The sequence below is a fragment of the Lactobacillus sp. S2-2 genome, from assembly GCF_021698855.1.
GTDB lineage: Bacteria > Bacillota > Bacilli > Lactobacillales > Lactobacillaceae > Fructilactobacillus.
Window position 1 is genome coordinate 1 of sequence record NZ_WWFA01000004.1, and the last position, 44,594, is coordinate 44,594.

Below are 44,594 nucleotides of genomic sequence, written 5' to 3' on the forward strand. Positions count from 1 at the left end.
TCGTATAAAATACTTTCATATTTTTAATTGGATCACAACTATAACTAGGTTCATCATCATCAGCTGATTTTCCCTATTCCAAGCAGAAACTGCTTGTTCCGTAGATTCTAAAACTCCTCCCGAAGCCATAGAGATTAAATTAGTATTTTTATGAGTATTTTTTCTAGCATCAATATCTACTGATCTAGTATTATTCATTAAAAATTGACCTCTTGCAGAAAAATTCATTAAATCTAAATTCTTATCACCTCCTGCTTGAATTTTAAGCGCACCTTTATCTCCAATTTCCAAAGTACCATTAGAAGCAACATCAAATATTTTTCTTTTACTATTATTATTTCTAATCGTATTTCTTGAAGTTTTAATATTTAATTTAGCTTCATCATCAATCAATATATTGGTTTTTGATGCAATTGAAACCAAATCAAGATTCCTCGTATCTTGGCTTGTTGAATCGTCATCAATATTTACTTCAGACCCCTTATGCAAATAAAATGAATTATTTTTATCTGTACCAGAATCTAATGAGATAGCTGTTTGACTACTAGATTTTCTTGGATGAATATTTAACTTAGAATTTCTACCTGTATCCAAATTACCTTTCATTCTTAAAACATAATTACTCCATTCACCACTTGTACCATCAGAAGTTAAATCCATCACCGAATTATTTCCAATATTTAATTGTCCATTATTACCTAAAAAAATAACCCCAGCATTTTCAGTTGTACCTATATATTCAGAATTATCTAAAACATTTATATTGGTAGCCTCAATATTTACTTGATTTTTATCTCCATCATAAACCTTATTGTCAAATGGAGAAGTATAACTATTAACAGAAGAATTTTTCACTTTATTTTTGAAATTTAAATCATAAGTATAAGAAGCTGTTAATTGAGCACCTAAATAAGAAATATTATTATAAGTAATAGTACCCGTACCATTATTTGTTTTAGTTGAACCAGCTGCTTTAAATGGACCATAATAATTTTGTCCATACATATCTACATTATCTATATTCCATTCAATATTTGAATTTTTAAATACTGAACTATTATTGTAATAAGATTTCCCTCTAAAATCTATCTTATGATTATTTCCATTAAAATCAATTGATCTTAATGGTATTTGAGTATCTCTATGAGAAGATTTATCTTTATCATTAACTAAATCATCTTCAATCGAAATATTAGTAATGTAAGGATCTAACATAGCATCTTCTAATTCATCCCATTTACTTATCTTTTGAACTGGATTATTTTCTCGGTTAGTTTCCTCACTAACTCTAAAATATCTAAAATCTGATGCCCTAAAATTATTTATAAAACTATTTTTTGTTAAATCACTTTTAGTATCAACATTAATTTCATTTCTCGTATTTCCAGAATTATACAAAGGAACATATGCACTATTAATTCCGTAAAATCCATGTGTTTCAGAATCTTGAGTTTTTCTAAATTCAACATCTTGATGACTTATATTAATTTCACTATTACTTTTAAAATTAAACATCTTTCCATCATTTTTATTCATATTAATCTCAAAATTTTTAACTTTATCAAAATTCAATTTAATAATTGAAGTAAATTGAAATACATAAAAATTTGATCCACTTGCATCTGTATTAATCTTTAAATTAGAACCTGAACTTAAATCAAAATTATTATCGCTATCAAAATTTATTACACTAGTATCAGTTCCACTAGAATTATGTAAATTTATATTAAAATTAGTTGATTTACCTAATTTAAAATTACTATTTTTACCAAAATACATTAAATTTTTTTTATTTTCACTTATATCATTAACGTTTAAATCAAATGTAGAATTCTCTTCTTGATTAAAAGAAGAATCAGTTCCAAAATTTAATAGATTAAGATTTCTTGATCTACCAGCTTTCAATGCATCTACTTTAAAACTAGAATTTTTTCCTTGATTAAAATTAATATTATTTCCAAAATTTAGCATTGAGTTTGGATTAAGTATATTCCTAGGATTTAATTCTCCTGTTACATTTGCATAAAATTTTGATTTATCTCCAATTTTAAAGTTCCTTGTATACCTAGTGTTAGGCATATTACATATTGATTGATAACCATCAGGAGCAGTCTCTATATTTAAATTAGAGTCATTTCCAACAGTTAAATTATCTTTTATCCAAAGTGCACTTTGATTATTTTCTCCACCTGCTTTAAGTGACTGTAAATTAGCGTGACTATTATTTCCAATTTTAAAAGAACCTTGATTATCTAAATAAATTACTCCAGCGTTGTCAACCGTAGAATTTAAAGTTGAGTTATCATTAACTGTTAAATTAGTTGATTCAATTGAGTTTTGATTAGTTTGTGTACCATAACTTTTACCATCAAAAGGAGATACATATGAATTAACTGAATTAACCGTATTTTTTCCATTAAAGATAGCATCAAAATTATAAACTGAACATAATTGGGCACCGTAATAACTTACATTATCGTAAGTTATTACACCACTCCCATAATTAGGATTATTATTATTTGTATATCCACCAGATTTTAATGGTCCAAAATAATTTCTTCCATACATATCTAAATTATTGATATTCCATTTTATATTCATATTTTGTTGAACAGTATCATTATTAAAAAATGAAATTCCTCTAAAATCAATTTTATGACCTTCTCCATTAATTTTAATGGATTTTAATGGAATTCTAACATTTTTTTCAGCTTGATTTGTAGCAGTATAAACAAGATTTGACTTTATATTTATATTATTTACATCATCACTTAACATCGCATCATTAAACTCATCCCAAGTTGATACATTAACTGATTTACCTTCATTATCTAAATCATTACTTATATTTTGAAAGGTATTCTCATTACTCATACTTAAATCATTTGCTTTTATATTGGTAAAAGAAAAGCTAAAGACAATAAGACAAAAAATAGCAATTAAATACTTTTTTATTTTCATAACTGAAATCTCCTTAAAATTGACTTAAGCTTTCTATGAGTTAAAATTACTGTAGACTTACGAATTTGGAGGAATCAAATATTAAAAAAATTGCTACCATTATAAGTATAGTTATTTTATCTGTATTATTTACTATTAATACTAATGCGAAAGATAATTCATATTATTATAATAAAACAAACCTTACAGTGAATACAATTTTAACGAATCAGAAGAACAAGAAAGTTTCATATTTTGATATTAATTCAAATAAAAATCACATTAGAAAATTAAAATTAAGGGTTACCAATAAATCAAAAAAATCAAAAAAAATAATTATTAAAATTAATAATTCTACAACAACCGATAATGTGATGGCTAATTATAGTAATTTAGGTAATAATGAAAATAATAAAAATGAATTAAATAAATATACTTATGAAAATGAGCGTTATCAAGAAATTACTTTAAAAAGAAAAGAAAGTAGATTAATAACATTAAGAATAAAACCACAAAAACATTTAGTTGGTGATATATTAGGTGGAATTGATATATCAGAAAAGCCAAATAACCAAAATAATAACAAAAACTTTCAAAATATTATTCACTATACAACTGCAATTTATATACATGGTAAAAGATATGATTCAAATCCGAATATTGATTTTAATCAAACCACATATAAAAATAAAAATTTAGCCCTAAATATTGTTAACAAAGCTCCTATTTTAATTAATCATTTAAGTATAAACTATATTTTAAAAGACAAAGATGGGCATAATGTATCTCAAAATTATCAAGAAGATAAACAAATCACTCCAAATGGTAATTTTAATTATTCAATTTATAAAGATGAACACAAATTAAAAAACGGAACTTATTATTTAAACTTAACTATGTCATCTGGAAAAAATAAATGGGAAACAAATAAAAAAATAGAAATTATAAATAACAAAATAATTACAACAAATATTCATCCAATCAATCAAAATATACTTTTAGCAATTATTTTAATTGCATTTATTTTATTAACCATTATAATTTCACTAATTATTAAAAATAAGAAAAAAGCAGTTTCCAAATAATATTTGAAAACTGCTTTTTTCTATTCATTTGTTTCTGATGATTCTGAATCTTCACTGGTATTTTCAACTTCAGATTCTGCTTCTTCATTCTTAGCTACAATTGCCATTGTAGAAACCTTTGAACCAGAATCGATTCTGATTAAATGAACTCCTAAAGTTGCACGACCCGTTTTTGAAACATTTTCAGCAGCAAAACGAATCATAACTCCTTTATCAGTGATTAACATAATATCTTCATCATCACTAACTGTCGCAAGTCCTGCAAGTGGACCATTCTTTTCAGTGATATTGGCGGTCTTGATTCCTTTACCACCACGTCCCTTAATTGGGTATTCTTCAGCGTCAGTTCGCTTACCAAATCCTTTTTCAGAGATTACAAAGACGTCACAATTTGGTGCTAAAATATCAGCTCCAACAACGTAATCATCATCCCTTAAACGAACTCCACGAACTCCAGCAGCTGAACGTCCCATTGAACGAACATCTTTAACCTTAAAGCTAACAGCATATCCTTGGTGAGTTCCAATAATCATATTTTCATTTTCATCAGCAATTGAGACTTTAATTAATTCATCTTCATCATTTAGACGAATTGCTTTTAGTCCATTCTTTCTGATATTTAAAAATTCTGATACTGGAGTACGTTTAACTGTTCCCATTTGAGTAGTAAAGAATAAATCTTTATCTTCATCATTATTCTTAGAATCAATACTGATAACCGTTTGAATTTCTTCGCCTGGATCAATTTGAAGTAAGTTAATGATTGGGATTCCCTTCGCAGCACGCCCATATTCAGGGATTTCATAAGCCTTCATACGATAAACTTTACCAGTATTAGTAAAGAATAATAAGACATTATGTGTTCCAGTTGAAAGAAGATGTTCAATGAAATCATCTTGATTTACACCCATCCCTTGGATTCCACGGCCTCCACGGTTTTGAGTTTTAAAATCATCAGTAGGAAGACGTTTAATGTAACCATTATGAGTTACAGTAATCATGACATCTTCTTCTTCAATTAAATCTTCATCTTCAATATTAGTTACTTCACCAACTAATAAATCAGTACGACGTTTATCGCCATATTTCTTTTGAATTTCTAATAATTCTTCATAAATAATTTCATTAATTTTTTCACGACTAGCTAAAATTGCTTTATATTCATTAATATCTTCAAGTAATTTATTATGCTCATCTTCAATTTTTCCACGTTCTAATCCAGTTAAACGAACTAAACGCATATCAAGAATTGCTTGAGCTTGTTTATCACTTAATTGAAATTTAGTTAATAATTTATCTTTAGCGACTTCACCAGTTGATGAAGTACGAATAATTTCAATAACTTCATCAATGTTATCAAGTGCAATTAATAAACCTTGTAAGATATGATCTCTTGCAATTGCTTTATCTAAATCAAATTGAGTTCTTCTAGTAATAACTTGAACTTGATATTCAAGATATTTTTGTAAGATTTCTTTTAGACTTAAAACTTTTGGTGCACCATCATCAATTGCTAGCATGTTAAAGCTAAATGAAGTTTGCATTAATGTTAATTTATATAAATTGTTTAAAACAACTTCGGCAGATGCATCACGTTTAATATCAATTACAACTCGTAATCCTTCACGATCAGATTCATCATTAATTGCTGAAATTCCATCAAGTCGTTTATCACGAACTAAATCAGCAATTCTTTCAATTAACTTAGCTTTATTAACAGCATAAGGTAATTCAGTTGCAACAATTCGTTGTTTACCATTATGGTCTTCAATATCAACACGAGCACGCACTGTTACCGTTCCTCGACCAGTTTCATAAGCGTTTCTAATTCCAGATTTACCTAGAACAACACCACCAGTTGGAAAATCAGGTCCAGGTAATGCTTCCATTAAATCAGAAGTAGTTGCCTCTGGATTTTTCATTAAAATATGAATTGCCGCAATTGTTTCAGCTAAATTATGAGGTGGAATATTAGTTGCCATTCCAACCGCAATTCCTGAAGCACCATTAACTAATAAGTTGGGAATTCGTGCTGGTAAAACAACTGGTTCTTTTTCATTTCCATCATAGTTATCTTGAAAATCAACGGTATTTTTATTGATATCTCGAAGCATTTCAGTCGCAATTTTTGATAGACGAGCTTCGGTATAACGCATCGCAGCAGCACCATCTCCATCGACTGAACCAAAGTTACCATGTCCATCAACTAACATGTGACGATAACTAAATTCTTGTGCCATTCGAACCATTGCTTCATAAACTGAACTATCACCATGGGGGTGATACTTACCTAACACATCTCCAACAATTCTTGCTGATTTTTTATGTGGTTTATCTGGAGTAACTCCTAATTCATTCATATCATATAAAATTCTACGATGAACTGGTTTTAAACCATCACGAACATCAGGTAATGCACGAGCCACAATAACACTCATTGCATAACTTAAGAATGATGTTTTCATTTTTGAAGACAGGTCAATATCTTCAATTCGACCTTGGTTTACTTCCTCATTAGCCAATAAATTTCCCTCCGTTCACAATCAAATGATTATCAATTAAATATCTAGGTCTTCTACAAATTTAGCATTGTCTTCAATAAATTTACGACGAGGGCTAACTTTGTCACCCATCAACATTTGAAAGACTTCATTTGCTGAACTAGCTTCATCTGCATTAACACGTAATAAACGACGATTTTCTGGGTCCATCGTAGTTTCCCATAGTTGTTCAGCATCCATTTCACCTAAACCTTTGTAACGCTGAATGCCTGGTTTTGGTGAGGCTGGTAAATCTTTTAAGAAATCATCTAATTCTTCATCTGAATCAATGTATTTTTGCATTTTACCTTGGCGAACACGATACAATGGTGGCTTAGCAATATATACATAGCCAGCATCAATCAATGGACGCATGTAATTATAAATTAAAGTTAATAGTAAAATTTGAATATGTGCACCATCAACATCGGCATCAGTCATAATAATTAATTTATGATAATTAACTTTTTCAATATCAAATTCTGCACCAAATCCAGTTCCCATTGCTGTGAAAAGTGACCTGATTTCTTCATTTGCTAAAATTTTATCCATCGTTGCTTTTTCAACATTCAAAATTTTTCCACGAATTGGTAAGATAGCCTGAGTTAGTCTGGAACGTCCCTGCTTAGCAGATCCACCCGCAGAATCACCTTCGACGATAAACAATTCTGAAATTTCTGGATCTTTTGAAGTATTATTAGCTAATTTACCAGGTAGATTATTAATTTCTAATCCACTTTTCTTTCGTGTAACTTCTCTGGCACGTTTAGCTGCTTCTCTTGCTTTTGATGCAAGTGATCCTTTTTCAACAATTTGTTTAGCAACTTTTGGGTTTTCATCCATAAATTGATTTAATTTTTCAGCAAAAACATGATCAGTTGCTACTCTAGCATCTGAATTACCTAATTTAGTTTTAGTTTGGCCTTCAAATTGTGGATCAGGATGTTTAACCGAAACTACGGCTGTAATTCCTTCTCGAACATCTTCACCAGTTAGATTAGGGTCGTTTTCTTTTAATAAATTATTTCGGCGTGCGTAATTATTAATAATTCTAGTTAACGCACGTTTGAAACCTTCTTCATGAGTTCCACCTTCATAAGTATGAATATTATTTGTGAAAGTCATTAAAGTACTGTGATAATCATTCGTATATTGAAGCGCAACTTCAACCATAATGTCACTTTCTATTCCTTCAACATAAATTGGATCTTCAAAAATTGGCGTTCTTTCTTCATCTAAATAATCAACATAGTGCTTAATTCCACCTTCGTAATGAAAGGCTTCTTCAGATGATTCTTCCAAACGATTATCTCGAATTGAAATTTGAAGTCCCTTGTTTAAGAATGCAAGTTCACGAATTCGAGTAGTTAATGTTTTTAAATTGTAAGTAGTTGTTTCAGTGAAGATATCTGGATCAGGTCTGAAGTGGACCTTTGTTCCATGTAGTTCTTCTGGTGCATCACCAATTTCTTTGATTGGACTCTTAACGCGACCTTTTTCAAATTCAATGTAGTAACGTTTTCCATTTCTCACAACCGTTGCTTCAAGGTCAGTTGATAAAGCATTTACAACAGAAGCTCCAACCCCGTGAAGCCCACCAGAAACTTTATATCCGCCACCGCCAAATTTTCCTCCAGCATGAAGAATTGTAAAGACTGTTTCAAGGGCTGATTTACCAGTTTTCTTTTGTAAGTCAACTGGGATTCCACGACCATTATCAGTAATTGTTATACTATTATCTTTTTCAACAACGACATCAATTTTGTTAGCAAATCCAGCTAATGCTTCATCAATTCCGTTATCAACAATTTCCCATACTAAATGATGGAGACCTTGTTCGGTTGTTGAACCAATGTACATTCCAGGACGTTTACGAACGGCTTCAAGTCCTTCTAAAACTTGAATTTGACTCGCATCATATTCTTTGGCACGTTCATTTTGCGCTCTTTTTTCTTCATCAGTCATTTAAAAATCCTCCTTGTCGAATTCACAATTTATAGAATCTTACCATTTTTTATTTGAAACTCTTTTGGGTCATTAATTAATTCAGAAGCTACATTTGACATACTTGGAGTCGTCAAAAAAGTTTGGACCTTGTTTTGAATTGCTTGTAAAAGATGCGTTTGCCGACTTTGATCCAATTCAGATAACACGTCATCTAATAATAGGATTGGATATTCACCAGTTTCTTCTTTCATCAATTCAATTTCAGCTAGTTTAGTCGAAAGAGCCGTAGTTCTTTGCTGTCCTTGGGATCCAAATGTCTGCACATTTTTTTGATTCACCATAAAAATTAAATCATCACGATGTGGGCCAAACATTGTACTTCCTTGACGAATTTCTTTATCTTGATTAGCTTTAAATTTGCTCAAGAGGCTTTGATAAATCATTTCAACCGATGTTAACTGATCATCAGTTAAGCTAGTTGCATACTTGAACTCTAAAACCTCTTGTTTTTGTGAAATTTCAGCATGGGTCGTACCAGACCACTTTTGTAACTTTTTCAATAAATTAATTCTTTGATCCATTATCTCAGCAGCATAAGCTGATAATTGATCTGATAAAACTTCTAAATAAACTCTATCAGTTGCAACTTTCATCTGTAGTTGCTTCAAATAGTTATTTCGTTGCTTTAAAATTTTTCGGTACTGCGTCGTATTATATAAATAACGATTACTCATTTGACCAAATTCAATATCCATAAATTTTCTGCGATCACTTGGTGACCCCTTCACAATTGATAGATCCTCTGGAGCAAATAAAATCACATTTAACTGACCAATGTAAGTAGATAACTTAGCTTGCTCAATATGATTAACTTTGGCTTTTCGACCTTTTTTATTAATCGTTAATTCAAGGCGATTCTTACCAGAGCTTCGATTAAATTCACCACTAACATATGCTTCATCTGCGTTCCAATTAATTAGATCATGAATGTTAGCCGTCCGATGACTTCTCGTTAAAGCCAAAAAATAGATTGATTCTAAAAGATTTGTTTTTCCTTGTGCATTTTCACCCAAAAAAACATTAATTCCTTTGGAAAAATCTAAGTTAGCCTGCTCATAATTTCTAAAATTATTTATTTGCAAATGATTTAACTGCATTTTTTAACCCTGCTTTGCTTTAATAAAGAATAAACTTTCATCAGCTAATCTGATTGTATCCCCATCATAGAGCTTTTTACCACGACGATTTTCAGGCTCATCATTCAAATAGACCAAGTTATCTTTTAGATACCATTTAGCCTGTCCACCAGAACTAATGACGTCTTCTTCTTTTAATAACTGACCCAAAGTTATGTATGGCGTTGTAATCAAAACTTCTTTTTTCAAGAAATCACCCACCTTTTCATATGTCTTATTATACCCTTTTTTTGCATAAAAGTACATTATGTCCAATTTGATGAAAAATTGTCCCGTTGAGACAAAAATGATTCACAAACCCAAAAAAGGCTTATTTTTGAAAATATTCAATTTTAATAAAAAAAGAACTAATCAAATGATTAGTTCCTTTTAATTTTTAGCGATAAGATTTTACAAATTTTCCATTTGAAGTTATATAACCTTGAGATACTTTGTAAACCTTTGTTCCACGTTTCTTGAGACTGTATTCATGTGAATACTCGAAACGTTGTACTTTTACAATTGTTCCACGTTTAATGTGTTTAACTTTACGTCCACTCAAGTTATTTTTTCGGTAAACGTTAATCGCATGTTTAGTTTTAATTTTCTTAACTTGTGGAATTCTACCCATCATTACTAGTTTTTTATTAGTTGTAACGTAAGTTCCATTACTCAATTTATACCTAGTAGTTAGGTTATGGCGAACAATTCCTGTAACTTTGAAGATTGTACCTTGTTTGAGGTGACGAGCTTTTCCAGTTAAGTCTTTGTTCTTGTATGCATTAACTCCTTTAGGGTTGATTACTGTAATTGCATTGTGTTTACCGTAGTAGTAAACAGGTAGTACATAGTTTTTCTTAGTTGTGATATAACCAGTTTTTCCAAATGTTCCAGATTTATGATTAACATCTTTAACTAGATATCTGTATAATCCATTTTTATTCTTAACAATTTGTTTAACAATAAACATTGGACGGTTAACTCTTGGTTTCTTAGTGTAGTAACCTTGACGCTCTGTTACTTTAAAGACTGTTTTTTCGTATCGATAAATTGGGTTCAATGAGTAGATTACCGTATTCTTTTTTATTCTGCTATCAGGACGTTTAGTAGAAACAGTAATTGTTTGATCGCCGACTTTAACAATATAGTCTTGATCATCTTTGATTTTTGGATTTACTTTAACATCAAAGTTTCCATCTTTATCAACAGTACCTTCACCAATTGTATTACCATCTTTATCTTTGATAACAACTGTATCTCCAGGTTTACCAGTACCATGAATTGAATCATCACCAGCATTAGGAACATCTACAGTAGTTTCATGATTGTTGTCAACATTTTCATTATTTCCATTGTTAGAATTGTTTCCGTTGTTTCCGTTGTTTCCGTTATTGGAACTATTTCCTGAAACAGTAACTGGGTCAGAAGTGATTCCTGGTTTACCATTTGTTTCTGGTGTAGCAGTAATCTTTTCTCTTCCAACTAGTGGACGATCTAAAGTAACTGTTCCCTTACCATCAGAACCAATTGTACCTTCACCAATCTTATTACCATCTGCATCTTTGATAATAACTTTGTCGTTTGCTGTTCCATTTACACTAACTATTTTATCGCCATCTTTTGGTTGATCAACTTTAACAGTGTGATCAGTTTTTGGTGTGTGTCCAACAGTAGTATCAGATGCTTGACCAGGTTTACCATCTGTTTCTGGTGTTACGGTTACCTTTTCACCTTCAGTAAATGGTTTGTCAACCTTAACATCATACTTACCATCTTCACCAACTGTACCTTCACCAATCTTGTTACCATCTTTATCAGTAACAATAACCTTATCTCCTGGTGTTCCAGTTCCAATGATATTCTTATCACCTTCAACTGGTGTATTGATATCAACCGTGTGGTCTGTTTGTGGTTTATCTTTATCAGTAGTAATTGAAGTTGTTGGTGTCCCATCTTTACCATCAGTAGAAGGAGTTACTGTAACTTCATCACCTTTGTTAAGTGGTTTATCAACTGGAATGTCATATTTACCATCTTCTCCAATTTCACCTTTACCGATTACGTTGCCATCCTTATCAGTAATAACAATTGTGTCTCCAGGAGTTCCTTCTCCAGTAACTTTTTGATCTCCATCTTTTGGTTGATCTACAACTACAGTATGTTCTGATGCATCGTAATCTTTGGCTACAACTTGTTGTTTATCTGAATCACTCGTTCCAACTACTGTATCTCCATCTTTAGTTGTTGATTCCGCATAAACATCATCACCCTTAGTTAGTTTTGCATCATCTTTAATGGTTACTTTTGCCGTACCATCTGATCCAATTACTACTTCGTCACTAATTGAATTACCATCTTTATCTTTTAGAACTACTGTGTCTCCTTCTTTTCCAGAAATTTCCACAGTCTTGCCTTGACTATCTTCTTTAATGTCACCATTAATTGTTGGCTTGTGTTCTGATGCATCGTAATCTAATGTTGTCTTCGCACTATTTCCAGTTTCCAAATTATTATTGACGTTAGTAATTGGAGTTACAGTTAATGTTTCTCCATCTCTTAAATCGCGATCTGCTTCAACATTATACGTACCATCTTCATTAACTTTGGTTTTTGCAATTGTCTTACCAGATTCATCAGTTATTACAATTGTATCTCCTGCTACTCCAGTACCTGTAATTGTTTTCTGATTAGATTCAGGTTTATCTATTGTTGGTGTATGTGCATCTGAAGAATACTGAACTTCAAAATCAGAAGATTTACCTTCCTTATCTTGTCCATTAAATTGAGTATGTGGAGTTACAGTTAATGTTTCACCATCAACCAAGAGACGGCTTGCATCATTAATCAAGAAATTCCCATTTTTATCTACTTTTATATTTTCAGCTAGCTTATTACCATCTTTATCAATAATTGTAACAGTATCTCCAGGTGTTCCATATCCTGATATTGTCTTTGTTCCACCATAAGCTTGTTGTATAGTCGCAATGTGGTTATCTTGATCATAATCTACCTTTTGGGTAGCAGAAGTACCTATTGATCCTTTGGGATTTGTTGGAATTACCTCAATTATATCATCTTCTGATAATTTACTTGTTATATCAGCACTGTAACTACCATCTGAATTAACTGTAACATTTTCGGCAATGGTTTCCCCATTCTTTTTGATTGTTAGAGTATCATTTGGTGTTGCTGTTCCGGTTATTTTCTTGTCTCCTGAATTGGTTAAATTGATAGTTGGCTTATGATCATCTGGTATGAAATTAACCTTAACATATTTACTACCTTCAATTTTATCTTCGCTAACTTCGTTATTACTTTTATCAATTACTTTAGCTGTTAGTTTTTCATCACCAATTAATTGCCTATTTGAAGTTATTGTAAACGTTCCATCATCAAGAACTGTTCTTCTTCCTAGTTCTTTGTTATTGTCGTCATATATAATAACTGTGTCTCCAGGAGTACCGGTACCTGTTATATTAAATTGACCTTCATCTGGTGTGTTTAATACTAATTTATGACTAACAATTTCATTTGCTCCGACAGTTGTTGTAACAGTATCTCCTTCATACGGATTGTCAACATCATTACTATTAATAGTTATAGGCTTTGCAGATATCTTCTCACCTTCAGTTAAATTTTGTCCATCTTTCAATTCATATACATAATTTCCATCACTATCAACTGTGGTGGTCCCTAATTCGTTTCCCTCACCGTCAGAAATTTTAATCGTATCTCCTGGTGTTCCTTTTCCTGTTATCTTTTTATCGCCTGCTTTTACGTCAGCAATTTTAATTTTGTGATCATCTTTATTGTATCCAGGAGCTTTCGTATATTTCATACTATCCAATTTTAATTGTTGTAAATTACTATTGCTTCCTGTCCCAGCTGAAATAGAAAAAACATATCCATCACCGCTATCTTTAAACCAATCTGGATTAGTTACAGTCCAAGTTTTTCCATCATAGGTAACTGTTAATGTTTTTGTAGAACCACTATATTCAAAGGTAAAATCCCTAAATTTATTTTGTGAAGGATCTGAAACTACTAGAGGTTGAGCAGATGTTCCTTTATAGTCAGGATTTGGATTTTGCTTATTACCGTGAATTATCGTGGCGTAAGTTGAACTAGAACCAATTTTTGTATCACTAGAGTTCCTATAAGTATCTACTTTAAATCCTGTAACATTATTTAAATTACCAGCACCCAAACCCTGTCCAGCAGTTCCTACATCTTCTACATTACCACTATGAAAAAACATAGCAATCCCGTCACCACCACCATGATCCTGATTTTTTGTACCAATATTTATTTTTCCAGTGATTTTAAAATCATCGTTAAAACTTATTTTATCTTTAAAAGAAATTGTTCCTGCTTGATTTTTAGTATCACTAGTTAAATTAAATGTTTTATAAGTATAATCATATTTCGGATTCGTCTTTAGATTAGTAACATTGAATGTACTATCATTTAATTGGGTACTATCATAATTAACTGTATTGTCAGCATGAATTAAATAATCTGAGTGTAATGAAAAATCTTTCAGATTAAATCTTACATTTCCAACACTAAATACAGTAAATGCTGCAATTCCAGCAAGCAAAGAACTTTTTATGATATTCTTTCTTTTATTTTTCATATGTTTTAAACCTCCAAAAAGTTATGTTTACGTTTATAATTATTTTTATATCTGAATATTACAACAGCTCAATATACTATGACTAGTATTTTGACTCGAAAAAAATCACTCAATTAAATTGAGTGATTTTTTTATTAAAATGTCCTTACTGGAGTAATTAATTGAATGAAACCATCTTCTGTACCCGTTGGTATTAAAGTGAACGGTCTGAGAGCTGATGTAAATGAAAGATTAATCTCAGTATTCCCGAATGCTCTTAATGCTTCTTTCATGTAATCGGGGTTGAATGAGATTTCCAAATCTGCACCTTCTGAATTACTTGGCTGTAAATCTTCTTCAACATTTCCAACATCTGGTGAATCACCAGTAATCGTGACAACTTGATTGCTTGGATTAATGGTTAACTTAATCACGTTATTTCTAGACTCATGTGATAAAAGTGAAGCTCTTTCAATTGCACCTAATAATTCAGATGAATTAAATTCAATTTTTGTTTCCGACGATTTTGGAATTAAGCGACTTGTATCTGGATAGTTTCCTTCCAATAATCTTGAATAAAAATTAGTTTTACCAAATGTAAAGAGAACCTGGTTTTCCGAAATATCCATCTGAATACTTTGCTGATTGTCATCAATCATTTTAGCTAATTCACTTAAACTTTTACCTGGAATCACAATATCATAGTTAGCACCATGACTTTCTTGGAGTTCCACTTTTCTTTGTGATAAACGGTGACTATCAGTTGCAACCGCTAAAATTTGATTTTCATTTAAACTAACGTGAATTCCGGTTAAGATTGGACGACTTTCTTGTTTTGAAACTGAAATTACCGTTTGATTAATAATCTCTTTGAAAATATCCGCTGATAAATGAATTGAATTTTCTGTTTCAACTTCTGGTAGGTGTGGATAGTTATTTGCATCAAGACCGTTAATTGTAAATTCAGATGGTCCAGAAGTTATTTTAGTTTTAAAGTTATCATTTACTTCCAGATTCATGATTTCTTGAGGTAATTTTTTGACAATTTCATTGAAAAAACGAGCTGGTAAAACAATGTTTCCTGATTGTTCGATAGATAACTCATTATCTTGATTATCTGCATCAATGGTTGTTTGAATTGAAACATCAGCATCGCTTCCAGTTAAAATAATTTTATTTTCAAAAACTTCTAATTTTAGTCCAGTTAAAATAGGAATCGTTGTTTTGGAAGAAATTGCTCTTTGTACAATATTTAATGAATTGATAAAAACAGAACGTTTAATTGAAAATTTCATTTTGTTAGTCTCCTTTTTATTTGTATCAGAATGTTAGTTAATTATATTAATTAATAATATAAAAAGATAGAAGTAATAGTAGGTCCTGTTTATACTGTGGAAAAGTTATTTAACCTAATATAGATAAAGTGAATAAGGCTGTTAATAACTTTGTGGATAAAAATAGCTTTTTTGCTAGACTTATCAACAGGCAGAATTTTAACATGTTTTTTAATGTTGCATTTCATTTTTTAAATCATCAATTGTTCTTTGTAATTCAGAATCAGTTTTGAGTGCTTCAACAATTTTTTCATAAGCATGAATTACAGTTGTATGATCTTTACCACCAAATTCTTCACCAATTTTCGGTAAAGAACTTTCAGTTAATTCGCGAGATAAATACATCGCTATTTGACGCGGCACAACAATTGATTTGATTCTTTTTTTACCTTTTAGCTCGTTGATAGTTACGTGAAAGTATGAAGAGACACGTTTTAAAATATCAGGAACTGTTAGAGCTTTTTTGGCTTTAGCTAATTTAAGTGGTCTTAAAGCAGCTGAAACTAATTCAGTCGTAATTGGTTGGCTTCTAAGTCTTGCAAACGCTTGGACACTCGAAAGTGCTCCTTCTAGCTCACGGACGTTTGAGTCAATTTGTCCAGCAATATAACTTAACGTATCACTTGGAATTTCCATATGATCTGATTCAGCTTTAGCTCTTAGAATAGCAGTTCTAGTTTCTAAATCAGGAGGCGTAATATCAACTGATAGCCCCCATGCAAATCGTGATACTAATCGATCTTGTAATTTTGGAATTTCATTAGGTAAACGATCAGAAGTCAAAACAATTTGTTTACCATCTTCATATAAATCATTAAAAGTATGAAAGAACTCTTCTTGCGTTCCTTCTTTATCAGCAAAGAACTGAATATCATCAACCAGCAGTAAGTCAACGCTACGATATTCTTTTCTAAATTCTTCAGTTCTATTTGTTTGAATGGCATTGATAAAGTCATTAGTAAATGCTTCTGACGTTACATATTTAATGTTGTAATCATTATTTACATTTAATAATTTATTACCAATTGCGTGCATCAAGTGGGTTTTACCCAATCCTACTCCACCATAAAAGAATAATGGATTATACATCTTACCTGGTTCTTCTGAAACGACTAAAGCAGCGGCATGAGCCATTTGATTACCTTTACCAATAACGAAAGTATCAAATGTATAGTCACTATTTAGATGAGTTTTCTTCATATAAGTTGGTGTGGTATCGACATTTTTATTATTAGAAGTTTCTTGAGTTTTATCTTTTTTTAATTCATCTTCTAATACAAAAACAGGAACGATATCGATTTTATTAGTTGCATATGCATATTCAACTAACTTATCAGAAAATTTAGTCTTCCAATAATCTCTATGTAGCGGGGTTGGTAATTGAATAGTTAGTTCATTATTTACTAAAGAAATTGGAATAGCAGTTTCAATCCAAGTTGAGTAGGTAGTTTGGTTATAATCTTCTTTAAATTTTTCTTTTATTTGTTGCCATAGTTCATTATGATCCATAACTCCTGCCTCCATTTTGAAAATCATGATTATAATTTTATCATTAAGTTAAAAAGTTTTCCACAGAATTTAGAAGTTGTGAATAAATGTTTCACATCATGTCTATTTGTTTCTCACAAAAGTGTGAATAACTTGGATAAATAAAGTGAAAAATTTGAAAATTAACAGAAAAATGTGGATAATTATTTCTTGATATAGAAACGTTTTTAAATGGTTTTAAAAGTTATTAACAGTTTGTGGATAAAAAAATAAACACACTGTTTTTTGTTTTTTTGGTTGTCTAAAAGCCGGTGATTTTATTTTTAGTTATCCACAGTTATTAACAAGTTATCCTCACAAATTTATTTTTAGCTATTGACACATTATGAAAATAGTTGTTTGAAACAATAAAATTTTGTGATATCATATAAAAGAAATGTTTTCATTAATATAACAGTTCTTTAAACAACCGATTTAGTTAGGAGGGTTAGTCATGAAAAGAACTTACCAACCAAAGAAACGTCAACGTAACCGTGTTCATGGTTTTAGAAAACGCATGAGTACTAGTAACGGTCGTAAAGTATTAGCTCGTCGTCGTAAACGAGGCAGAAAAGTATTATCTGCTTAGGCCACTGAACCCTCAGTGGTCTTTTTAATTATTAATAAATAATTGGAGATTAATTATGCGAAAATCTTATCGTATTAAAAAAGAAGCAGAATTTCAAAAGGTCTTTGATGAACATGCATCGGTTGCAAATCGACAATTTGTAATTTATCAATTAGATAAACCTGACCAACTACATTTTCGAATTGGGATTTCAGTTGGAAAAAAAGTTGGAAATGCTGTTCATCGAAATTGGGTTAAACGCCGTGTTCGACAATCAATTTTTGAATTAAAACCTTATTTAAAAAATGATGTTGATTTTTTAGTAATTGCTCGTCCGATAGTTGATGGAATGTCGATGTTTGATATTAAATCAAGTCTAGTTCATGTTTTAAAATTAGCTGACCTATTAGATTCTGATTATAGCGAGGAATAAAAGTGAAAAATTTTAAAAAATTTATGACAATCTTTGCGATTGTTAGTTTGGTTTTTGTGTTAACTGCTTGTGGTAATACACCGATTAATGATCAAAGTACCGGTTTTTGGGATGGAATAGTTGTTTTAAACTTCTCTCGTGCAATTATTTGGTTATCTAATCTGTTTGGTACTAATAATTATGGAGTTGGAATTATCCTCTTCACAGTTGTTGTAAGAATCGTTATTCTACCTTTAATGATTTATCAAACTAAAAGTATGAAGAAAACCCAAGAAGTTCAACCACAACTTAAAGCATTACAAAAGAAATATTCTTCAAAAGATACTGAGACAGTTCAAAAGTTACGTGAAGAACAACAAAAACTTTATTCAGAAGCGGGAATTAATCCAATTGCTGGATGTTTACCATTGTTAGTTCAAATGCCAGTAATTTTTGCATTGTATCAATCAATATCTCGTACTAATGTTTTAAAGGGTGGAGAATTTTTGTGGTTGGAATTAGGTCATAAAGATCCATATTTTGTACTTCCAATTTTAGCTGCATCATTTACTTTCTTGAGTTCATGGTTGGCAATGAAATCTCAACCAGAATCAAATGGTATGACAACAATGATGACTTTTGGAATGCCACTAATTATTTTCTTTACTGCGTTAAGTGTTCCATCAGCATTGTCATTATATTGGGTAATAACAAATGCTTTCCAAGTAGGGCAAACATTACTCTTACAAAACCCATGGAAAATGCAAGCTGAACGAGATGCAAAAGAAAAAGCTCGTAAACAAGCTGAACGAAAAAAACAAAAAGCAATTCGAAAAGCAAGAAAAGGTAAAAAATAAAAAGTTTACTAAAATACTCCATAAAAGTTAGATGAAAGTCTAACTTTTATGGAGTATTTTTTTATGATTAAAAATAAAAAAATATATTATTTCATAATACTTATATGATAATATTATTTATGTGACAATTTTAAGCCAACAGGAGTATTGAGCATGACAATATTTAAAAGTACTTCAATCGAAGAAGCTACTAAACAAGGAATCGAAACTTTAGGTTTATCTCGTGAAAACGTTGAAATAAATATAGTTCAAAATCCAACAAAGGGATTTTTAGGATTATTTAAAAAACCAGCAATCGTAGAAATAATAAAAAAAGAGCAACATAACGAAAAAAAAGTAACCGAAGTTAATGAAAAATTAATTAAAAGTAATCGTGATAAAAAAGAAGAAAGTGTTTCTGATTTAGTTGAATACTTGGAATCAATTATTCAAGAATTAGGAATTAACGCAAAATCTGAAGTTAAATTTATTAATAATAAGCATGTTTATATTAATTTTAGAGCCGATAAAGAAGGCTTATTAATTGGAAAACATGGTCGAACAATTAATTCATTACAAGATTTAAGTTTAATTTATCTAAATAATTTAGGAATTAATCATTTGAATATTGAATTAGATACCGCTAATTATCGTTCAAAAAGAAAAGATGTTTTAGAAAACTTAGCTCGTAAAACAGCTCGAAATGTAATGGCAACTGGAAAACCAATTTATTTAGATCCAATGCCATCTTTTGAAAGAAAGATAATTCATTCAGCCCTTGAAAACAGTGAATATGTAATGACTTATTCAACTGGTTTAGAACAAAGAAGATCAATCATAATCGCTCCTAAATAAAGCTTAAAATTTAGTAAGCTTATTTTTGTGTGTCTAAATTTGACTTTTATTTAGTTAGCGTATATTATGAAAACAAATAAATTGATGAAGTAGTGAAAGTGCTTTGTCCATGCGCATACGCATGGAGTGGCACTTTTTTTGTGCAATTAATGAAGTGAAAGGAAGAAGTAAAATGCCATTAGTAACAACGGATTATGATACAATTTCAGCCGTTTCAACTCCAGCAGGTGAGGGTGGAATTTCAATTATTCGAATTAGCGGATCTGAATCATTAAAGGTTATTAGTAAGATGTTCCAAGGAACAGATTTGAATAAAGTAGCTAGTCATACAATTAATTATGGACATATTATTGATAACTTTAATGATGATAATCAAATTGATGAAGTAATGGTTTCAGTTATGAAAGCGCCTAAAACTTATACTAAAGAAGATATTATCGAAATTAATTGTCATGGAGGAATTGTAGCAACAAATGAAATTCTACAATTAACTTTCAGAAATGGTGCTAGAATGGCTGAACCAGGTGAATTTACCAAACGAGCTTTTCTAAATGGTCGAATTGATTTATCACAGTCAGAAGCCGTAATGGATTTAATTCAAGCCAAAACCGATCAATCAATGAAAGCTGCTTTAAATCAATTAGATGGAAATCTTTCTCATTTAATTGGAAATTTAAGACAATCAATTCTAGATGTTTTAGCACAAGTTGAAGTTAATATCGATTATCCAGAATATGATGATGTCGAAGAACTAACCTCTAAATTATTAGTTGAAAAAGCAAAAGAATTACAGCAGCATATTTCTCAATTATTAAAAACTGCTAAACAAGGTAAAATTTTAAGAGATGGATTAGATACTGCAATTGTTGGAAGACCTAATGTTGGGAAATCTAGTTTATTAAATCGTCTTTTACATGAAGAAAAGGCAATTGTAACTGATGTTCCAGGAACTACCCGTGACGTATTAGATGAGTACGTTAATGTGTCTGGGGTTCCGCTTCATTTAGTTGATACTGCAGGAATTAGAGATACAGAAGATAAAGTTGAAAAAATTGGAGTTGATCGTTCAAGGGATGCAATCAAAAAAGCTGATTTAGTTTTATTAGTTTTAAATTCCAATGAACAATTAACTAATGAAGATCGTGAATTAATTGAATTAACTAATAATATCAACCGAATCATTATTTTAAACAAAACTGATTTATCAACTAATCTTGATGAAGATGAATTGAAACAATTAACTAATAATCAAAATATAATTAAAACTTCAGCAATTGAAAGTGATGGAATGGATCCATTAGAAAAAATCATTGCTAAAATGTTTTTTGATGAAGGAATTGATAATTCAAAAAATGATGTAATGGTAACTAATGCACGTCATATTGGTTTATTAGAGCAATCTTATGATGCTTTAAATGATGTTATCTCAGGAATTGAAAATGGATTACCAGTTGATTTAGTTCAAATTGATATGACCAGAGCTTGGGATTTATTAGGTGAAATAACAGGTGAAAGCTACAATGGAGAATTATTAGATCAATTATTTAGTCAATTTTGTTTAGGTAAATAAAATGTTTCACGTGAAACATTTGCAAGGAGGAAGTATTTTTGCTTAAAACTAATGTACAAGAAGTTAAACAATATTATGATGCTGGAAATTATGATGTAGTTGTTGTTGGTGCAGGACATGCTGGAAGTGAAGCAGCTTTAGCAGCAGCACGTATGGGACAAAAGACATTACTAATGACCATTAATTTAGACATGGTTGCTTTTATGCCATGTAACCCATCTGTTGGAGGTCCAGCTAAGGGAACGGTTGTTAGAGAAATCGATGCTTTAGGTGGTGAAATGGGTCGAAACATTGATAAAACTTATATTCAAATGAGAATGTTGAATACTGGTAAAGGACCTGCAGTTCGTGCTTTGAGAGCACAAGCTGATAAGCATGCTTATCATCGTTCAATGAAAAGTACTTTAGAAAATGAACCTAATTTAACTTTACGTCAAGGAATTGTGGAACAGTTAATAGTTGAAGATGGAAAATGTGTTGGAGTAATTTCAAATGCTGGAGCTAAATATAGTGCTAATTCAGTTGTAATTGCTGCTGGTACTGCTTCAAGAGGTAAGATAATTATTGGTGAATTAATGTATTCTTCAGGTCCAAATAATTCACTTCCATCAGAAAAATTATCAGAAAACTTAGCTGATTTAGGTTTTGATTTGAAACGATTTAAGACTGGAACTCCTCCACGAGTTAATGGAAAAACAATTAATTATTCAAAGGCAGAGGAACAACCTGGAGATGAAGCACCTAATCATTTTAGTTATGAATCTGATGACAATGATTATTTAGCTGTTAAAGATCAAATTTCTTGTTGGTTAACTTACACAAATGAAAAAACTCATGAAATTATTCAAGAAAACTTATCAAGGGCACCAATGTTTACTGGTGTAATTGAAGGAGTTGGACCACGTTACTGTCCATCTATTGAAGATAAAATTGTCCGTTTTGCAGATAAAAGTCGTCACCAATTATTCTTAGAACCAGAAGGTAGAGATACTGAAGAATGGTATGTTCAAGGACTTTCTACTTCAATGCCTGAAGAAGTTCAACAATCAATGGTTCATTCAATTGCTGGTTTAGAAGATGCTAAAATGATGCGCCCAGGATATGCAATTGAATATGATGTGGTTGCTCCATATCAATTAAAACCAACTTTGGAAACTAAATTAATTGAAGGATTATATACTGCTGGTCAAACAAATGGAACTTCTGGTTATGAAGAAGCTGCTGGACAAGGATTGATTGCTGGAATTAATGCAGCTTTGAAAAATCAAGGTAAAGAACCATTAGTTTTAAACCGTGATGAAGCATATATTGGTGTTTTAATTGATGATTTAGTTACTAAGGGAACTAATGAACCATATCGTTTATTAACTTCTAGAGCTGAATATCGTCTTTTATTAAGAAATGATAATGCTGATTTTCGTTTAACTGAAAAAGGTTATGAATTAGGTTTGATTTCAGAAGAACGTTTTAATAAATTTAAGACAAAACAAAAACGTGTAGTTGAAGAATTAGACCGATTAAATTCAATTAGAATTAAACCTGGTGATCAAATCAACCAATTTATCGCTGACCATGGTGATAAGCCATTACAAGATGGAGTAATTGCAGCTAACTTCTTAAGAAGACCATATGTTAATTACAAGACATTAATGGATTATATTCCAGCAACTGATGAACCATTGGACAGTAGAGTGATTGAACAATTAGAAATCAGAACTAAATATGCGGGATATATCCAAAAAGAAGAAGCTAAAGTTGAAAGAATGAAGAAAATGGAATCAAAGAAAATTCCAGAAAAAATTGATTATGATGCAATTGATGGACTAGCAACTGAAGCACATCAAAAGCTAAAACAAATTCAACCAAGAACAATTGCTCAAGCTTCAAGAATTAGTGGAGTTAATCCTTCTGATATTGCAATCTTGTCTGTTTATGTTCAACAAGGTAAAATAGCTAAAACTGAATAATTAAAAAACACATAATTTTTATTATGTGTTTTTTATAAAGGAGATATTATTATGAAACCAGTTATTGGACTTTCTGCAAGTCATATTGAAAAATCAACCAGTCAATTTGGAAATCGTTATGTGGATTATATTCAAAAAGATTATGTAAAAGCCTTAGAAAAATTAGGAGCATTAGTTATTATCTTACCAGTAACCAATCCATCTGCTGCAAATGAGTATGCTCAAAAAATTGATGGATTAGTGCTTGCTGGTGGAGACGATGTCAGTCCATTGCTATATCAAGAAGATCCAATTAAAGAAAATGGATCTAATAGTATTGCTCGTGATAACTTTGAAAAAGCAATGATTGAATCAATGAAGCAGCAAAGCAAACCTATTTTAGGAGTTTGTCGAGGATTGCAAATTATTAACGCAACATTAGGTGGAGCGAATTATCAAGATATTAATTCACAGTATAAAAATGTATTAGGACATAATCAGTATCCGACTGAATGGAGTACACTTACACATTCAATTAAAGTTAATGAAGATTCATTTTTGAGTAAAGCCTGGGGTACAGAAGGATTAGTAAATAGCTTTCATCATCAAGCAGTTAAAAGAATTGCTGATGGATTTGAGGCAACTGCTTTTGCATCAGACCAAATTATTGAAGCAATTGAAAATAAAAAATATAATATTTATGGAGTTCAATTTCACCCAGAGATGTTATTTGACACAAATCAACATGCCAAACAATTATTTCGAAATTTCGTTGAAATTGTAAAAAAATAATTGAAAGGAAATTTTTATGAAATTTATTGAAAGAGATCAAAAGTTTGTACCAGCAGATACTGATTGGATTAATAATAAGTGGATTGATGTTAGCTATGCTGATGGTAAAAGAAGAAAGATGGATATTTATTTACCTAATGAAGATAAAGAACAATTTCCAGTGATTATTGATATCTTTGGTGGTGGGATGTACTTTGGCCAAAAAAGTTCATTTAAACTACAAGGGGCTTTAGAACTATTAAAAAAAGGTTATGCAGTTGTTAGTCCAAATTATTCATTATCACATCAAGCAGATTTTCCTACTCCAATTTATGAAATTAAGGCAGCTATTCGTTACATAAAAGCACATGCTAAAGATTTTAAAATTAATCCTAAACAAGTGTTCTTAATGGGAGAATCATCAGGAGCTCAATTAGCAATGCTTACTGCTGCTTCGATTGGATCTAATCAATTAAATGGTGAACTTGGAGATTATTTTGATCAAGATTTAGAAATCAAGGGTGTAATAGCTTCTTATGGACCATATAATTTAAAAGAAATGCCATTTCAATTTAAAGCTTTAGGACAAGAACCACGTTTTACTGAAACTGGGGCTTCAGATTCATTTGAAGGGGTAATGTTAAAAAATAATCGACCAATCGATGTTCCTGAATTAAATGATGCATGTAATCCAGCTAGCTATTTAACTGATAAAATGGTTCCAGTATTGTTTTATGCAGGATTAGACGATCATGTAGCTCCTTACGTACAAACGGTTAACTTGGCTACTCAAGTTATGGAAAAAATTGGTGAACAAAACGTTCAAGTTCATTTAGTTGCAGGAGCTGATCATGGACCAAAAGCTTTCTTAAGTGATTCAATTTATCAAGAAAAAGACGAATTTATGAGAAAACTTATTTAAAGCAAAAAGCACTTATTAAAAGCCTTTTTTCATGGTAAAATAAAAGTAACTTAGTAAGGTAGGGGTAAATTCACCATGAAAATTATACGAGAAATACTAAGCTGGATAATTCCAATTGTAATCGGAATTATCGTAGCTTTATTGATTCATAGATACTTATTTATGTTTGCTAAAACTGATGGACCTTCAATGGAGCCGAACTTACAAGATGGTGAAAGAGTTGTTGTTTTACGACAGTCAAAGATTAAACATTTAAGTGTGATTGTGTTTGATGCACATGGATTAGATCCAGATGCAAAACCTAAATCAGATTATGTAAAAAGAGTTATTGGATTACCAGGAGATACTGTTACTTTTAATCGTAGTGAAGGTAATATTTATGTTAATAATCAAAAGGTTAATCAAAACTTTATAAGTAATTCTGAAAGAATGAACGGATCTGATTACTTTGATATTGATAAGAATTGGGATTTAAAATCATTATCAAGAAATTGGACAAGAAATACTAATTCAGTTCGAGTACCAAAGGGAGAATATTTCGTATTGGGAGATCACCGAAGTGTATCAAATGATGGTCGATACTGGGGATATGTTCCTAAGAGTCATATAAAAGGTGTTGTTAAGGCATTCCCTTGGAGTACAACTAAAGAAACGAGAAACAATATTAATAATTTAAGTTATTAAGAGATGAACTTTCATCTCTTTTTTTGTTTCATGTGAAACATTGATACCTTATAAATTTATTAAATTAGGATTTATAAGTATAACTGTTTAAAAAAATAATGTTACGATAATTGTAATAATGTAGAAAGAATGGTTGAATAAAATGAAATTTATTAAAAATAATGTTTTACCAGTCGTGATTGGGATCATTTTGGCTTTATTAATCAAACAATATGTTTTTACTTTTGCAACAACACGGGGAACGTCAATGGAACCAAACTTACAAGATGGTCAATGGACAGCTGTTTTTAAAACTTTTAAAGTTAAACACTTAAGTCCGATTGTGTTTGATGCATATAAATTAGATCCGCAAGCTAGTAAAGGTGATAGTTATGTAAAAAGGGTAATTGGATTGCCGGGAGACACAGTTTCGTTTAAAGAAAATAGCGGAACAATTTATGTAAATGGTAAAAAAATTAATCAAAGTTTTATTAGTCAAGATGAAAAGACTGAAGGAACTCAAAAAGAAAATGATGTTGGAAATTGGGATTTGAAATCATTATCTAAGTCTTGGCCAAAAAATAAAAATTCAATCAAAGTACCAAAAGGTCAATATTTTGTTTTAGGAGATCACCGAAGTGTATCGGATGATAGTCGATACTGGGGATTTGTTCCCAAAAGTCATGTCACAGGTGTAGTTAAAGCACTTCCATGGAGTCAAACAAAGCAAAGAAGAATGAATATTAATAGTCTAGGTTATTAAAAGAGATGGATTTTTCCATCTCTTTTTGTTTCACGTGAAACATTTACAGTTGCCAAATGAATATAACAAGGATAGAATGCTAATAATATTTAAAAGAAAAGAGGAATGTTCAATGGTCAAATTCAATCAAGCTTTATCAAATGAAGATATCAATAAAATGCATCAAGATTTAGAAAAGCAACCTAATGCTAATTTAATTAGTAGTGCAATTAGAAATAATGGATTACATAAAGTTGCCGAAAATGCTGATGTACCAGCAAAATTAAATCGAACTTTTAGTGTTGATTTAAAGACTGGAACTGTTTCAAATCAAAAAAGAAGTGGAAGATGTTGGATTTTCTCTTTAACAAATACTTTAAGACATCAGTTTGCAGAAAAATACCAACAAAAAAACTTTGAGTTATCACAAGGATATTTGTTCTTTTGGGATAAAATTGAAAGAGCAAATATGTTTTATGATCGTATGATTGCTAATGCTGATAAATCAAATTATGATCGTGATGTACAATACTATTTAACTTATCCAAATGATGATGGTGGACAATGGGCAATGGCTGCTGGATTAGTTGAAAAATATGGAGTAGTTCCAAAAGCAGCTTATCCAGAGACAATCGTGACTGAAGATACTGGTGAATTTGAAGCTTTCTTAGCAAAAAAATTACGTCGTGATGCAATGAAATTGCGTGATCTTGTAAATGATGAAGCTTCAGATAATGAAATTGAGACAACTAAAGAAAAATTTCTTTCAGAAGTTTATCGAATTGTAGCCTATTCTTTTGGTGAACCTCCAGCAAAGTTTGATTTAGAATATCGTGATGATAAAGAGGGTTATCATTTAGATCAAAATTTAACTCCAAAAGATTTTTATCAAAAATATTTTGATACTGATTTTGAGGATTATGTTGTTTTAAGTAATGCTCCAGATCGAGATTATGATAAGTTATATGCACTTCCTAGTCAAAATAATATTGTTGGTGGGAAACAAATTCAATTTGTTAATGCACCAATGGATGTGTTAAAAGATGCTGCAATTAAACAATTAAAAGACGGAACAAGCGTTTGGTTTGGGAATGACGTTATTCAACAAATGCATCGTCAAAAAGGAATTTTAGATAGTAATTTATATCGTCAAGCTGAATTGTTTGGATTAGATACTTCAATGAGTAAAGCAGAACGACTAAAATTTCATGAAGCTGAAGTTTCACATGCGATGACTTTGACTGGAGTAGATTTAATTGATGGTAAATCTACTAAATGGAAAGTAGAAAACAGTTGGGGTGAAAAAGTTGGTGAAAAAGGTTACTTCATTATGTCAGATGAATGGATGAATGATTTTGTTTATGAAGTAGTAGTTAATAAAAAATATGTTCCAAAAGAACAATTAGATGTTTTAAATCAAACACCAATTAAACTTGAAAATTATGATGCGTTAGCATAAAAAAATAACCGATAAAATTAAATTTATCGGTTATTTTTTTATTTTGGTTGAATTAAGATACGGTTCATTGAGTCGCCATCAATATCATGATTGATTTTGTATCCAAATACTTTAGTTTTAGAAGGTAATTCTGTTTTATTATCGATTGTATCTTTTAATTTAAATGATTGAGTCATTGGGATACCAGCCATCTTACCTTTGAATGAAATAGATGTTTTACCATTATTATTTTTAATTTTATAAGTTAAAGTACCATTTTTATTTAAATCATGATTATTTTTGGCATCATTTTTTGTTTTATATATTTTTGAAACATTATAAACGTTTGCTTTACCGTCTTTTTTAAATTCATAAGTTTCAAATCCAGATTTGCTCTTAGAATTTAATTTTCCCTTAACATACCATAAATTATTATTTTTAGTTAGATTTGATTTAATTGAACTAGTTGAATCAATATCATTCTTAAAGGAAGCATTTTGATTTTTATGATTATTTTGTGTTTTTCCGCATCCAGAAATAAAAATTAAGCTAATAATAGAAAGACTGATTAAAACGGAAATAAAATTATTTTTTTTCATTTTTACACCTCACCATAAATGTAAGTATATCATGAATAAAAAATAAAAACTAATAGGCTTAAATTGATAGTTTTAGAAAGAAATTTTTTAAAAAGTTATGTATCATAAGAGATGAAGTAAACATTAGGAGGATAATAATAATGGATTGGTCGTTGTGTTTTGAAATAATAGTTGCTTTAAATGCTACTTTGGCAGTTATTACAATTTTTAGAAGACCGCGTGATATTGCTGCAATTTGGGCATGGCTATTAGTATTAATTATATTTCCCGTTGGTGGATTTATTGTTTATGCATTCTTTGGTCGTAAATTACCGAAAAGTAAGTTATTTAAATTACAGGGAAGAGCCAAAAAAGAAGTTCAAAAAACAGTTAAGAGACAGCGTAAAGAATTAAATGAAGGTAAAATGCAGAACGTTGATAATGCTGATGTTATTTTAGAATCAAATAATTTAGTTAAGATGTTTATGAATTCTGCAATGTCTGTATTAAGTCATGGAAATAAATTAAAACTTTATACTACGGGTGAAGATTTATTTGGTGATATGATTAATGATATTAAAGAAGCTAAAGATTCGATTAATATTGAATTTTATACTTTTTATGCAGATAAATTAGGTCATCAAATTTTAGATGAATTAATTAAGAAGTCTAAATCTGGTGTTGATGTTAAGGTTATTTATGATTCCTGGGGTTCTAATGTAGTAAGTGGGCGATTCTTTAAACCTTTAATTGAAGCCGGTGGACATGTTGAGTCATTTTTACATACACATTCAAACTTTTTTGATTTTAGAATTAATTTTAGAGATCATCATAAGATTGTAGTGATTGATGGTAAATACGGATATGTTGGTGGTTTTAATATTGGAGATCAATACATGGGTTGGTCAAAAAAATTTGGTCCATGGCGTGATACTACAATTAAAGTAGAGGGATCTGGAGTATTTGGATTACAAGATCGATTTATTTTAGATTGGAATGCAAGTAATCGTGATAATCAAATTGATATTGAAGATATGGATGTTATAAAGAAATACTTACCTACTCCAAAAGTTGCTGGAAATAGTAGTATGCAGACTGTTTCAAGTGGCCCCGATTCTGAACTAGAACAAATTAAAAAGGGTTACAATAATTTAATTGCAACCGCAAAAGAGAAAGTTTATATTAATACTCCTTATTTAATTCCCGATGAAAGTGTTTTAGATACATTAAAATCAGCCGCTTTATCTGGTGTGGATGTTAGAATTGTTATGCCTTCATTCCCAGACCATATGTTTGTTTATCGTGCTAGTCAATATTATGCAAAGATATTAGCTAGTTATGGAGTTAAAATTTATTATTATAATCAAGGATTTATGCATGCTAAAACAATTATGATTGATGACAAAGTATCATCAGTTGGTTCAGCAAACTTTGATTATCGAAGCTTTAAATTAAACTTTGAAATTAATTCATTCATTTATGATCGTGATTTTGCTAAGCAAATGAATGATTTATTCATGGAAGATTTAAAAGTTTCAACGCTACAAACTAAACGAGAATTTGCTAAACAATCATTATGGCTAAGTTTTAAACAACAATTTAGTCGATTATTTTCACCAATTCTATAAAAAAAGCCTTCAATTTTGAAGGCTTTTTAGTTTATTTAGAAAGAATCCATAAGAAAATTACGAAGACAACGGCTAATCCATACATCATTGGATTAACTTCTTTACCACGTTTTGAAGCAATCATTGTAATTGGATATGCAATTGTTCCAAGTGCAATTCCATCAGCAATACTGTAAGTGATTGGCATTCCTAAGATGATTAAGAATGCGGGAACCGCAATTTCAAATTTACTCCAATCAATTTTATTAATTGATTTAGTCATTAATACTCCAACAATAATTAACGCAGGAGCAGTAACTTGACTAGTGATTACTCCAAGAAGAGGTGAGAAGAAAGTTGCAAGGATGAACATGATTGAAGTTATCACAACTGTAAAACCAGAACGTCCACCAACTGCAATACCGGCTGATGATTCAACGTATGCACCGATTGGTGATGTACCTAATAATGAACCAACAAACATACTACTTGAATCCGAAGCTAAAGCACGACCAATACGAGGAATTTTGTTATTTTTAACAAATCCAGCTTGTTCAGCTAATGCAACTAAAGTACCAGCTGTATCAAAGAAAGTAACTAATAAGAAAGTAAGAACGACAATTCCTAATTGAACTGTATTAATTTTATCTACATGAGTTACGGCAACTAAAAATGTTGATTTAATGCTTGGAATGCCAGCAACTAAACTAGAAGGGACTTTAATTAATCCAGTGAACATTCCAATAATTGAAGAAGCAAGCATTCCAATAAAAATTGCTCCAGGAACTTTTTTAATGAATAAAACAACTGAAATAATTAATCCGGCAACAGTTAATAAAGTTGTTGGTTCAGTTAATGAACCTAATTTAACCATAGTTGAAGGATCAGATACAACTAATCCTCCATTATGAAATCCTAGAAAAGCAATAAATAATCCAATCCCAGTCCCGATTGCATATTTTAAATCTGCTGGAATTGAATCAATAATTTTTTCACGTAATTTAAATAATGTGATTACAATAAAAATTAGTGATGCAACAAATACTCCAGCAAGTGCTGTTTCCCACGGGATTTTCATTCCAATACAGACTGAGTAAGCAAAGAAAGCATTAATTCCTAAACTTGCTGATAAAGCAAATGGATAATTAGCAACGACTCCCATTATGAAACATCCAAAAGCACTGGCTAGTGCTGTACTTGTAAAGACGGCACCTTTGTCCATCCCAGTTGCTCCTAAAACATTTGGATTAACAAATAAGATATAAGCCATTGAAATAAATGTTGTGATTCCAGCTAATGTTTCCTTTCTGAAATTAGTTCCTAATTCCTCAAAGTGAAAATAATTAGCAATTTTTTGCATCATACGAAGTTACCCCTTTTGTTTTTTAATATTGTTCGTATTTAGTACCCTTTTTACAAAATAATATTACCATGATTCGTAATTTTGTCAATAATGCGAACATTTTGCATCCTTTTAAATTGAACTAATTGAGTTAACGATTTTAATTAAGTTTGATAAACTTAGATTATCTATTGTAAGGGGATTTTGAAATGAAAAAAGGTTTAATTATAGGAAAAAATCGTTTTCTAAATGATGATTTATCTGATGTTAATGTAATACAAGTAAAGCAAGATATAAATCTAATCAAAGATAATTTAAATAAGGTAGATTTTTTATTATTTGATTTAGATGAAGTAGATGCAGATTTAATTACAGAAGATGTAATTGATGTAGTTTTAAAAAATCATAATAAATTTGATAAGATCATTTATTTAACAAGATTAGGGATTGATTTAGAATACGATGATCAATCATTTTCTAATCAACAGATAGATTATCAAGAGTATTTAAAACAGCAGCGTTATGCAATTAAGTTGATTGATGAATTAGAACAACCATATACGATTATTCGAATTCCAGAACTTAAAGAATCATTAACCAGAAATCCAACAATTGTTTCAGAAGGAAAAGAAATTAAGTCAGCAAATGTTTCACATGAAACAATCACAGATATTTTAGTAAAAGTTATATTAACTAATGACTATGATAACCAGTCAATTGCAGTCTTAGATGACTAAAGGAGTAAATGATGGCAGTTCAGTTTTTATTAGGTAAAGCAGGGTTAAATCATTTTCAAAAAATTGCCTCACTGTTAAAAGATGGGATGAAACAAGAACCAACCCATCAATTTTTTTATCTAGTCCCGAATCATATTAAATTTGAATCAGAATTAGAAACTTTAAAAGCAATTAATGAAAATAATCAAACGGTATATGCACAGGAAAAATTACAAGTCTTTTCTTTTACAAGGTTAGTTTGGTATTTTTTAAATAATACTGAGGAATACCAACAACCAATATTAAGTGATTCAGCAATTAACATTATTATTTATCAAATTTTGAGAGACCGTGAAGAAGACTTAACAATCTACCGAGGTGAAATTAATCAAACAGGGTTTATTCAACAATTAACTAGTCAGATTAAAGAAATTCAAGCTGGAAAAATTGAAAGTAATGATTTAAAAAAATTAATTAATGATAGTCAGTTAAATTTAAATTCAGAAGTGATTAATAAACTAAATGATTTAGCAATTATTTATGAAGAATTTAATCAACGAGTTTCAGATGATTATTTATATCACGCTGATACTTTGAAATTATTAGCTAATTATTTAAATGAAAATGATTTAAGTCAGATGAATTTTTATATTAGTGGATTTTCTCAATTTAGTGCCCAAGAATTAGAAATCGTACAAATTTTGATTGAAAAGGCTAACTATATTTTGATTGATTTTGATTTAGATCAAAAATATCCTAATCAATTACCAGAAAATCCTAATTTATTTTGGCGTTCAGCTAATTTATATTATCAACTATATAATTATGCTAAAAATCAAAATGTAAAAATAATGGTTGATCAATTTGTTGATCAATCTGATCAAAGTGAAACAATGCAAGCTTTAGAGGATTTTTTCATTCAAAATACAGCAATGAAAAAAGATATTCAAAAATCAGAATTAAAGCAACCAGCAATTGATGTTATGGAAGCTAATTCGACTTACATGGAATTACAAATTGTGACTAATCAAATTAAACAAATGGTAGCGACTGGAAATTATCGTTATTCTGATTTTATTTTGATTACTAAAGATTTAAATCAATATCGTAATATTATTCAACCAATTTTTGAAATGCAGCAAATCCCTCATTTTGAAGATATTCAAAAGACGATGGATTCTCATCCATTAGTTGAATTTATTGATGCTTTATTTTCAATTGATCGTGGTTCAAATAAAAGAAATTATCGTTATCAAGATGTAATGAGACTATTAAAAACAGAATTGTTAGTTCCAAAAATTGATCAAGATACCTTTATGGAGATTAATGAATTTCGGGATGATTTAGCTATTACCGAAAATTATGTTTTAAAGAATGGTTATGAAGGCAGTCGTTGGACGCAAAAAGATGATTGGCAATATTTATTTGTTGCAGATAATACCACTGGAATTTTGACAGATAAGAATCGTGAAATGTCAGCCAAAATTAATGTAATTAAGCATTTAATCCAAGAAAAATTACCGTCATTTTTCAAAAAAATTAATCATGCTAAAACAATTCAAGAAGCAATTACGTTGTTATATCAATTTTTGATTGAAAACGGAATTGTTGAACGATTAAAAATTTGGCAGCAACATTCGCTTGATCACAATCGACTTCAAGAAGCGGATCAATCTGAACAAGTTTGGAATACTTTTTGTAGTTTATTAGATGATTTTGTTGAATTTATTGGTGATAAACCATTTATTCAAGATGACTTTTTAAATCTTTTAAAAGCTGGTTTTTCTGGAGCTAGTTACTCACAAATTCCTTCAACGATTGACCAAGTTGCAATCAGTGAAACTGGAATGGTGCAAATGAGAGATAAAAAAATGGTGTTTATGATTGGATCAAATGATGATAATATGCCGGGAACAGTTGAAAATACTAGTTTATTGAATGATATTGATCGTGAACAAATCACACCAGGATTATCAGAAGACCAATTTTTAAATGATAACAGTGAATTACAGATGGCCAATGAACCATTTATGAATTACTTAGCCTTTATGAATGCAAAAGAAAAAATTGTTTTTTCCTATAGTAAAGGTGGAGATACGGAACAGAATAAACAAATATCTCCATATGTAAAAGCGATTATGCATCATTTTTCACTTGAAAAGGTGGAAGTGAAAGATAATCCTAAAGTTGAAAACAGTAATGAATATTTAGGTTCAAAAAGAATAACATTATCAAATTTAGTTAAGATTGCACTAGATAGTAAAACTCGATCAATTCCACTTGGAGCTTTTTGGAGTAATGTTTATCAAAAATTAGTGAACGATGTTAATTATTATCAATTAACTAATAAGTTGTTAGGTGGATTGAATTATAAAAATGAACCAGAAGCATTAAATCAAGAAATTGTGACGGAACTTTATGGAAATGAATTAAATACATCCATTTCTCGCTTGGAAGAATTTTATTCTAATCCATATGAGTATTTCTTAAAGTATGGACTGAAATTAAAAGAACGAGATGTTTTTGAATTGTCAGCTGCTAGTACCGGACAATTTTTCCATGAATCATTAGATTTGATTTTAAAAACGGTTCGTAAGAGAAATCAACGCTTAGAAGATTTTAATGAACAACAAATTAAAAATCTAGTTAATGAAGTAAATCAACAAATTTTAATGAATGATGAAAATATGCAATATGAAATTTTGAAAAGTTCAAAAAGAATGAGTTATATTTCTAATCAATTATTAAAAACAATTCAACGAATGACAAAGACCCTAGGAGAACAGTTCAAACGAACTAAAATGCAACCAATTCAAACGGAAGTAACTTTTGGAAATGTTGGTGGCAAGAATGGTGATTTAAAGCCACTAGAATTTCAATTAGATACGGGACAAGTAGTTAAAGTTCGTGGGCGAATTGATCGAATTGATGAATTAGCTACAGATGATACAAATTATCTTGGAATTGTTGATTACAAATCAGGACAAAAATCAATTGATCTAGCAAAAGCCTATGATGGAATTGCAATGCAAATGATGACATATTTAGATGCTTTGAAAATTAATTTAGATGAATTATCAACTTCTCAAAAAGCTAAATTAGCAGGAGCATTGTATTTACAAATCAGTAATCCAATTTTAAAGGATGATGGAAAAAATAATTATTTTGATCCAGAGCAAATTGAAAAAGCAGTTATCAAAGAGCAAAAGTACAATGGATTATTAGTGAATGATCAAGAATTCTTAGATAGTCTTTTTTCTGATCATACTGATGAAGTTTATCCATTACAGAAAAAGAAAGACGGAGATTTGTCAAAACAAAGTGCTAAATCAGTTATTTTACCTGATGATTTAGATCGTCTATTAGAACATACTGAAAAGAAAATTAAAGAAGCTGGAGAACGAATCTACGCTGGAGAAATTAAATTAGCACCTATGAAATATAAGCAAGAAACTGCACTCCAATTTTCAGAATATAAATCAGTGATGCAATTTGATCCAATGTTAACTGAAAATAATTATCGAGAAGTTGAAGCATATGACCAACAAAAAGTTCTGGACTTATTAAGAGAGGAGGGTAATCAATAATGGAATATACAAAAGAACAACATCAAGCAGTTTATGGTGAGTTTGATGGGGATGTATTAGTATCAGCCTCCGCAGGTTCTGGTAAGACGAGAGTTTTGGTTGATCGAGTAGTTAATAAGTTAATTAACGGAGTTAGTATCGATAACTTAATTATTGTTACTTTCACCAAGGCAGCGGCTAAAGAAATGCGTGATCGAATTCAACAAGCGTTACGTGAAAAAATTAATGAAGAATCAGATTTTGAATTACAAAAACACTTATTAAATCAAATTCGAAAATTACCAATTGCAAATATTTCAACCCTAGATGCCTTTTGTCAAAAAGTGGTTCAAAATAATTATTTTACAATTGATTTAGATCCTAATTTTCGAATTTTAACTGATCAAACTGAACAATTAATGTTACGAGAACAAGTCTGGGATGATTTACGTGAATCGTTATATGCTAATGATGAAAATAATGAATTTGCAGAATTAACTGAAAATTTTTCTAATGATCGAAGTGATGATGGATTAACTGAAACTATTATGAAAATATATGATTTTGCTCAAGTTAATCAAAATCCAACTGAATGGTTAGATAATTTACCCGATTTTTATGATGTGGGAGATGATTTATCAGCTAGTGATGTATATCAAAAGTATTTATTGAAAATTGTTCAAGATGAATTAATAACTTTTCAAAAAGAAATTAATGATTCACTTGAAATTGCTAAAATGAATAATTTAGTAAATCAAATTGATGATATTCAAAAAAAAGCCAATGTAATTGATGAATTGTTAAATTCTTTAAGCACTTTTGATTATTCTCAGTTAAAAGAAAAATTAGATTATTTAAATTCAATCAAATTAAATCGCAGAGAAGCTAAATACAGTGATGAAGAAAAAGCAGCACGTAAGATAGCACATAACCAGCAAAAAGATGCGAGTGATGCGTTTAAAGATGCAGTTTATGCTAAATTCTTTTTAAATAGTGAAGCTGAAAATCAACAAATATCACAAAAGGCACTAAAATTAGTCAGACAATTAAGTGAAATTGTTAAACAATTTAGTGATGCTTATTTAGCAAAGAAAAAGCAATTACATGCATTTGAATTTATTGATATTGAACACTTTGCTTTTGATATTTTAGCTGGTGATGCTCCACAATCCATTAATGTTCGCGAAAATTATCAAAATCGAATTAATGAAATTTTGATTGATGAATATCAAGATAATAATCGTCTACAAGATGCAATTTTGTCGACTATTAAAAATCCTAATCATCCCAATATGTTTATGGTAGGTGATGTTAAGCAATCAATTTATCAATTCAGATTAGCTGATCCATCAATGTTTATTGATAAAATGGAAAATTATCAAAATGATAATGATAATCAATTAATTACTTTAGCGGATAATTTTCGTTCTGAAAAAAATATTGATGATTTTACTAACTTAATTTTTTCTCAAATTATGGACAAAGAATTAGGTGAGATTAATTATACTGGCAAAGCTAATCTTCAATTTGGAGCTACTTATTATCCAAGTGAGGCTAAGCGACAAACTGAAATTATGTTATATGAAACAGATGATAAAAATGATCAAATTGAAAATGAACGATTAGAAATCCAAGATGGTGCTCATGGACAAGTTGAAATGATTTCACAAAAAATTCGCCATCTAATTGATGACGAAACAATGATTTATGATCGTGAACAAAAAATTATGCGACCAATTCTGTTTTCTGATATTTCGATTTTGTCTGCTACAAGAAATAATAATTTAGTAATTGCTGATGTTTTTGAAAAATATCAAATTCCAGTTGATATTAATGGATCACAAAGTTACTTTAAAACAACTGAAATGCAAATTATGATGGCATTATTATCAATTATTGATAATCCATATCAAGATATTCCTTTAGCAGCTGTTTTACGTTCACCCATGATTGGGATGAATGAAAATCAAATGGCTTACTTGAGAATTAATCATAAAACAGGTGATTATTTTGAAGCATTATTAGATTTTTATCATAATTATGAACAAATGAACCAAACTGAATTTTCTGAACAAGTATTTCAAAAAGTGAAAACTTTTATTGAACAATTAGATCATTTTAAAGAGTATGCCAAACAACATGAGCTGGCAGAATTAATCTGGGAAATTTATGATCGAACTGGATTTTTAGATTACGTGGGAGCAATGCCAGCAGGAGAAAAGCGACAAGCTAACTTACATGCTTTATATAATCGTGCGACTGAATATGAAAATAGTAGTTTTAAAGGATTATTTGCTTTTATTCGTTTTGTTGAAAAACTTCAAGCAAATGATGATGATTTAGCACAAGCTGAATCAGATACTGATGATAATTCTGTCAAAGTTATGACAATTCATGGAAGTAAAGGATTAGAATTCCCAGTCGTTTTCTTAATGGATGCTACTCATCAATTTAATAAGTCAGATACTAGAAGTAAATATCTTTTAGATGATCAATTAGGTTTAGGAATTAAATATTTAAATCAAACAACTAGAGTTCAAAATGAAACTTTACAAGATCTAATTATTAAAAATAAAAAAACTGATGCAATGTTAGCAGAACAAATGCGTCAATTATATGTTGCATTAACTAGAACTGAGCAATATCTAATTATTACAGGTACTTTAAAACATAAGACTCAAGAAAAAGTTTTAGAAGAATGGCAAAAAGATGCCAAGACAGATGCATTGCTATTAGATAAATCTAATCGAAAGAAAGCTAATAGTTTTATTGATTGGATTGGACCAGCTTTAGTTCGCCATCCTAATTTTATTGAAACTTATGGTGAAAATAGTGATGTTGGACAGTTAGGTGATAATCCAGCACGTTTTAATTTGAGTTTTATTAGTGCAAAAGAATTACAGGATTATCAAAATCAACCAGTATCAGTTAATAATAATGAATGGTTAACTGAATTAGAACAAAAATTAAAAGATAATACAGTTGTTTCAGACTCATTGGTTGATCAAGTTTTTGATCACCAATATGAATATTTAGCTGCCACTAATACAACGGCTTATCAGTCTGTTTCAGAAATTAAAGGATTATTTGATGATCCAGATATTATTCAATTAGGTAGTGCAACTGAGATTCAAGCACCGAAAAAACAAAAGAATCGATATTTGAATTCAAATTTTGCAACTCCAAAATTTATGCAATCTGTCAGTGAAGCAAGTGCTACCGATGTGGGGACTGCACTTCACTTAATGATGCAACAAATTGATGTAACAGAAACGATTAATTTAGATTATTTAAATCATTTATTGAATGATTTGGTTAAAAAAAGATTAATTTCTGAAAAAGTTTCTGCTAAAATTAATCTGGAATCAATTGTCAAATTTTATCAAAGTGATTTAGGAAAACGAATTTTATCCAACAGTGATTGTTTAAAAAGAGAAGTTCCTTTTTCATTAGTGATTGATGCCAATCAAATTTTTAGTGAATTTGATAATTCTGATGAACAAATATTGATTCATGGAATTATTGATGGTTATTTAGAATTTGAAGATCAGGTTGTATTGTTTGATTACAAGACTGATTTTATTAATCCTAAACAACTATCAATTGGAATTGATAATCTAAAAGATAAATATCGAGGACAATTGAATATTTATGCGTTGGCTTTACAAGAAATCACCAAAAAGCCGGTTAATGAAAGATATCTTTATTCATTATCAGCTGATCAGGCCATTTCAATAAACGCTCAGCAAAAAGAATAATCAAATGATTGGATGGAGAATAATGAAACAATTTTTTGCGCGATTGATGTTAAAACAATCGCCAAGCGTTTATGCAGATGCGGATTCGTATCTGAAACCAACTTTAAAAACCAAAGATTTATTAGCCCTTGGAATTGGGATGGTAGTTGGAACAGCTATTTTTACCCTACCAGGAATTGTTGCGGCAAATCATACCGGACCATCAGTTCCGCTAGCTTTCTTGATTGGAGCAGTGGTTGCTGGATTAGATGCATTTGCTTATGCTGAGGCATCCTCAGCCTTACCATTTGCTGGATCTGCTTTCTCGTGGATTAACGTTTTATTCGGTGAATTTTTTGGATGGATTGTTGGTTGGGCATTACTAGCAGAGTACTTTATCTCAGTTGCTTTTGTGGCATCGGGATGGTCAGCTTATGCTCAAGGATTTATGAGTAGTTTAGGGATTAGCTTACCTAAGTTTTTATCTAGTGGAATTAATCCTAAGACTGGTGGAGTTTTTGATTTGATGGCTGGTTTATCAATTTTACTAGTTGGTTTTTTACTTTCTAGGGGAGTTAGTCAGGCTAAAAGAGTTGAAAATATTTTGGTTATTTTAAAATTAGCAGTTGTAATTTTATTCATTATTGTTGGTTTTACATCAATTCATATGCAAAATTACGTTCCATTTGTACCAAAACATCAACCAGGGACTAGTTTTGGTGGATGGCAAGGAATTTGGGCGGGTGCTGCGCAAATGTTTATTGCTTATGTTGGATTTGATGCAATTGCGGCTAATACCGCTGAAACTAAAAATCCAAGTAAAAGTATGCCTAGAGGAATTATTGGAACTTTAATGATTGGAACTGTTCTATTTATGTTAGTTTCTTTTGCATTAGTTGGGATGTTCCATTATTCTGAATATGCTGGAAATGCTGAACCAGCAGCTTGGGCGTTAAGAAAAGCGGGTCATTATTTCACTGCTAATTCACTTTCAATTGTTGCAATTGTCGGGATGTTTGCAGCCTTAATTGCAATTCAATTAGCCAGTTCTCGTTTGATATATGCTTTTGGACGTGATGGATTATTACCTAAATTCCTAGGTCATATTAATAAAAATAAATTACCTAATCGTGCTTTATGGGTTGTTACAATTGCTGCGGTAGTAGTTGGATCAATGTTCCCATTTACTTTTTTAGCTAATTTAGTTTCGGCTGGGACATTAGTTGCATTTATTTTTGTATCACTTGGAATTTATGCACTTCGTCCACGTGAAGGAAAAGATATTCCAGTGCCTAAATTTAGAATGCCACTATATCCAGTTCTACCAGCAGTATCTGCCATTTTATCGGCATTTATTTTCTGGGGATTAGATAAAGAAGCTAAAATTATGATGTTTTTCTGGTTCTTAATTGGCTTAGTAATTTACTTTGTTTATGGAATGAAACATTCAAAAATTAAAAGAAAATAAAAAAGGATTTACGTTATATTAATTAACGTAAATCCTTTTTTATTAAAATTATATATATAAAAACCGATAAAGATTAGATTTATTTCTAATATTTATCGGGACCTTCAATTATCAATATTTATTTTCATTGATTTAATTTAGAATTTGTTGATATGCAAATCGTTCAGTACCAGGAGCGGTGCTTTGATTCATATGCACAATTCCACGTTTTTCAAAGCCGTTTGAAAGAATGACATGTTGCATCCCAACGTTATCAGGATGAGTATCAATTCTTACATCTTTAAAGCCTTGGAAAGCAGAAATCGAAAGTAAATTACTTAAGAATTTACCAGAAAGTCCTTGACCACGATAATCACTTAAAACTGCTACACGGTGAATTGCTGAATAATGAGCTTCAGTTCCATTAATCCAATCGCCATCTTCAATATTTAGATAATCAGTATCAATTCCAAGATGAAGTGAAGCACTTCCTGCTACGTTACCATCAACTTCTAAAACATATGCAATTCCGTCATCGACGTCCGCTTCAATTACTTTGCTATCAGGATAAGATCTTTGCCACTGATTAATTCCTTGTTCCCCAAGGTATTGTTTGGCATTATCAATGATATTTTTGATTGCTGGTAAATCTGTTTTAGTCGCTTTTCTTACGTAGATTCTAGACATATTAAACACTTCCTTTTCCTCATTTTATTAACCGATAGATTATTATAATTGATTGAGTATTTGAATACAACCAAAAAAATTAACTTCCTTTTCAAAGAAATTATTTCAAGGTATCATTAAGTTAATTTAGAGAAAAGGGAGAAGCAAAATGGATTCGAAATTATCAAAGAAAAATATATTTTATTTAGGCATTATGCTGTTTGGTATTTTTTTTGGTGCAGGAAATGTTATTTTCCCAATTAGTATGGGACAAGCTGCCGGAAATCATATTATTCCAGCTGTCATTGGATTTTTAATTACTGGAGTTGGTTTGCCAATTCTTGGAATTGTTGCATTTGGTTTAACTAATAGTAAAGGAATGTTTGATTTAGCATCAAATGCTGGTAAACCATTTGCTTATTTCTTTTCAACGATTCTGTCCTTGTTGATTGGACCAATTATTGTAATTCCAAGATTGGCTGCTACTGCCTATCAAGTAGGTGTTGCTCCATTATTGAAACAATCACAACAGACAATGGGATTATTTATTTTTGCAGTCATATTCTTTCTGTTGGTTTGGTATTTAACAAGAACACCAGGTAATTTGTTAGATTACATTGGTAAGTTTTTAACTCCTATTTTTCTAGTTTTATTAGCTATGATAATTATTATGGCTTTGGTTAAACCAATGGGAGACATAACTACTCCAGCAGCAACCGGTAAATATATTGGTACACCTTTTTCATCAGGATTTATCGAAGGATACAATACATTAGATGGAGCTGGATCAATTGCTATTGCGATTGTTGTAATTGAAGCAATCAAAAAACTTGGGGTTAAATCACCAAATAAAATTGCTAGTTCTGTAATTAAATCAGGACTAATTAGTGCATTTTTAATGGGACTAGTTTATACATTATTAGCATTAGTTGGAACTATGAGCTTAGGAAAATTTAGTGCATCTGAAAATGGTGGAATTGGATTAGTTCAAATAGCAACATACTACTTTGGTAGTTTTGGGAATCTTTTATTGGCAGTATTGATTTTTGTAGCTTGTTTAAAAACAAATGTTGCAATGATATCTGCTTTTGGGGACACAATGACTGATATGCTGCCTAAAAAAATAAGTTATTCTAAAATTACAGTTGTAGCTATTTTAGTATCATTAGTTATTACCAATTTAGGGTTAACTCAAATGATTAATTTTGCAATGCCATTCTTGATGTTTATTTATCCTTTATCAATTGTCTTAATTTTATTGGGAATAATATCACCATTAATTGGTAAGCCAAAAGTTGTTTATCAAGTTACCTTATTGTTTGCATTAATTCCGGCAATTTTTAGTGGATTGAATGCAACGGGGTTAGCTGATAAATCAAAATTGGTTGGAAGCTTATTACACTTGGATACGTATTTACCTTTTTCTCAAATTGGACTTAGTTGGGTTGTGCCTACTTTAATCGGATTTATATTAGGGATGATTATTCATACATTCAAAAAAAGAAGCTAATTATTAATTAGCTTCTTTTTATTTCATTTTTATAGACATTGATATTCCCATTCCGCCACCAATACAAATTGCTGCAAGTCCATTTTTTTGCTTGGTTCTTTGTAAATTATCTAATAAAGTAATTAGAATCCTTGCACCAGAGTCTCCCAAGGGATGACCTAAAGAAATTGCACCACCAGTAATATTTAATTTATTAGGATCCATTTGTAAATCTCTTGAAACAGCGACACTTTGTGCTGCAAATGCTTCATTTAATTCATATAAATCAAAATCTTCAATTTTCTGATTATTATTTTTTAATAATTTTTTGGTTGAATAGTATGGAGCATATCCCATAATGTTAGGATCAATGCCAGCTTCTGCATAATTTTGAATGGTTGCAAGATATTCAATTCCCATTTCTTCTGCTTTATCTTTACTCATCAATAAAATAGCAGAAGCTCCGTCATTGATAGTTGCAGTATTTCCTGCAGTAACGGATCCATTTTCTTTAAAAACTGGTTTAAGTGAATTAAGTTTTTCGACTGATGTGTTAGCTCGAATTCCTTCATCTTGATTGATTAATTCATGATGTTTTCCTTCAATAGAAACAATTTCATTTTTGAATAGTTCATTTTCAATCGCATAAGCAGCATTCTTATGTGATTTATATGAAAATTGATCTTGTTCTTCTCTTGAGATATTGAACTTTTCTGCAACATTTTCAGCAGTAATTCCCATTGGAAGATTACTCCATGCATCATTTAGTCCATCTTTTTGTAAACTATCAACTAATAAAGTATTACCAAATTTTTGATTTTTTCTAATTGAATTAGTTAAATGAGGTGCATTAGTCATACTTTCGGTTCCACCAACTAAAACGATATCGGCTTCTTCAGTTTGAATAGCTGTTTGACCAAGACGAACTGCTTTTAATCCAGAACCACAAACCTGATTGACGGTAAAAGCAGTATTTTCAGCACTGATACCAGCATTGATTTGAATTTGGCGAGCAACATTTTGACCGTTACCAGCTTGAACTACATTTCCAAAAATAACTTCATCAATGATATTTGGATCAATATTTGTTTCTTTGATTGTTTCTTTTGCGGCAATTGTACCAAGTTCGACTGCTGAAAAATCTTTTAAACTTCCATTTAGTTTACCAATAGGAGTTCTTTTGTAATTTACAATTACTACTTCTTTCATACTATACATCTCCATTTTAAAATGTGTAATCGTTATTGATGTACATAAATATAACAATTAAAAGACTGATTTAACAGGGTTTTAAATTCAGATTAAATCTTTTTTAAATAACTTTATTAAAAGCATTGACTTTTGTTGATGTAGCTAGTAAAGTTAATAACTGTTCTGTTGAGTACAAGCAACAATTCAGCGAATTATTAAAACAAATAAATTTTAAAAAGTCGTTGACATAATTAAGTTTAAATAGTATAGTTAATAACCGTTCTGCTAAAGAACAAAGCAAGCGAAAACGAATTAAAATAAATTAAAAAAACGCTTGCAAGAAAGTTGATTAGCTGATACAATGAATTA

30 protein-coding genes are annotated in these 44,594 nt (G+C 30.4%); 18 read left to right on the forward strand and 12 right to left on the reverse strand.

Annotated elements, in window-relative coordinates:
- Positions 1-15 precede the first annotated feature (15 nt).
- On the reverse strand, positions 16-2,961 hold the full coding sequence (locus tag GSH19_RS04385) for a pectate lyase-like adhesive domain-containing protein (RefSeq protein ID WP_237026889.1): 2,946 nt from the start codon (positions 2,959-2,961) through the stop codon (positions 16-18).
- A gap of 188 nt (positions 2,962-3,149) precedes the next feature.
- Here GSH19_RS04385 and GSH19_RS04390 point away from each other — a divergent pair, with 188 nt between their 5' ends.
- The gene (locus GSH19_RS04390; RefSeq protein ID WP_237026890.1) at positions 3,150-4,025 is read left to right on the forward strand and encodes a WxL protein peptidoglycan domain-containing protein; all 876 of its coding nucleotides are present in this window, start codon (positions 3,150-3,152) and stop codon (positions 4,023-4,025) included.
- Between the two features lie 20 nt (positions 4,026-4,045).
- Here the strand turns inward: GSH19_RS04390 and gyrA are convergent, their stop codons facing one another.
- The 7 genes from gyrA to dnaA all read right to left on the reverse strand — a co-directional run bounded on the left by gyrA (position 4,046) and on the right by dnaA (position 17,145).
- On the reverse strand, positions 4,046-6,490 hold the full coding sequence (gene gyrA, locus GSH19_RS04395; protein WP_237026916.1) for a DNA gyrase subunit A: 2,445 nt from the start codon (positions 6,488-6,490) through the stop codon (positions 4,046-4,048).
- Positions 6,491-6,583: 93 nt separating this feature from the next.
- Positions 6,584-8,530: a DNA topoisomerase (ATP-hydrolyzing) subunit B gene (gene gyrB, locus GSH19_RS04400; protein ID WP_237026891.1), complete on the reverse strand. Its 1,947-nt coding sequence runs from the start codon at positions 8,528-8,530 to the stop codon at positions 6,584-6,586.
- Positions 8,531-8,559: 29 nt separating this feature from the next.
- Entirely contained in the window at positions 8,560-9,669 is a 1,110-nt protein-coding gene (gene recF / locus GSH19_RS04405; RefSeq protein WP_237026892.1) for a DNA replication/repair protein RecF, read from the reverse strand.
- A gap of 3 nt (positions 9,670-9,672) precedes the next feature.
- Positions 9,673-9,897, reverse strand: a complete 225-nt coding sequence (yaaA, locus tag GSH19_RS04410) for a S4 domain-containing protein YaaA (protein WP_237026893.1) — start codon at positions 9,895-9,897, stop codon at positions 9,673-9,675.
- A gap of 187 nt (positions 9,898-10,084) precedes the next feature.
- Positions 10,085-14,323 (reverse strand): Ig-like domain-containing protein, encoded by a 4,239-nt coding sequence (locus GSH19_RS04415; protein WP_237026894.1) that lies wholly within the window; start codon positions 14,321-14,323, stop codon positions 10,085-10,087.
- A 134-nt stretch (positions 14,324-14,457) separates the two neighbouring features.
- The gene (dnaN, locus tag GSH19_RS04420) at positions 14,458-15,597 is read right to left on the reverse strand and encodes a DNA polymerase III subunit beta (RefSeq protein WP_237026895.1); all 1,140 of its coding nucleotides are present in this window, start codon (positions 15,595-15,597) and stop codon (positions 14,458-14,460) included.
- A gap of 210 nt (positions 15,598-15,807) precedes the next feature.
- On the reverse strand, positions 15,808-17,145 hold the full coding sequence (dnaA, locus tag GSH19_RS04425; RefSeq protein WP_237026896.1) for a chromosomal replication initiator protein DnaA: 1,338 nt from the start codon (positions 17,143-17,145) through the stop codon (positions 15,808-15,810).
- A 472-nt stretch (positions 17,146-17,617) separates the two neighbouring features.
- Here dnaA and rpmH point away from each other — a divergent pair, with 472 nt between their 5' ends.
- From rpmH to GSH19_RS04480, 11 genes are all read left to right on the forward strand, one after another.
- Complete coding sequence (gene rpmH, locus GSH19_RS04430) at positions 17,618-17,752, forward strand: 50S ribosomal protein L34 (RefSeq protein ID WP_237026897.1); 135 nt, start codon at positions 17,618-17,620, stop codon at positions 17,750-17,752.
- Between the two features lie 55 nt (positions 17,753-17,807).
- Positions 17,808-18,164 (forward strand): ribonuclease P protein component, encoded by a 357-nt coding sequence (gene rnpA, locus GSH19_RS04435; RefSeq protein ID WP_237026898.1) that lies wholly within the window; start codon positions 17,808-17,810, stop codon positions 18,162-18,164.
- A 2-nt stretch (positions 18,165-18,166) separates the two neighbouring features.
- Positions 18,167-19,000 carry a membrane protein insertase YidC gene (gene yidC / locus GSH19_RS04440; protein ID WP_237026899.1) on the forward strand — a complete coding sequence of 278 codons (834 nt, stop codon included), beginning with the start codon at positions 18,167-18,169 and terminating at the stop codon, positions 18,998-19,000.
- Between the two features lie 153 nt (positions 19,001-19,153).
- Positions 19,154-19,834, forward strand: coding sequence for an RNA-binding cell elongation regulator Jag/EloR (jag, locus tag GSH19_RS04445; protein WP_237026900.1), 681 nt, complete (start codon positions 19,154-19,156; stop codon positions 19,832-19,834).
- 172 nt (positions 19,835-20,006) lie between these two features.
- Positions 20,007-21,404 (forward strand): tRNA uridine-5-carboxymethylaminomethyl(34) synthesis GTPase MnmE, encoded by a 1,398-nt coding sequence (mnmE, locus tag GSH19_RS04450; protein WP_237026917.1) that lies wholly within the window; start codon positions 20,007-20,009, stop codon positions 21,402-21,404.
- A 38-nt stretch (positions 21,405-21,442) separates the two neighbouring features.
- Positions 21,443-23,371 carry a tRNA uridine-5-carboxymethylaminomethyl(34) synthesis enzyme MnmG gene (gene mnmG / locus GSH19_RS04455; protein WP_237026901.1) on the forward strand — a complete coding sequence of 643 codons (1,929 nt, stop codon included), beginning with the start codon at positions 21,443-21,445 and terminating at the stop codon, positions 23,369-23,371.
- A gap of 51 nt (positions 23,372-23,422) precedes the next feature.
- Positions 23,423-24,142, forward strand: coding sequence for a gamma-glutamyl-gamma-aminobutyrate hydrolase family protein (locus GSH19_RS04460; protein WP_237026902.1), 720 nt, complete (start codon positions 23,423-23,425; stop codon positions 24,140-24,142).
- Positions 24,143-24,158: 16 nt separating this feature from the next.
- Positions 24,159-25,043 (forward strand): alpha/beta hydrolase, encoded by an 885-nt coding sequence (locus GSH19_RS04465; RefSeq protein ID WP_237026903.1) that lies wholly within the window; start codon positions 24,159-24,161, stop codon positions 25,041-25,043.
- Between the two features lie 75 nt (positions 25,044-25,118).
- The gene (gene lepB / locus GSH19_RS04470; protein WP_237026904.1) at positions 25,119-25,727 is read left to right on the forward strand and encodes a signal peptidase I; all 609 of its coding nucleotides are present in this window, start codon (positions 25,119-25,121) and stop codon (positions 25,725-25,727) included.
- A 142-nt stretch (positions 25,728-25,869) separates the two neighbouring features.
- On the forward strand, positions 25,870-26,469 hold the full coding sequence (gene lepB / locus GSH19_RS04475; protein ID WP_237026905.1) for a signal peptidase I: 600 nt from the start codon (positions 25,870-25,872) through the stop codon (positions 26,467-26,469).
- Between the two features lie 112 nt (positions 26,470-26,581).
- Positions 26,582-27,907 carry a C1 family peptidase gene (locus GSH19_RS04480; RefSeq protein WP_237026906.1) on the forward strand — a complete coding sequence of 442 codons (1,326 nt, stop codon included), beginning with the start codon at positions 26,582-26,584 and terminating at the stop codon, positions 27,905-27,907.
- Positions 27,908-27,945: 38 nt separating this feature from the next.
- On the opposite strand, the gene GSH19_RS04485 is transcribed toward GSH19_RS04480, so the two are convergent.
- On the reverse strand, positions 27,946-28,485 hold the full coding sequence (locus GSH19_RS04485) for a hypothetical protein (RefSeq protein ID WP_237026907.1): 540 nt from the start codon (positions 28,483-28,485) through the stop codon (positions 27,946-27,948).
- Between the two features lie 134 nt (positions 28,486-28,619).
- On the opposite strand from GSH19_RS04485, the gene cls reads away from it, so the two are divergent.
- Positions 28,620-30,092 carry a cardiolipin synthase gene (gene cls / locus GSH19_RS04490; protein WP_370636156.1) on the forward strand — a complete coding sequence of 491 codons (1,473 nt, stop codon included), beginning with the start codon at positions 28,620-28,622 and terminating at the stop codon, positions 30,090-30,092.
- Positions 30,093-30,123: 31 nt separating this feature from the next.
- Here the strand turns inward: cls and GSH19_RS04495 are convergent, their stop codons facing one another.
- Complete coding sequence (locus tag GSH19_RS04495) at positions 30,124-31,434, reverse strand: NCS2 family permease (protein ID WP_255700255.1); 1,311 nt, start codon at positions 31,432-31,434, stop codon at positions 30,124-30,126.
- A gap of 188 nt (positions 31,435-31,622) precedes the next feature.
- Between GSH19_RS04495 and GSH19_RS04500 the strand changes: the two genes are divergently transcribed.
- The 4 genes from GSH19_RS04500 to GSH19_RS04515 are packed head-to-tail and all read left to right on the forward strand — an operon-like array spanning position 31,623 to position 40,900.
- A complete protein-coding gene (locus GSH19_RS04500; protein ID WP_237026909.1) occupies positions 31,623-32,150 on the forward strand; it encodes an NAD(P)H-binding protein in 528 nt (175 codons plus the stop codon).
- Between the two features lie 11 nt (positions 32,151-32,161).
- Positions 32,162-35,716, forward strand: coding sequence for a PD-(D/E)XK nuclease family protein (locus GSH19_RS04505; RefSeq protein ID WP_237026910.1), 3,555 nt, complete (start codon positions 32,162-32,164; stop codon positions 35,714-35,716).
- Positions 35,716-39,453, forward strand: a complete 3,738-nt coding sequence (gene addA / locus GSH19_RS04510; protein WP_237026911.1) for a helicase-exonuclease AddAB subunit AddA — start codon at positions 35,716-35,718, stop codon at positions 39,451-39,453. The genes GSH19_RS04505 and addA overlap by 1 nt, the downstream gene beginning before the upstream one ends.
- A 22-nt stretch (positions 39,454-39,475) precedes the next feature.
- The gene (locus GSH19_RS04515) at positions 39,476-40,900 is read left to right on the forward strand and encodes an APC family permease (RefSeq protein WP_237026912.1); all 1,425 of its coding nucleotides are present in this window, start codon (positions 39,476-39,478) and stop codon (positions 40,898-40,900) included.
- A gap of 132 nt (positions 40,901-41,032) precedes the next feature.
- Here the strand turns inward: GSH19_RS04515 and GSH19_RS04520 are convergent, their stop codons facing one another.
- Complete coding sequence (locus GSH19_RS04520; RefSeq protein WP_237026913.1) at positions 41,033-41,566, reverse strand: GNAT family N-acetyltransferase; 534 nt, start codon at positions 41,564-41,566, stop codon at positions 41,033-41,035.
- A 148-nt stretch (positions 41,567-41,714) separates the two neighbouring features.
- Here GSH19_RS04520 and brnQ point away from each other — a divergent pair, with 148 nt between their 5' ends.
- Positions 41,715-43,055, forward strand: a complete 1,341-nt coding sequence (brnQ, locus tag GSH19_RS04525) for a branched-chain amino acid transport system II carrier protein (protein WP_237026914.1) — start codon at positions 41,715-41,717, stop codon at positions 43,053-43,055.
- 18 nt (positions 43,056-43,073) lie between these two features.
- Here brnQ and GSH19_RS04530 read toward each other — a convergent pair whose 3' ends face one another.
- Complete coding sequence (locus GSH19_RS04530; RefSeq protein ID WP_237026915.1) at positions 43,074-44,243, reverse strand: acetyl-CoA C-acetyltransferase; 1,170 nt, start codon at positions 44,241-44,243, stop codon at positions 43,074-43,076.
- Positions 44,244-44,594: the final 351 nt, after the last annotated feature.

Excerpts from the sequence above, each read along its gene's own strand:
- GSH19_RS04385 (WP_237026889.1), bottom strand. The coding sequence starts at position 2,961 with ATGAAAATAAAAAAGTATTTAATTGCTATTTTTTGTCTTATTGTCTTT.
- gyrA (WP_237026916.1), bottom strand. The coding sequence starts at position 6,490 with ATGAAAACATCATTCTTAAGTTATGCAATGAGTGTTATTGTGGCTCGT.
- gyrB (WP_237026891.1), bottom strand. The coding sequence starts at position 8,530 with ATGACTGATGAAGAAAAAAGAGCGCAAAATGAACGTGCCAAAGAATAT.
- recF (WP_237026892.1), bottom strand. The coding sequence starts at position 9,669 with ATGCAGTTAAATCATTTGCAAATAAATAATTTTAGAAATTATGAGCAG.
- GSH19_RS04415 (WP_237026894.1), bottom strand. The coding sequence starts at position 14,323 with ATGAAAAATAAAAGAAAGAATATCATAAAAAGTTCTTTGCTTGCTGGA.
- dnaN (WP_237026895.1), bottom strand. The coding sequence starts at position 15,597 with ATGAAATTTTCAATTAAACGTTCTGTTTTTATCAATTCATTAAATATT.
- dnaA (WP_237026896.1), bottom strand. The coding sequence starts at position 17,145 with ATGGATCATAATGAACTATGGCAACAAATAAAAGAAAAATTTAAAGAA.
- rpmH (WP_237026897.1), top strand. The coding sequence starts at position 17,618 with ATGAAAAGAACTTACCAACCAAAGAAACGTCAACGTAACCGTGTTCAT.
- rnpA (WP_237026898.1), top strand. The coding sequence starts at position 17,808 with ATGCGAAAATCTTATCGTATTAAAAAAGAAGCAGAATTTCAAAAGGTC.
- jag (WP_237026900.1), top strand. The coding sequence starts at position 19,154 with ATGACAATATTTAAAAGTACTTCAATCGAAGAAGCTACTAAACAAGGA.
- mnmE (WP_237026917.1), top strand. The coding sequence starts at position 20,007 with ATGCCATTAGTAACAACGGATTATGATACAATTTCAGCCGTTTCAACT.
- GSH19_RS04460 (WP_237026902.1), top strand. The coding sequence starts at position 23,423 with ATGAAACCAGTTATTGGACTTTCTGCAAGTCATATTGAAAAATCAACC.
- GSH19_RS04465 (WP_237026903.1), top strand. The coding sequence starts at position 24,159 with ATGAAATTTATTGAAAGAGATCAAAAGTTTGTACCAGCAGATACTGAT.
- lepB (WP_237026904.1), top strand. The coding sequence starts at position 25,119 with ATGAAAATTATACGAGAAATACTAAGCTGGATAATTCCAATTGTAATC.
- lepB (WP_237026905.1), top strand. The coding sequence starts at position 25,870 with ATGAAATTTATTAAAAATAATGTTTTACCAGTCGTGATTGGGATCATT.
- GSH19_RS04480 (WP_237026906.1), top strand. The coding sequence starts at position 26,582 with ATGGTCAAATTCAATCAAGCTTTATCAAATGAAGATATCAATAAAATG.
- GSH19_RS04485 (WP_237026907.1), bottom strand. The coding sequence starts at position 28,485 with ATGAAAAAAAATAATTTTATTTCCGTTTTAATCAGTCTTTCTATTATT.
- GSH19_RS04495 (WP_255700255.1), bottom strand. The coding sequence starts at position 31,434 with ATGATGCAAAAAATTGCTAATTATTTTCACTTTGAGGAATTAGGAACT.
- GSH19_RS04500 (WP_237026909.1), top strand. The coding sequence starts at position 31,623 with ATGAAAAAAGGTTTAATTATAGGAAAAAATCGTTTTCTAAATGATGAT.
- GSH19_RS04505 (WP_237026910.1), top strand. The coding sequence starts at position 32,162 with ATGGCAGTTCAGTTTTTATTAGGTAAAGCAGGGTTAAATCATTTTCAA.
- addA (WP_237026911.1), top strand. The coding sequence starts at position 35,716 with ATGGAATATACAAAAGAACAACATCAAGCAGTTTATGGTGAGTTTGAT.
- GSH19_RS04515 (WP_237026912.1), top strand. The coding sequence starts at position 39,476 with ATGAAACAATTTTTTGCGCGATTGATGTTAAAACAATCGCCAAGCGTT.
- GSH19_RS04520 (WP_237026913.1), bottom strand. The coding sequence starts at position 41,566 with ATGTCTAGAATCTACGTAAGAAAAGCGACTAAAACAGATTTACCAGCA.
- brnQ (WP_237026914.1), top strand. The coding sequence starts at position 41,715 with ATGGATTCGAAATTATCAAAGAAAAATATATTTTATTTAGGCATTATG.
- GSH19_RS04530 (WP_237026915.1), bottom strand. The coding sequence starts at position 44,243 with ATGAAAGAAGTAGTAATTGTAAATTACAAAAGAACTCCTATTGGTAAA.